Genomic DNA, 55,814 nt, shown 5'->3' on the forward strand with positions numbered 1-55,814 from the left:
GCGGGAGCTGCTCGTAGAGGCCTGAACCCCCCTGAACCTTTGAGCCGCCTCCTCAGAACGCCAGCTGTGCGATCTCCTCCGCCACCACCGCGCACGCGTCCGCCGCCGGATCGATGAGCGGGAAGTGGCCCACGTCCTGAAGGAGCGTGAGCCCCACCACCTCGCCCGCCTTCGCCGCCGCGTCCGCGTACGCCTCCGACACTTCCTGCGGTACGACGATGTCCTCACGCCCCTGGACGACGGTCGTGGCGATGCCCGTCGGGAGCAGGGCCGCGGGGTCGGCGTGCGGCAGCCTCTCCTCGAACTTGCCCTCACCTCCGAGGAATTGGAGGGCAGCGTCCGAGCAGACCCCCAGCTCCTGCGCGGCGCGGAAGTCGGCGATGGGCGCGAGGGCCACCACACCACGGAAGGGCGCGGGCCGGTCGATCCGCCACGGGGAACCCTCGGGCAGAACATGGCGGGAGGCGGCCCACAGGGCGAGGTGCCCGCCCGCGGAGTGGCCGGTGACGACGGTGCGGCGCGTGTCGGCCGTCGGAAGGTGCTCCCGTACGAGACCCGGCAGCGCGTCCAAAGCGGCGGCCACGTCGTCGAAGGTCTCCGGCCAGCGCCCCGCGACGGGGCCCTCCCCCTGGGCGGGGATCGAACTGCCCCTGCGGTACTCGACGTTGGCCACGGCGAAACCGCGCCGGGCCAGGAAGTCCGCGAAGGGCGTGAGGTGCAGGCGGTCGTACGGAGCCCGCCAGGCGCCGCCGTGCAGTACGACGACGAGCGGGGCCGGGTTCTCCGTGTCGGCCCTGGGTCGGTAGAAGTCCACTACCTGGTCGGGGTGGTCGCCGTACGCGGCGGTGGCGTCGGGCGCCACCGCGGGGTGCGAGAAGGCGGCTTCGGCCTCGGCGGCATCGCGGGCCACGGCGGCGTCGTCCGGCATGCGAGGGCCTCTCTGCGGGGTTGGGGCTGCTGCGGGCGGGGTGTTGTTCGATTGATCTTCCCCTACCCCGCCCGCAGCCTGAGCCTCAGCCCGCGGACTCGCCGAGCGTGCGCGCGAGCACCCCCGCGGCCCGCTCCACGTCAGCGAACCCGACGTACAGGGGAGTGAACCCGAAGCGCAGCACATCCGGCGCCCGGAAGTCGCCCACCACGCCCTGGTCGACCAGGCGCCGCATCACGTCGCCCGCGTCCTGACACCGGAGCGCGACCTGGCTGCCCCGCTCGGCGTGCGCCGCCGGGGTGAGCACCTCGACCCGTCCGGCAGGGACGTAAGCCCCCACGCACTCGACGAAGAAGTCGGTCAGGGCGAGCGACTTGGCCCGCACCGCCTCGATGGACACGCCGTCCCAGACGTCGAGCGCCGCGTCGAGCGCCAGCATCGACAGGATGTCGGGCGTACCGACCCGGCCCCGCACGGCGCCATCGGCCGCCTCGAACCGCGGCCGCATCCCGAAGGGCTCGGCGTGCGAGTTCCAGCCGGGCAGCGGGGAGTCGAAGCGGTCCTGGAGTTCCTCCCGTACGTAGATGTACGCGGGCGAACCCGGGCCCCCGTTCAGGTACTTGTAGGTGCAGCCGACCGCGAGGTCCACGCCGTGCGCGTCGAGCCCCACGGGCAGCGCGCCGGCGGTGTGGCACAGGTCCCACACCACGAGCGCGCCCGCGTCGTGCACGGCCGCCGTGAGGCCGGGCAGATCGTGCAGCCGGCCCGTGCGGTAGTCGGCGTGGTTGAGCAGGACCACGGCCGTGCGCGGGCCGATGACGTCGCGCACGTCGCCGGGTGCCACCGGAACGAGACGGCAGCCCGTCATCCGCGCCGCGGACTCGGCGATGTACCCGTCCGTGGGGAACGTCGTCGCGTCGACGACGATCTCGTCCCGCCCCGCGTCCGTGTCACGGGCGATGCGCACGGCGGCGACCAGCGCCTTGAAGACGTTCACGCTCGTCGAGTCGCCGACGACGATCCGGCCGGGGCCCGCGCCCACGAGCGGGGCTATGCGGTCGCCTATGCGCTCCGGGGCGGTCCACCAGCCGCTCTCGTCCCAGGAGCGGATGCGGAGTTGGCCCCACTGGCGGGAGATGACGTCGGCGATCTTCTCCTGGACGCCGACGGGCAGCGCGCCCAGCGAATTGCCGTCCAGGTAGACGGAGTCGTCCAGAACGAACTCGTCCCTCTTGCCCCGGAGTTGGTCTGCCGCGTCCAGCTTCGCCGCCTGCCCGGCCAGAGCACCCTCAGACATGGCTCCTCGCAGTCCACAGCTCGGGGAAGACATTCTTCGTCGCGCGCTTCTCCAGCCAGGCCACGCCCGCCGAACCGCCGGTGCCCGTCTTGGAGCCCATCGCGCGGCGCGTCGCCACCAGGTGGTCGTTGCGCCAGCGCCACACCAGTTCGGCGACGTCCGTCATCGTCTCGCCGAGGCGGGCCAGTTCATCGCTCTCGTCGCCGGAGTAGAGGTCGGTCCACACCTGCTCGACCTCGGGCGAGGGCTCGTACTTCTGCGTCAGGTCGCGCTGGAGCACGGCGGTCGGCACGGCGTGCCCGCGCCGGGCGAGCAGGGCGAGGACCTCGTCGTACAGGCTCGGCTCCTGGAGCGCCTTCTCCAGCTCCGCGTGGACACGCGGCGCGCCCCGGTGGGGCACCAGCATCGACGCGGACTTGTCGCCGAGCAGGAACTCCATGCGGCGGTACATCGCGGACTGGAATCCGGATCCCTCGCCGAGCGCCGAGCGGTAGGAGTTGAACTGCGCGGGGGTCAGCTGGGCCAGCGGGCGCCAGGAGGCGTTCAGCGCCTCCAGCTCGCGGAGGCTGCGCTTGAGCGCTGCCACGGCGGCGGGGACGTCGTCGCGGCGCAGGGCGTGCGACGCGGTCTCCCACTCGTGCACGATGACCGTGAACCACAGCTCCATCACCTGGGTGGTGACCAGGAAGACCATCTCGCCGGGGTCGTCCGAGCGCAGGTGCTGGAGGTGCGTGAGGACGTCCGCCTGGACGTAGTCCTCGTAAGGGGTGGTTCCTGCGAAGTCGAGGTTCGGGGTGTCCGCCTCTTGGGACATCGCGATCTCCTTGATACGTACTCCGGGTAGCGGTCCGCCCCTGCCGTTACCGACACGGGGGCCCCGGTCCCCACCGGCATCCTCCGCAACATCACGGAAAACGGCAAGACCTGCCTGGTCACAGCGGCGTCCAGGCAGGTCACGTACGTCTTCGGGTGCTAACCCAGGGTGTCGGCGGCCGTCTGGGAGGAGTCCCGCAGGAAGCCCGCGCAGCGCTCGTACTCCTCCTGCTCACCGATCGACTGGGCGGCGCGCGCGAGCCCGTGCAAGGCGCGCAGGAAGCCGCGGTTCGGCTCGTGCTCCCACGGCACCGGGCCGTGGCCCTTCCAGCCGCTGCGGCGCAGGGAGTCGAGGCCGCGGTGGTAGCCGGTACGGGCGTACGCGTACGACTCGACGACGCTGCCCCGCTCGAACGCCTCGTCGGCGAGCTGCGCCCAGGCGAGCGAGGAGGTGGGGTACTTCGCCGCGACGTCGGCGGGCGCGGCCCCGTTGGCGAGCAGCTCGCGCGGCTCCGGGTCGTCGGGCAGGTGGGTCGGGGGCGGTCCCCCGAGCAGATCCTTGTGAATGGCCATGGGTTCCAGTCTGCGCCATGGCGCCCCGCGCGAAGGGCCCGGTACCCCCTCCTGGGACGGGGTACCGGGCCCTTCGCGCGGAAAAGCGGTGCTTACTTCAGCTTCGTGCCCGTGGAGCGCAGGTTGCCGCACGCCTCGGTGACGCGCTTGGCCATGCCCGCCTCGGCGGACTTGCCCCAGGTGCGCGGGTCGTACAGCTTCTTCGAGCCGACCTCGCCGTCGACCTTCAGGACGCCGTCGTAGTTCTTGAACATGTGGTCCGCGACGGGACGCGTGAAGGCGTACTGCGTGTCCGTGTCGAGGTTCATCTTCACGACGCCGTTCTCCAGGGCGGTCGCGATCTCCTGCGCGGTGGAGCCGGAGCCGCCGTGGAAGACGAAGTCGAACGGCGACTGCTTGCCGTACTTGGCGCCGACGCCCTCCTGGAGGTCCTTGAGGAGCTCGGGGCGCAGGACGACGTTGCCCGGCTTGTAGACGCCGTGGACGTTGCCGAAGGACGCGGCCAGGAGGTAGCGGCCCTTCTCGCCCAGACCGAGGGCCTCGGCCGTACGCAGCGCGTCGTCGACGGTGGTGTACAGCTCGTCGTTGATCTCGTGCGTGACGCCGTCTTCCTCGCCACCCGTCGGGGTGATCTCGACCTCAAGGATGATCTTCGCGGCGGCGGCCTTGGCGAGCAGCTCCTCGCCGATGGCCAGGTTGTCGGCGAGGGTCTCGGCGGAGCCGTCCCACATGTGCGACTGGAAGAGCGGGTTAAGGCCGGCCTTGACGCGCTCGGCGGAGACGTCGAGCAGCGGGCGGACGTAGCCGTCCAGCTTGTCCTTGGGGCAGTGGTCCGTGTGCAGCGCGACCGTGATGTCGTACTTCGCGGCGACGATGTGCGCGAACTCGGCGAGGGCCACAGCGCCCGTCACCATGTCCTTGTTGTACTGGCCGCCCAGGAACTCCGCACCACCGGTGGAGATCTGGATGATGCCGTCGCTCTCGGCCTCCGCGAAGCCGCGCAGGGCCGCGTGCAGGGTCTGCGAGGAGGTCACGTTGATGGCCGGGTAGGCGAACTTGCCTGCCTTCGCCCGGTCGAGCATCTCGGCGTAGACCTCGGGAGTTGCGATGGGCATGTGTCCGCTCCTTGGGATGTGCGGGTATGTGCTTGGCCCTGACCTATGGGGGCGACGTCATCGTCGCCCCCATCTTTCCAGACTTGCCGGACCTCTCCGGCCGCAGCAGCCGGAGCGCTCCGGTCCGGGCTCCGGTCCGGGCTCTGGTCCGGCCTCTAGTCCAGGCCGAGGTCGTCCTTGGAGTACGCGAAGAGGTACGGCACCCCGGCGCCCTCGGTGATCTTCTCGCCCGCCCCGGTGGCACGGTCCACGATGGTCGCGACGCCGACGACCTCGGCGCCCGCCTCGCGCACGGCCTCGACGGCGGTGAGCGGGGAGCCGCCGGTGGTGGAGGTGTCCTCGACGACGAGAACGCGCCGCCCCTTGATGTCGGGCCCCTCCACCCGGCGCTGCATGCCGTGGGCCTTGGCGGCCTTGCGCACGACGAAGGCGTCGAGCCGCTTGCCCCGGGCCGCTGAGGCGTGCAGCATCGCGCCGGCGACGGGGTCGGCGCCCATCGTCAGGCCGCCCACGGCGTCGAAGTCCAGGTCGGCGGTGAGGTCCAGGAGGACCTGGCCGACCAGGGGGGCGGCCTCGCCGTCGAGGGTGATGCGGCGGAGGTCGATGTAGTAGTCGGCCTCCAGACCCGAGGAGAGGGTCACCTTGCCGTGCACCACGGCCTTGTCCTTGATCTGCTGCAGCAGCTCGGCACGTACGTCAGTCATGCGTGTCAGCTTAAAGCCGCCGCCAGGTCCAGGTCGTCGCGCTCTCCAGGGGGTCGATGGGGGTGACGAGGCGGGGCAGGGTGTTGAGCCCGTCCGGCGGGCCGGTCTGCGGCTCCACGCACACGGCGGCCTCCTGCTCGTCGTAGACGACGGCCCACTGCTCGCGGCTCTTCACCGTCAGCTCCAGCTGCCCGGGCCAGGTGAGCGTGACGTCCACGCCGTCGGGCATCCCGAAGCAGTCGTCCCAGGGGCCGGGGGTGGGGGCGACGCGCTTTCCCGTGGGGAGGTGGTCGTCGCCGCGCTCCTCCTGCCAGGCGGCGTCGAAGTCGATGCGTACGTCTTCTTGGCCGAGGTTCCGCTTGAACCAGGGGTGCCAGCCCGCCTGGGCCGGGAAGGAGTCGCCGTACGTCTCGATGCCGAGGGTGAGGGTGAGGGAGTCCTCGGTCAGGGCGACGATCTGGGTGACGCGGCCTTCGTAGGGCCAGGGGTCGGTGAGGTCGTACGTGAAGGCCGCCTCGCTCTTGCCCGTACGCGCGGTGCGCCAGGCGGCGTCGCGGGCGAAGCCGTGGATGGCGTGGGGCGGGGAGTTCAGCGGCATCTGGTGGACCGTGCCGCCGTTGCGGAACCTGCCCTCCCGGATGCGGCCGGCCCAGGGGGCCATGGGGAAGCAGCCGTAGCGCTCCCCCTGCCGCAGCAGTTCGACTCCGCCTACCCGAAGGCTCCCCAACCGGCAGCCGTTGCCCGCCTGCACAGTAACTTCCGCGTCGCCCGCGGTCAGTGTCACGTCATCGCTACTCACGGGGTCGACCCTACGGGCCCCAGGAAACTACCGCCGTCGCCGAAGCACCCGTCCCGCCACGATCGCCGAGGCGAGGACCACGGCAGCCGCGGGCGCGGCCCACCGCAGGGTGTCCCGCGTCGACATGGCCTCCGCCGCGGGCGACGGCGCGTACCGGCCCCGGGGCGGTGCGTGGTCGACCTCCTCCGCACTGCGGCCGATCATCGTGCGGCGCGCGTGCGCGGCCTCCGCGGGCACGACGACCTCGTCGACATCGTCGGCGTCGATCTCCACGGCTTCGTCACGGTCGACGTCGAAGGACGACGGCGGCACCTCGGTCTCGAAGACGGAGGACGGGTCATCGGGAGCGACGACGTCCTCGAGCTCGGGCGCCACGGGCTCGGGTTCCGGGGCCGACCCAGGATCCGCGTCAGGACCTGCCCCCGCGCCAAGGCCCTCCGCGAACCGGTCGAGCAGCCGGCACACCGCGCCTTCCACAGCCTGTGGAGAACTTTCGGAGATACGCCCCTCGCCCGCGCCGGTCCCGCTGAAGACGACCTGGGTCCCGCCCTCGCCGGGAACGAGCAGCACCGAGAGCGAGAACTTCACGGAGCCGCCGCCCCGCACCTCCACGCCCTCGCCCTCGATCGCGTACGTCCCGTCGCTGCGCGCGGCGACGCGCGCCGCGCCCCGGTACGTGATCGTGTGCCCCCCGGCCCGCACCTTGAGGCGGCCGGAGAGGGGCGCCGCGGACTCCTCAGCGTCGCGCTGAAGTCCGGGCACCGCCCCCGCGGTCCGCTCGGGGTCACTCAGCACCCGCTGCAGGCGGTCGGCGGGAACCGGAACGAACACCTCATGCTCCATGGCAGCCGAGCCTACCCACGAGGCCGACACCATGTACGACAGTTCGTCAGTTCGTGTACCGCGGGTGCACCAGCGTGGAGGGGGTCAGCCCCCGCATCCTCGTCCGTTCGGCCGATTCCACGCCCACCCGCGGCAGCGCCATGGTCCTGGGCGGCGCGAGGGCCGGACGGTCCCTGGCCGCGAGGACGAAGCCCCAGTCGCGCGGCGCCGACGTGCCGCCCGCCGTCCTCTCCGGCCCCGCCGCGAACCCCGAGAGCCTGCCGCCCATCCGATACGGCTCGGTCCGCAGACCCGCCGCCCGCAGCGTCGCCTCCACCGTCCAGAAGACGCGGGGCCTGGTGGCGACGGGTCCCGCGTGCACGACGAGGCGCCCGCCCGCGGCCAGGGCCCGGCGGGCCAGGCCGTAGAACTCCTGGGAGTAGAGCTTGGCGCTCGCGGTGATGCCGGGGTCGGGCAGATCGGAGATCACCACGTCATACGTACGGGGCGGCGAGCGCAGCCAGCGGAACACGTCGGCGTTCACCACCGCCACCCGGGGGTCGCGGAACACGTGCTCGTTCAGCTCGCTCAGCGCGGGGTCGCTGCGCGCGAGCTCCACGACCCCCCGGTCGAGTTCGACGACGTCCACCTGCCGCACCCCGTGGTGGCGCAGCACTTCCCGCGCCGCGAGGCCGTCACCGCCGCCGAGTACGAGGACGCGGGCGCGGCGGCCGTGCATCGCGGGGCCGACGAGCGCCCGGTGGTAGCGCTGCTCGTCGCGGCCGCTCACGCGCAGCCGTCCGTCGAGGTAGAGGTCGAGAGAATCGTGCCTGCCGCCGGTGAGCACCACTTCCTGGACGTCGGTCTGCAGGGCGACCCGGACGTCCTTGCCGTAGACCGCGCGCCGCGCCGCCGCCTCGAAGTCGCCGACGAGCACGGCCGCGGCGGCGAGCACGCCGAGGACGGTGACGTTCGCGACGAGCAGCGCCCAGCGGCCGCGCACGCTCAGGTCCCGCCGGAACAGGCCGAACACGAGCGCGCCGCCCGCGAACACGTTGACCGCGCCGGTGATCAGTGCCCCGGTCAGCTGGCCGAGCAGGGGGAGCAGGAGGAAGGGGAAGGCGAGGCCGCCCACCAGCGCGCCCACGTAGTCGGCGGCGAACAGGTCGGACACCGCGCCGCTGGCGTCCTGCCGCCTGATGCGCTGTATGAGCACCATCAGCAGCGGCACTTCGGCGCCGATGAGCAGGCCGATGGCGAGCGAGAAGGCGACCAGCAGATACCGGGATCCGCCCGCCCACACCTCGCCCCGGTCGCCGGTCCAGGCGAACGCCGCGTACAACGCCATCGCGCTCAGCCCGCCGACCAGCGCGAGCGCCGCCTCGACCAGACCGAACCCGACCGCCGCCCGGCACCGCAGCCGCTTGGCGAGCAGCGAGCCGATGCCCATGGCGAAGACCATCACCGAGAGGACCACCGACGCCTGGGTGACCGAGTCGCCGATCAAGTACGAGGCCAGGGCGACGAGTTCGAGTTCGTACACCAGTCCGCAGGCGGCGCAGATGAAGACGCCTGTGAGGACGAGTAGCCGCCCCGTCCGGGGCGTGACGGGTAAGTGCGCTGACGGCTCGATCACCTTGGGAACGCTACGTCACCGAACTCTCACATCTAGTCACCCACAAGGGTGTAACTGGATGCCAGAGGTGTATCTGGGGCGCGGCAAGGGGCACTTGGTGACGCGCCGTACAGACCTTGGCCGGACCGCATGGATCGCGCATGTCACAGCGCCGCCGGGGTCCGCACCCCCACCCGGGTGCGCGTGGCGACGAGTTGACCGTCCTGTGGGTAGGCGTGCCAGGTGCGCCACTGCACCGAGCCTTCGTGGCGCTGCGCGAGCATCGCCGTGAACGCGTGCGGGCTGCCGGGGAAGACCCCGGCCAGGCCGTGCGGGTGCTCGGCCACCAGAGCGAGCAGCTCCTGTGCGCGGCCCGCGAACTGGCCGCGCGAGAGCGTCTCGACACGCGCGGCGAATTCGTACTCCCAGTCGCCCAGGCGCTTGGAGACGCCGAGCGGCAGTGGCGTGCTGCTGCCGGGGATACAGGCGACGGTCTCGGAACAGGTGCCCTGATCCTCTTCGAGGAGCACCTGGTGCGACGCGCCGAGGAGTCTCAACTCCATTCTGGCGTCGGCCAGTTCGAGTTCGAGTGTGGCGAGCGCGGGCAACGGCTCGCGCCCCAGGGTCCAGGCAAGGTCCGCGGCGCACGTGTCGGTATAGACAGTCTTCAGGGTCGTGAGCATGGGTCGGCTCCGCTACACGCAATGGAGGTGGTGCCGGCACACCCGGTCGGACACCGGGAGGCCGGAATGCCGGCTCGTGCCCATACGGACGACCTCGTTGTCCAAGTCGTCCGTCTGAGGGCGGTGCTGACGGTTTAGAGGGAATCATGGACTGCTGCACTGACACAGCGTTTTTACCCAACTTCGGAGGGTTTCCATCCCCTCGGGGGCTGCACAGTTCAACTGTTCAATCCGTCAACGACAAAGTGCCCGCCAGGAGTTGCCTCCCACCGGGCACTTCAACAGATGGACGGACCAGCTGCCCCGTGTCAGCTGCCTCCGCCACCGCCACAACCGCCACCGCCGCCGCAGGAGGAGCTCCCGCCGCAGGACGATCCACCGCCGCAGGAGCTGCCGCCGTGGTGGCCGCCGCCGTGGTGACCGCCGCCGCTGTCGCCGCCGCCGGCCCACCAGCTGCCGCCGGACCCTGCCGCGCCTGCTGCCCCCGAGTGCGAATGCGACCGGCTGCCGCGTCCACGGCCACCTGCGGCGGCGAGTGCGACGACGACCACAACCACACCGACAAACACGAAGACCAGGATCATGATCCCCACGCCCTTTCTGTTCCCCCGAAGCAGGCCCCCCGTGGGTCCGCGTTCTCTCGTTGTTCTTGCGTGAAAGGGGGATGCCCCGCCCTGTCGTGGCCCAACACAGAGTTGAGGAAGTCCAGAGGTTCGGCGCAGGATGGCGGCCATGACCTCCACATCCGGGAGCGGACGCCCGCTGCTCAACCGCCGCCTCGCCGAGTTCGGCACGACGATCTTCGCCGAGATGTCAGCGCTCGCGCTGAAGACGGGCGCCATCAACCTCGGCCAGGGCTTCCCCGACACGGACGGTCCCGAGGAGATCCGTGAGGCGGCGGTGCGTGCCCTGCGCGACGGCCGCGGCAACCAGTACCCGCCGGGCCCCGGCATCCCCGAGCTCCGCACGGCCATCGCCGAGCACCAGCGGCGCCGGTACGGCCTCGCGTACGACCCCGACCGCGAGGTCCTGGTCACCGCGGGCGCCACGGAGGCGATCGCGGCGTCCCTGCTCGCCCTCGTGGAGCCCGGCGACGAGGTCATCGCCCTGGAGCCGTACTACGACTCGTACGCGGCGTCGATCGCGCTCGCGGGCGGCACACGGGTCCCCGTGACGCTGCGCCCCGACGCGGGCCGCTTCCGCCTGGACCTGGACGAACTGCGCGACGCCATCACGCCCCGCACCCGGCTGCTCCTCCTCAACACCCCGCACAACCCGACCGGCACGGTCCTCACCCGCGCGGAGCTCACCGAGATCGCGAAGCTCGCGGTCGAGCGCGACCTCCTCGTGGTCACGGACGAGGTCTACGAACACCTCGTCTTCGACGACGGCGACGGCACGGCGCACATCCCGCTCGCCTCCTTCCCCGGCATGCGTGAGCGCACGGTGACCATCGGCTCCGCGGGCAAGACGTACTCCTTCACCGGCTGGAAGGTCGGCTGGATCACCTCCACGCCGGAGCTGGTGACGGCGGTCCGCTCGGCCAAGCAGTTCCTCACCTACGTCGCCTCCGGCCCCTTCCAGTACGCGATCGCGGAGGCCCTCGCCCTGCCCGACTCGTACTTCACGTCCTTCCAGCAGGACATGCGGGCCAAGCGTGACCTCCTGAGCGAGGGCCTGACCGCGGCGGGCTTCGACGTCTACCGCCCGGCGGGCACGTACTTCGTCACCACCGACGTACGCCCCCTCGGCGAGGCCGACGGCTTCGCGTTCTGCCGGGCGCTGCCGGAGCGCGTCGGGGTGGTGGCCATCCCGAACGCGGTCTTCTACGACCACCGCGAGGCGGGCGCCCCGTTCGTGCGGTTCGCGTTCTGCAAGAAGGACGAGGTCCTGGCGGAGGCCGTCTCGCGGCTGAAGTCGCTGTGACGCGAAAGCCCGGCCGGGCTGCCCAGTGGTGGGCGCCCCGGCCGGGCTCTCGCTCGGACGTGGTCTAGGCCTCGTCGTCGCCAGGCTTCTCTTCGCCCTCGGTGGCGTCGACCTCGGCCTCGAGGCCGAGCTGCTCGACGAGCCAGCGGTCGAACTCGATCGCGGCCCGCACCCAGCTGACCGTCGACGACACGAAGTGCTCAAGGGCGACGCCCGTGCCGATCAGCATCTGCGCCTCGCCGATGAGGCGGACGGTGCCGTCGTCGTGCGTGTGCGTGTAGACCTTCGGCCACAGCGTGCGGCGGTTCCAGTCGTCGAGCGCCTCGAGGAGCTGGGGCTTCTCCTCGATGCCGTGCGCACGGTCGTAGAACGTCCGGACCGAGAAGACCTGCTGGTCGTCCTCGCCACGGAACATGAAGTACGTACGGAACTCCTCCCACGGCGCCGCGAGGTCTCCCTCTTCGTCGACGACGTGCTTGAGCTCCATCTGGTCCAGGAGCTGCTTGACCAGGTCCTGGTCGGGGACAACGGGGCCCGCCGGTCCATCGCCCTGCTGCGGTTCGGGCTGTCCCCCGAAATTCGGAATCGAGGACGGGTCGATGCTCACGTGCTTAGTCCCTTCGTACGGATTCCGCCATCCTCCCCCATGTCGGGCGGGGGCCCGCAACCCCCGCCCCCGATGTGACCGGGTTATGTCGTCCTGAAGTGCTTCACAGGGACTTTCCCGGTGTATTCACCGGTGTGCTTCCCGTCGCCGGGCCGACGATCAGACCGTCCCCGAAGACGTCCACGCGCACCGTGTCCCCGTCCTTGACCTCGCCCGAGAGGATCTCCTTCGCGAGCCGGTCGCCGATGGACGTCTGGATGAGACGCCGCAGCGGGCGCGCACCGTACGCGGGGTCGTTGCCCTCCTCCGCCAGCCACGCCAGCGCGTCCGGCGAGACGTCCAGCGTGAGCCGCCGCTCGGCGAGGCGCTTGGCGAGGCGGCCGATCTGCAGCTCGGCGATGTGCGCGAGCTCGTCCTTTTCGAGCGCCGAGAAGACGACGAGGTCGTCGAGGCGGTTCAGGAACTCCGGCTTGAAAGAGGCCCTCACCATGGTCAGGACCTGCTGCTTCTTCTCCTCGGCCGACGTCGCCGGCTCGACGAGGAACTGGCTGCCGAGGTTGGAGGTCAGCACCAGGATGGTGTTGCGGAAGTCCACCGTCCGCCCCTGCCCGTCGGTGAGCCGCCCGTCGTCGAGGACCTGGAGCAGTACGTCGAAGACCTCCGGGTGCGCCTTTTCGACCTCGTCGAGGAGTACGACGCTGTACGGGCGCCGCCGCACGGCCTCGGTGAGCTGGCCGCCCTCCTCATAGCCGACGTAGCCGGGAGGAGCGCCGACCAGCCTGGCCACGCTGTGCTTCTCGCCGTACTCGCTCATGTCGATGCGGACCATGGCGCGCTCGTCGTCGAAGAGGAAGTCGGCGAGGGCCTTCGCCAGCTCCGTCTTGCCGACGCCGGTCGGCCCGAGGAAGAGGAAGGATCCGGTGGGCCGGTCGGGGTCGGCGATCCCGGCGCGGGTGCGCCGCACGGCGTCCGACACCGCGCGCACGGCCTCGGTCTGGCCGATGAGCCGCTTGCCGAGCTCGTCCTCCATGCGCAGCAGCTTCTGCGTCTCGCCTTCGAGGAGCCGCCCAGCCGGAATACCCGTCCAGGCGCCGACCACGTCGGCGATGTCGTCGGGCCCGACCTCTTCCTTGACCATGGTGTCCTTGGAGACCTCTTCCTCTGCCTCGGACGCCACCTCCAGGTCGTGTTCGAGGGTGGGGATCTCGCCGTAGAGCAGCTTGCTCGCGGTGTCGAAGTCGCCGTCGCGCTGGGCGCGTTCGGCCTGCCCGCGCAGTTCGTCGAGCTTCTCCTTCAGCTCACCGACGCGGTTGAGGGACTGCTTCTCCTTCTCCCAGCGCGCGTTGAGCCCGCGCAGCTCCTCCTCCTTGTCGGCGAGGTCGCGCCGCAGCCTTTCGAGGCGCTCCTTGCTCGCGGGGTCGGTCTCCTTGCTGAGCGCGAGCTCCTCCATCTTCAGCCGGTCGACGGCGCGCTGGAGCTCGTCGATCTCAAGGGGAGAGGAGTCGATCTCCATCCGCAGCCGGGACGCGGCCTCGTCGACGAGGTCGATGGCCTTGTCGGGCAGGAAACGGGAAGTGATGTACCGGTCGGAGAGCGAGGCGGCGGCGACGAGCGCGCTGTCGGCGATCTGGACCTTGTGGTGGGCTTCGTACCGCCCCTTGAGACCGCGGAGGATGGCGATGGAGTCCTCGACGGAGGGCTCGGCGACCAGCACCTGCTGGAAGCGGCGCTCCAGGGCGGGATCCTTCTCGATCCGCTCGCGGTACTCGTCGAGGGTGGTGGCGCCGACCATCCGCAGCTCGCCGCGGGCGAGCATGGGCTTGAGCATGTTTCCGGCGTCCATGGCGGAGTCACCGCCCGCACCGGCCCCCACGACGGTGTGCAGCTCGTCGATGAAGGTGATGATCTGCCCGTCGCTCTCCTTGATCTCGGAGAGGACCGTCTTCAGGCGTTCCTCGAACTCACCGCGGTACTTCGCGCCCGCGACCATGGCGCCGAGGTCGAGCGAGACGAGCCGCTTGTTCTTCAGCGACTCGGGGACGTCGCCCTTCACGATGCGCTGCGCGAGCCCTTCGACGACGGCGGTCTTGCCGACGCCGGGCTCGCCGATGAGCACGGGGTTGTTCTTCGTACGCCGGGAAAGGACCTGCACCACGCGGCGGATCTCCTGATCACGCCCGATGACGGGGTCGAGCCGTCCTTCTCGTGCCGCGGCGGTGAAGTCGGTCCCGAACTTCTCCAGAGCCTTGTACTGACCTTCCGGGTCCGGTGTGGTCACCCGGCGTCCTCCCCTTGCCGTCTCGAACGCGTCGAGCAGCTTCTTGGCGGTGGCTCCGTGCCGGCTCAGGATCTCACCGGCGGCGCCGCCCTTGGCAGCTGTGCCGATCAGCAGATGCTCGGTCGAAAGATAATCATCGCCCAGCTCCTTCGCCCGCTGCGAGGCGTCGGCGATGACCGCGAGCAGCTCGCGGTTGGGCTGGGGCGGTGCGACGGTCGACCCGGTGACGCTGGGCAGTGCGGCGAGCGCGCGCTCGGCGTCGGCGCGGACTGCCACCTGGTCGGCGTCGACCGCGGCGAGCAGGTCGGTGATGTTCTCGTTGTCCTGCCCTTCCAGCAGGGCGAGCAGCAGATGCGAGGGGGTCAGATCGGCATGCCCGCCCTCCACGGCCCGATTGCTGGCCGCGTTGATGGCATCCCGGCTCCTGTTGGTCAGCTCGGCGTCCACGTGTGTCGTCTCCTCCTTGCGGTACGTACGGCGGCCTGGCGGCCTCACCTGGCCCATCTGACTTACCTAGCGTACATAAAGTTGAGTCTATTCCACTCAAGGGTCGCGTCGCGATGCCGTAGTCGAGGGGCCCGGCAGCAACCGGTTAGGTTCCCTCCATGGCCATCGACCCGCTCCACCCGACCCCCGCCTACCTCAGCTTCTGGCGCGAACGGCACCTGTGCACGCTGACGACCCCGCGCCCGGACGGCACCCCGCACGTGGTGCCGGTCGGCGTGACGTACGACCCTCAGGCGGGTGTCGCCCGCGTACTCGCGAACAAATCGAGCACGAAGGTCTCCCACATCCTCGCGGCGACGGGCGTGGACGGGCCAGGGGCGCGGGTGGCGGTCTGCCAGGTGGACGGGCGGCGCTGGGCGACGCTGGAGGGGCAGGCGTACGTGCGTACGGAGCCCGGGGAGATCGCGGAGGCGATGCGGCGCTACGAGGAGCGGTACGGGCGGGTGCCGAGGGAGAACCCGGACCGGGTGCTGATCGAGATCGAGCTGACGCGGGCCATGGGCAAGGCGTGACGTCCGTCCGGCTCGCGACCCCGGACACAGCACAGCGGCGCCACCGTGTTCAGGTCCACGGTGGCGCCGCTGCTGGGGGAAGCACCTACGCGATTTACAACGACGGGGGAATCGCGTCAGGCGCTGCGGGGGGTGGCTGTGATGGCTCTTGTAGTGCGTGAACTCTGCTGATCCTGCGGCTGGTGTTGGTGCTGCCGGTCCTGCTGACCCGGCTCACCGACCAGCTGGTGGTCACGCCGGTCGAGATTGACGAAGACCATCCCGTACCGAATGGCACACCGCACGGGCTGCGGGGCGCCGCGCGGCTTACGGAGGCACCGGTAGGCCCGGATCTCCTCCTCGTCGTCACGGGTGACGACGACTGGCTCACCGAGGAGAGTGACCATCAGGGAGTCGCCCGCGTGGGGTATCGCGGTGGCGAGATCGATGAAGTGCCAACCGGAGCGGTAGGCGGTGGCCATTTCTCGGCGGAAGGTGCGGTCGTCGGGGGGAGTGCTCATGCGACTACACCCGGCCTCCCGACAGTCCAGCCCGTATCCGTCGCCGGGGACGCCGTCACGCGGGTCCAGCCCGTATCCGTTATCGGGGCCGTTTCCACGCTCGTCCAGCCGGTGTCCGGTGGGGCCGCCTCTCGGGCAACCCCCGCTCCATGGCTCGAGCCACTCAGAACACCGAGGGCCAGGGCGGCAGAGAAGACAGTGGCAAGCACTGAGCCAAGCATTCTCACGCGCATAGTCGGCTTCGTCCTCACTTGATGGATTCCTCTCCCCCGGCCAACATGACGATGGCTCATTCAGGCATGTCAATGCCACAGGAGCGATGCATCATGTTCCTGCACGTTCAGGACCCTGGGGGGTGGAGATATGACCGCGATTTACGCAAAGCCGACACATCCCCATGCTGTCACTGAGCTGTGCGACGAAGGAGCACAGCTTTACGCCAGCGCGTTGCGTACCGGTCGCATCACCCGCGTCGAGGTCGAACCCGCCCCGTGTCTCGTGGAATTCGGTCTCCTCCACCCCGATCCCGACGACGCGAACTGGCTCCGCCCCGTTCCACCGTCCGTCGCGCTGGCACAACGGCTGCATCCGCTGGAACGAGAGATCCAAGATCGCAGACGGCTCGCCATCGAACTGACCGACTCCTTCGATCCATTCGTCGCCATCAGCACCCAGAGCGCTGCCAGCATCCACGCGATCACCGTGCTGGAGGGGTTCGAGCGGATCAATGCCGCACTGAACTCCGCCACCGCCGAGTGCAAGACCACGGTGCTCACGATCCAGCCCGGCGGCGGCCGCCCTGTGGACGCGCTGACCCAGGCCCTGGAGCGCGACAGGCCGCTCACGGACCGCGGAGTCAGCATCCGCACGCTGTACCAGCACACGGCCAGGCACAGCCAGGGAACGCTGGCCTACGTGGATCGCATATCCGGCGGCAAGGTCCAAGTGCGCACCCTCGAAGAGCTCATCGAGCGTTTGATCATTTTCGACGGGACCGTCGCCTTCATCCCGGCCAGTGACGACCGCCGGGTCGCTCTTGAGCTGCGTCATCCTGGACTGGTCGAGTACCTCAGCAAGGTCTTCGAGCAACTGTGGCAGCGCGCTGTCCCGCTGACGGAGGAAGTCCCCTACGACATCACTTCGGACGGCATAACCGGAGTCCAACGCACCATCGCCAAACTCCTCATCGAGGGCCACGTGGACGAGGCGATCGCCCGGCGCCTCGGCATGAACGTCCGCACCTGCCGCGCCCACATCGCCAAGATCGCTGCCGCCCTGGGCAGCGGCAGCCGTGCTCAACTCGGCTACCTGATCGCCCAGTCAGGAATCCTCGAGAAGGACCACTGAACCCGGGGAGGAGCGTTCCGACGTGACGACTGAGCCCCACACGCACGGGGTCGACGAACTGTGTGATGCGGGCTCGGCACTGTACGCCCGCGCGCTGGCCGAGGGCCGCATCCACAGCGAGAGCGTGATCGGAGTTCCTTGCCTGGCCGACTTCGGGCTGCTGCGTTCGGACGGCAACGACACACGGTGGCTCCTGCCCACGCCGCCTGCCGTCGCCCTTCCCCGGTTGCTGCGGATCATCGAGGAAGACATTGCGCACCAACGGCATCGCGAGACGAAACTGGCCGATCTTTTTGAGCCACTCATGACGCTCGGCACTCACAAAGCCTCCACAACAGACGCTCCGTCGGTCACACTTCTCCACGGCTTCGAGCGCATCAATTCAGCCATATCCGAAGCCATGGCCCGTGCTTCTCGCGAGTTGCTCACCGTCCAGCCCGGCGGCACCAGAGCTCCTGAAGTCCTGGCGGCGGCGCTCCCCCTTGAGCAGGCACTTCTCACGTGCGGTGGCCGCATGCGCACGCTCTACCAGCACACGACACGGCACGCGCTTCCGGTCCTCGCCCACTTCGAACAACTGGACGGCGACGTCGAGGTCCGCACCCTCGACGAAGTCACCGAACGGCTTGTCGTCATCGACCGGACCGTGGCCTACATCCCCGCGAACAAAGACCGCACGGCGGCCCTCGAAGTACGCCAACCCGCCCTGGTCGACTACCTCGCCACCGCCTTCGAACGCTTCTGGCGCTTGGCCACCCCCATGCATCCGCGGCCCGCTCCGGAGCCCTCCGGCCATGGCATCTCCACCCGGCAACGCGCGGTAGCCGGATTCCTGGTCGAAGGCCTCACCGACTCCGAGATCGCCGCACGCCTTGGCCTCAATGTCCGCACCGCCCGCGTCCACATCGCCAAACTGGCCGCCACCCTCGGCAGCAAGAGCCGGGCCCAGCTCGGGTACCTCATAGGCCGCTCAGGCATCCTCGACCAGCAGAAATGACGGACCTCTCGGCCGCTGTTCCCGCCCAGGACGCGATTGGCCCCGCATAGAATCGCGTCGCTTCAACCACTGGGGAGGGGGCCAGAGTGCACGTCGAGCACCCGCCGCACGGCGTCGAGCAGCTCTGCGCCGCAGGCTCAGCCCTCTACACCCGAGCCCTGCGCGAAGGTCACATCCCAGGTGAAGACGTCGCCCAGGCACCCTGCCTGCTCGACTTCGGCCTGCTCCACCCCGACGCGCACGACCTGCGCCGGCTGCGCCCCGCCGCACCCGCCACCGCTCTCCCCCGCCTGCTGCGCACCATCGAGGACCGCGTGACGGACCAGCGCCGCAACGAGGAAAGACTCATGGCGGCCTTCGAGCCGCTCATGGCGCTCGACGCGCGGCTCGCCTCCGCCGCCGACGACGACCCCGCGATCACCGTCCTCGACGGCCTCGAACGCATCAACTCCGCCATCGACCGGGCCATGACCGACGCCACGGAAGAGTTCCTCGCCGTACAACCCGGCGGCACCCGCCCCCCGGAGACCTTGGCCGACGCCCTCCCCCGCGATCAGGCACTGCTCTCCCGCGGCTGCCGGATGCGCACCCTCTACCAGCACACCACCCGCCACTCACTCCCCGTCCTCGCCTACTTCGAGCGGCTCGAAGGTGACGTGGAAGCACGCACCCTGGACGAGGTCACGGAGCGCCTCTTCGTCTTCGACCGGACCGTGGCCTTCATCCCGGCGAGCAAGGACCGCAGCCTCGCCCTGGAGCTGCGCCACCCCGCCGTGGTCGAGTACCTCGCCACCACCTTCGACCGCCTCTGGCGCCTCGCCACCCCCATGTGGCCCCAGGCCGCCCCGCAACCCCCCGCGAACGGCATCACCGCGCGCCAGCGAGCCATCGCCGCCCTCCTCACCGAGGGCCTTACGGACTCCGAGATCGCCGCCCGGCTCGGCATGAACGTCCGCACGGCCCGCGTCCACATCGCCAAACTCGCCGACACCCTCGGGAGCCACAGCCGAGCCCAACTCGGCTTCCTCATAGGCCAGTCGGGAGTTCTGGACCAACAGAGCTGACCGGCGCCTTTCCCAGCTCGAACCACACCCCCTTCGCGTACCGCCCCGCCCGCTCATCCGCCACACCCCACGCGTCGGCCATCTCCGCGACCAGGGCAAGACCCCGGCCCCAGCAGGCCGCCGCTCCGGCAGCCGGGTGTGCGACCACCGGCGGGTCCGGGCTCTCGTCGAAGACCGTCAGGCGCAGGCGCGCCGGGGTCAGCAGGATCCGCAGCATCGCCGCGCCCTTGGTGTGCAGGTGCACGTTCGTGACGAGTTCCGAGGTGCAGAGGGTCGCCGGCATCACCAGCGCGTCCCGGTCCAGGGTGCGGAGCACCGCCCGTACGAAGTCCCGGCAGACCTTCGGCGCGGTCGCGTCGCCGGGGGCGAAGAGGCTGTAGTCGTACGTGAGTTGAGCCGCGCGGTGCGGTGCGCGGGGCCCGTCCGGGCAGGCGGGGGCAGGGGGCATGGCGGTTCTCCCGTCGGGAGGTGAGTGAGGGTGCCCCACACCGGGCGATGGCGCTGCCCTTGAGCTCCTTGCGGGGCCTTCGGGTGCCTTTCGGCTTATGGGCAGGGGGAGTTGAGCAGCTCCGCTGGGTTACCGGAGCCACACTCACGGTAGGGACTCAGGGTGCAAATGCGCAACCAGATCCCCACTTTCGGTGGACCAACTCCTTGCAGCAGGGCAGACTTCGGGCAAGCCACCAAGGAGACGTCGTGGGACTGCGCACCGCCATCAGCGAACGCCAGCGGAGGCTCGGCCTCGAACTCAAACAGCTGCGCGAGCTAGCAGGATTGACCGCAGGGGAGGCGGCCGACCGCATCGGCATGAGCCGCGGGCAGCTGAGCCACATCGAGCTGGGCCGGACCTCGGTCCTCACCGATCGGCTGTTGGACCTGTGCCGTGCATATGGTTGCACCGACGAGCCCTACGTCGAGGCGTTGGTGTCCATGTCCGAGGCGACCGGAAAGGGATGGTGGAGCAGCCACAGGAAGAGCAGAGGTCCCGGGGCGCTCAATCTCGCCGAGCTGGAGGAGAGTGCCGTCACGCTCCGCACCCACCAGTCCCTCTTCATCCCCGGCCTCTTCCAGACCGCCGACTACGCCCGAGCCATCTTCAGCAGCCCCAAGCTGGGTGTCGACAACGTCGAGGACGCCCTGAGATTCCGCATGGAACGTCAGCACATTCTCACGTGCGCCAACCCGCCGTCCGTGCACGCGATCATCCACGAGGCCGCCCTGCACATGAGGTTCGGCAGCGCGCCCACCGTGCGTGAACAGCTGCTGCACCTCATCGAGGTGGGCCGGCTGCCGAACGTCACCATCCAGGTCTATCCGTTCAGCGCGCAGGCGTACGCGGGCCTCAGCGGGAACTTCGTCCACGCCGTCCCCAGCGTGGCGAGCCTGGGGACCGTCATCCTTGAGCAGCCCACGGGAGACCAGTACTTGACCGGCCGAGAGCAACTGTTGCAGTACGGCACGCTGTTCGAGCGCCTCGCCGAGAACGCCCTCGCCCCCATCGACGTACCGTCGGCCCCTGAAGCACACTCGGTGAAGGACTCTCTGGCCCTCGTCCAGCACCTGCTCTACACCCTCTAGGAGGCCCCAATGCCCCAGCTGAACTGGCAGAAGTCGTCATTCAGCGGCGGCCCGGAAGGGGACTGCCTCTACCTCGCCACCGCCCCCGACGGAACGATCCGCATACGCGAGAGCGACACCCCGGACGCCGTCCTCGCCACCGCCCCCGCCCGGCTGACGAGCCTTCTCCGTCACCTCAAGCACCAGCCCCCGCAGCGACCGCCACTCTGAGCCCCCGCACCCCATTACAAATCAACCCCCGGCGGCCCACCCCCGCAGCAATGCCTCCCGCTCAGCCGTCCTCGGCGTGCCGCCCTCGTGGCGGCGTCCCCACTCCGCCATCGCCGCCAGCGTGGTCCGCAGGGTCGCCTCGCCCTCCGTCAGGCGGGACAGGAGCGTCAGGGACAGGTCGTACTCCGGCCGGGAGTAGCCCGTCGCCGCCGCGGTGTATGCCGCGAGGTCCGTGTCCCCGGCCTCCGTCGAGAGGCGGAGCGTCATGGTCGGGGCCTCGTCGCCGCCGCCCAGGCCCACCGTCAGGGCCAGGTCCACCAGCGTGCCCACCTGGCGCTTGAGGGACTTCACCGGGGCGTCCTCCACCGTGAGGCCTCGGATGTCCTCCCACAGCCACAGGCCCGACTGTTTGTCCCCCAGGGCCGCCACCCCCTCCGGCGTCAGCCGCACCCCTGCCGCGAGGCCCGACGGCTTCGCGCCCACGTACACATCGCCCTCGGCGATCCAGAAAAGTCCCACCATGGCCATGGTGATCCCCCCGCTATCCCCCGGTAAAGAATGATCAGGTCGACCACCGAGACGTACGAAGGGGCCGGGAGGTTCCCCTCCCGGCCCCTTCGTCAACCAGCAACAGTAGCCAGTAGCTATTGCTCCGTCGTCCTCTTCGGACGCCACACCACCAGCGCGCTCGCCTGCTGCACATCCTGGTACGGGACCAGGTCACGGCGGTACGACGCGTGCACCGCCGCCTCGCGTTGCTGCATCGCTGTGGCCGCGCCCTCGACCGCCGATGCCAGTTCCGCCACGCGGGACTGCAGCGCCGCGACCTGGTTCTCCAGCTCGATGATGCGCTTGATGCCGGCGAGGTTGATGCCCTCCTCCTGCGACAACTGCTGGACGGTACGCAGCAGTTCGATGTCACGGGCGGAGTAGCGGCGGCCACGGCCCGCCGTGCGGTCCGGGGATACCAGGCCGAGGCGGTCGTACTGACGCAGGGTCTGCGGGTGGAGGCCCGACAGCTGGGCCGCCACCGAGATGACGTACACCGGCGTCTCGTCTGTCAGTTGGTACGCACGCCCAAAATTGGACTGTCGACGACGGCCGTCCATCTCAAGCTCCCTTCGCGGCCTGGAACAGTTCTGCCCGCGGATCGTCGTCCGCAGTCGCCTCGCGGTAGGACTCCAGGGCTTCCTTCGCCTGGTCGCTCAGCGATGTCGGGACCGATACCTCCACCGTCACCAGCAGATCGCCCCGCGAGCCGTCCTTGCGGACCGCTCCCTTGCCGCGCGCCCGCATCGTACGGCCGTTGGGCGTGCCCGGCGGGAGCTTCAGGGTGACCGGCGGGCCGCCAAGGGTGGGGACCTTCACCTCGCCGCCCAGTGCCGCCTCCGGATACGTCACCGGCACCGTCACCGTCAGGTTGTCGCCCTTGCGGCCGAAGACCGGGTGGGTGTCCACGTGCACGACCACGTACAAGTCGCCTGCGGGACCGCCCCGTTCACCGGGGCCGCCCTTGCCGCGCAGGCGGATGCGCTGGCTGTCGCTGACGCCCGCCGGAATGCGGACCTGCATCGTGCGCGACGACTTCGCCCGGCCCGAGCCCTTGCAGACCTCGCAGGGGTCCTGGGCGATGAGCCCACGGCCCTTGCAGTCCACGCAGGGGTCGGTGAGGGAGAAACCGCCGCCGCCGCCCCGCGTGACCTGGCCCGTGCCGACGCAGGTCGGGCACACGCGGGGTGTGCCGTTCTTGTCGCCGGTGCCGGAACAGGCCTTGCAGGGCGCCTGGGAGGACATGCGCAGCGGGACCGTGGCCCCGTCCACCGCCTCCGTGAAGCTCAGCGTGACCTCGGACTCGATGTCCTGGCCACGCCTCGGCTGCGTACGCGTGCCGGTGCCGCCCTGGCCCGCGCCGCCCCGGTTGAACAGGCCCCCGAAGACGTCACCCAGGCCGCCCCCGAAGCCGCCGGCGCCGCCCGCTCCACCGCCGCCCGGGGCGCCGCCTCCGAAGAGGTCGCCCAGGTCGAAGTTGAAGGAGCCTCCGGCACCGCCGCCTCCGGGTCCTGCCCTGAAGCCGCCGTTGCCGAAGAGAGCACGCGCTTCGTCGTACTCCTTGCGCTTCTTGGGGTCCCCGAGGATGTCGTTCGCCTCGGAGATCTCCTTGAAGCGCTCTTCCGCTTTCGCGTTGCCCTTGTTGGCGTCCGGGTGGTTCTCGCGGGCGAGTTTCCGGTACGCCTTCTTGATCTCGGCTTCGGTGGCGTCCTTGGGGACGCCGAGGACCTTGTAGTAGTCCTTCTCGATGAAGTCCTTGGTGCTCATCCCCGACGTCCCTCCTCTCGCTTCACAACAACTCCGTTACGTCAGCCCTACGTCAGCCCTCGTCCGGGCCGCCACCGGTCTCCTTGTCCTCCGCCGGCTCGGCGGAGTCCGTGGAAGCAGCGGCCTCGGAGTCCTTGACCGTCTGCGCGCCCGGCTGCGGCTCGGCCACGGCCACCCGCGCGGGGCGGATGGTGCGCTCGCCGATGCGATACCCAGGCTGCAGGATCGCGACGCACGTCGTCTCCGTGACGTCAGGCGCGTACGAGTGCATCAGGGCCTCGTGGATCGTCGGGTCGAAGGGCTCGCCCTCCTTGCCGAACTGCTGGAGGCCCATCTTGGCGACGACCGTCTCCAGTGCCTCCGCCACCGACTTGAAGCCGCCGACCAGCTCGCCGTGTTCACGGGCGCGGCCGACGTCGTCGAGGGTCGGGAGGAGCTCGGACAGGAGGTTCGCCGCGGCGATCTCCTTGACCGTGACCTTGTCCCGCTCCACACGGCGGCGGTAGTTCTGGTACTCCGCCTGCAGTCGCTGGAGGTCCGCCGTGCGCTCGCCGAGCGCCGTACGCACCTGGTCCAGCTGCGCCGTCAGGCCGACGTCCTGAGCGGACTGTGCGGACTGAGCAGCGGATTCCTTGCTTGCGTCCCCGGCCGGGGCCGCCGGGCCCTCCTCAGTGGAGGGCTCGGCGGCCTGCGGCGCCGCGTCATCAGGGGTGGCGCCGGAGGGGACGTCAGGCTGCTCGGTGTTGTCACCGAAGCCCGGAGTCTCCTCGGTCATGCGGCGCCGCCCTTCGTGTCACCGGGCTTCTCGTCGTCGACGATCTCGGCGTCGACCACGTCGTCTTCCTTGGACATGTTCGGGGCCTCGCCACCTTCGGCACCCGGGGCAGCGCCCTCGGCACCGGCGGCCTGAGCGTCCGCGTACATGGCCTGGCCCAGCTTCTGCGAGACGGCCGCGACCTTCTCGGTGGCCGTGCGGATCTCCGCCGTGTCCTCGCCCTTGAGCTTCTCCTTCAGCTCTTCGACGGCGGACTCGACCTCGGTCTTCACGTCACCGGGGACCTTGTCCGCGTTGTCGGTGAGGAACTTCTCCGTCTGGTAGACGAGCTGCTCGCCCTGGTTGCGGGACTCGGCGGCCTCGCGGCGCTTGTGGTCCTCGTCCGCGTACTGCTCGGCCTCCTGGCGCATGCGGTCGACCTCGTCCTTCGGCAGCGAGGAGCCGCCGGTGACGGTCATCTTCTGCTCCTTGCCGGTGCCGAGGTCCTTGGCCGTCACGTGCATGATGCCGTTGGCGTCGATGTCGAAGGCGACCTCGATCTGCGGGACACCACGCGGGGCCGGCGGCAGACCGGTCAGCTCGAACATCCCGAGCTTCTTGTTGTACGCCGCGATCTCGCGCTCGCCCTGGTAGACCTGGATCTGGACGGACGGCTGGTTGTCCTCGGCCGTCGTGAAGATCTCCGAGCGCTTGGTCGGGATCGTGGTGTTGCGCTCGATGAGCTTGGTCATGATCCCTCCCTTGGTCTCGATGCCGAGGGACAGCGGGGTGACGTCGAGGAGCAGGACGTCCTTGACCTCGCCCTTGAGGACACCGGCCTGAAGCGCGGCGCCGATGGCGACGACCTCGTCCGGGTTCACGCCCTTGTTGGCGTCCTGGCCGCCGGTCAGCTCCTTGACGAGCTCCGCGACGGCGGGCATACGGGTCGAGCCACCGACGAGAACGACGTGGTCGATCTCGGAGAGCTGGATGCCCGCGTCCTTGATGACGTTGTTGAACGGGTTCTTGCACCGCTCAAGGAGGTCGGACGTGAGCTGCTGGAACTGGGCGCGCGTGAGCTTCTCGTCCAGGTGCAGCGGGCCCTCGGCGGACGCCGTGATGTAGGGCAGGTTGATCGAGGTCTCCGTGGAGGAGGACAGCTCGATCTTGGCCTTCTCGGCCGCCTCGCGCAGGCGCTGGAGCGCCATCTTGTCCTTGGAGAGGTCCACGCCGTGGCCGTTGTTGAACTGCTTGACCAGGTAGTCGACGACGCGCTGGTCCCAGTCGTCACCACCGAGGTGGTTGTCGCCGTTCGTGGCCTTCACCTCGACGACGCCGTCGCCGATCTCCAGGAGGGACACGTCGAAGGTGCCGCCACCGAGGTCGAAGACGAGGATCGTCTGGTCGTCCTTGTCGAGGCCGTACGCGAGAGCGGCGGCCGTCGGCTCGTTGACGATGCGCAGGACGTTCAGGCCCGCGATCTCGCCGGCCTCCTTCGTCGCCTGGCGCTCCGAGTCGTTGAAGTACGCCGGGACGGTGATGACCGCGTCGGCCACCTTCTCGCCCAGGTACGCCTCGGCGTCGCGCTTCAGCTTCTGCAGGATGAACGCCGAGATCTGCTGGGGGTTGAACCCCTTCTCGTCGATGTCCACCTTCCAGTCAGTGCCCATGTGGCGCTTGACCGAGCGGATGGTCCTGTCGACGTTGGTGACCGCCTGGCGCTTCGCCACCTCGCCGACCAGCACCTCGCCGTTCTTCGCGAAGGCGACGACGGACGGCGTGGTCCTGGCGCCCTCGGCGTTGGTGATGACGGTGGGCTCGCCGCCTTCAAGAACGCTGACGACAGAGTTAGTCGTGCCCAGGTCGATGCCGACCGCACGTGCCATTTCGGTTCCTCCAGAGGTACTTCTTGAGTGGATCTGGCTCAAGGATGCATTAGCGCTTCGCTGGAGTCAACAGAGCTGAGCGTGGGGGGCTCAACTCTTATCCCGGTCTTACGCGCAACTAGGCTCCTCAGCTGGCACCACGGACCTCGCCTGCAGGTCGAACGTGGCTGGTCGCGCAGTTCCCCGCGCCCCTTACGGGGCACGGACACGGCAAGGGTTGCCTGAGCGACGCAGATCACCGCCTTGCTGGCTACAGTGCGGCGATGTAAGTGGGTAGTCTCAGACGGACTGCATAAGTTACCGCTTAGTAATCTCACCCTCGCAGGCCCGAGGAGCCCCCAAATGCAACTCGCCGCGATCATCGTGTCGCTGGTCTTGATGGCGGTCGGCGTCGCACTGTTCGCCCGAGCCATCCTGCAGATCATCAACTTCATGCGGATGGGGCAGAGCATCCCCGCCGGCACCCGAACCGACGAACCCGTGCAGCGCACGCTGACGGTGGCCAAGGAGTTCCTCGGCCACACCCGGATGAACCGGTGGGGCATCGTCGGTGTCGCGCACTGGTTCGTGGCGGTGGGCTTCTTCTCGCTGCTCCTGACCATCGTCAACGCCGTCGGCCAGCTCTTCAAGGCGGACTGGCTGCTGCCGATCGTCGGCGAGTGGGCCCCGTACAACATCTTCGTCGAGTTCCTCGGCACGATGACCGTGCTCGGCATCCTGACGCTGATCGTCATCCGGCAGCTCAACAGCCCCAACAAGGCGGGCCGCAAGTCCCGCTTCGCGGGCTCCAAGACGGGCCAGGCGTACTTCGTCGAGGCCGTCATCCTCATCGTCGGCATCTGCATCTTCACGCTGCACGCCCTGGAGGGCGCCCAGCACCACGTGGACGGCTACGAGGCCTCGTTCTTCGTCTCGTACCCGCTGGTGTCGGCGTTCGAGGGGATGGACATCGGGACGCTGCAGACCCTGACGTACCTCTTCGCGATGATCAAGATCGCGACGTCGTTCATCTGGATGATCACGGTCGCCCTGAAGACCGACATGGGTGTGGCCTGGCACCGCTTCCTCGCCTTCCCCAACATCTGGTTCAAGCGCGACGCGGACGGCTCGACGACCCTGGGCGAGCTCCAGCCCATGACGTCCGGCGGCAAGCCGATCGACTGGGAGGACCCGGGCGAGGACGACGTCTTCGGCGTCAGCCAGGTCGAGCAGTTCTCCTGGAAGGGCCTGCTCGACTTCAGTACGTGTACGGAGTGCGGCCGCTGCCAGTCGCAGTGCCCCGCCTGGAACACCGGCAAGCCCCTCTCCCCCAAGCTGCTCATCATGTCGCTGCGCGACCACGCGCACGCCAAGGCCCCCTACTTGCTCGCCGGTGGCGGCAAGGACATGGAGGGCAACGAGAAGGCGTCGGCCGAGCAGCTCAAGGACGTTCCCGCCGCGGCCATCGCGGAGGCCGAGCGCCCCCTCATCGGCACCGCCGAGGAGAACGGCGTCATCGACCCGGACGTCCTGTGGTCCTGCACCAGCTGCGGCGCCTGCGTCGAACAGTGCCCCGTCGACATCGAGCACATCGACCACATCGTCGACATGCGCCGCTACCAGGTGATGATCGAGTCCGCGTTCCCGTCCGAGGCGGGCACGATGCTCAAGAACCTGGAGAAGAAGGGCAACCCCTGGGGTCTCGCCAAGAAGCAGCGCCTTGAGTGGCTCAAGGAGCTCGACTTCGAGGTGCCGGTCGTCGGCAAGGACATCGAGGACCTCACCGAGGTCGAGTACCTCTACTGGGTCGGCTGCGCCGGCTCCCTCGAAGACCGGGCGAAGAAGACCACCAAGGCCTTCGCGGAGCTGCTCAACATGGCGGGCGTCAAGTTCGCGATCATGGGCGGCGACGAGAAGTGCACCGGTGACTCCGCACGGCGCCTGGGCAACGAGCCGCTCTTCCAGCAGCTCGGCCAGGAGAACGTCGCGATGCTGAACATGGCGTTCGGCGAAACTGAGTCTGATAGCGGCTCCGCCGCGGGCGAGGACGAGTCGACCAAGAAGCCGAAGACCGCGAAGAAGATCGTCGCGACCTGCCCGCACTGCCTCAACACCCTCGGCAACGAGTACCCCCAGCTCGGCGGTGACTACGAAGTCATCCACCACACGCAGCTGCTCCAGCACCTCATCGACGAGGGCAAGCTGATCCCGGTGACGCCCGTCGAGGGCCTCATCACCTACCACGACCCGTGCTACCTGGGCCGGCACAACAAGATCTACACGCCGCCGCGCGAGATCATGTCCGCCGTCCCCGGCCTGCGCCAGCAGGAGATGCACCGCCACAAGGAGCGCGGCTTCTGCTGCGGCGCCGGTGGTGCGCGGATGTGGATGGAGGAGCGGATCGGCAAGCGCATCAACACGGAGCGGGTCGACGAGGCGCTCAGCCTCAACCCCGACATCGTGTCGACCGCCTGCCCGTTCTGCCTGGTGATGCTCACCGACTCCGTCAACGGCAAGAAGAACGACGGCAAGGCCCAGGAGTCCCTCCAGGTCGTGGACGTCGCGCAGTTGCTGCTCGACTCCGTGAAGACCCCGGTGGACCCCGCCGGTGAGTCCGAGACCGCGGACGAGCCGGAGCCCGAGCCGGTCAAGTAGGCACGACATGACGTGAAAGGCCGGTTCCGCCCTGAGGGCGGGACCGGCCTTTCGTGTCGTGCGGAAGGGGGGCATCATGTGCTGGTTGTTGTCTGCTGGGGCGTTCGGGGTGGGGGATGGGCATGCGGAGTGCCGGTATACGTGGCATACGTGGCGTCAGACGCGGTGGTGTCGTGGGTACGGCCACCGCCGTCGGCTGCGCGCTGCTGCTCGCCGGTTGCGGCGGCGGTGGCGACGACGGCGCCGGTGGGACCGACGCACGGCACCGGCCCGTCAGCATGGCGGGCAAGGGCGCGGGCCAGCTGCCCGTACCGCGCGGCAAGGGCAGCAAGATCGACGACGACTTCAACGGTGACGGCGCCCCCGATCTCGTACTCGACGATCTCGTGCACAGCGGTCACGGCGATGACGCGGGCATCGGCGTCGTGTACGGCTCCACGAGCGGACTGCGGCCCGGGGCGCGGCAGTTGCTGAGCGCCCGGGCCAACGGTGCGCGCACCAAGGGTGAGCTGCCCGCCGCCTTCGAGTCCGAGGCCTCCTGCGACCTCGACAGGGACGGCTTCAGCGATCTGCTGGTCTCCACCGACCCGCCCTACAACGGCCAGGGCCAGCCGCCCGTGCCGCTGCAGATCCTCTTCGGCTCGCCGCAGGGGCTCAAGGGCAAGGCCGTGAAGGTGAAGGTGCCCGAGCGGTCCCGGTTCGGCAACGACTGGTCCGACCAGCCGGTGTGCGGTGACTTCGACGGGGACGGCGCCACCGACCTCGTGCTGCACGCGAGCGGCGCCCGGCTCACCTATCTGCGCGGCCCGTTCAAGCGGACAGGCGCCCCGCGCGCGGCGGGCAAGCCGCTGACCGCGCCGGGCAACGACCTCGTCACCGGCAGGGCGACGGACGTCGACCGCGACGGTTACGACGACGTCCTCGTCCGCAAGGCCGCGAACGCGTCGGGCGCGGCCACCAGCGCCCTCGTCCTGGGCGGCCCGAAGGGCCCCGCCGAGACCGGGGTGCTCTTCCCGGCCGGTACGGACATCGCGTTCGGCCGCTTCGGCAAGGGCAAGGCGACGGACGCGGCCATCGCGGGCCCCACGGGCGTCGCCCTGCGCTATGACGTGCCCGGTACCGTGCGCGCCTCCATGGAGTCCAAGAACGTCGCCGTGGACACGGGGGACCTCGACGGCGACGGCGTGAGCGAGCTCGTCCTGAGCGGCGGGAGCAGCGGGGACGGCGGCGGCACCGGTGAGGTGCGGGTCTTCCGGGGACGTACGGGGAAGCTCGACAGCAACGCCTCCTCCCTCGTGGTCCCTTCGGCCAAGGGCACCACGCAGGTCCTCGCCATCACCGACTTCGACGGGGACAAGCGGGCCGATCTGGTCCTTCGTACGTATCGGGGGGAGGGCAAGGACACGGTGGGGGTGTATCCGGGGGTGAAGACCGACCTGGTCGCGCACAAGCCTCAACTGACGTTCTCCACAAGGGAGTTCCTGGCGCTGGGGGACGGCGCCTGACGGCCTGCCCCGACGCTCCGGGTGTTCACCCGCAGGACACCCTCCCTCTCCCGTCGCACAACCATTCGTACGCCCCGCCAGTCACACCCCCGGAAGCCTTTCCCCACTACCGGGAGCCCCACGTGCGTGTACGAAACCTGGCCATCGCCGCGAGTGTCGCCGCCCTCGCCGGCGCGGGCCTGACGCTGCCCCTCGCGGGCACGGCGAGCGCCGCGTCGACGCTCAAGGACGACTACAACGGCGACGGCTACCGTGACCTCGCGATCGGCACGCCCGGCTCCAACTCCGTGACCGTGACGTTCGGTTCGGCCTCCGGGGTCTCCGCCAGCCGCTCCGTCACCGTCACGCAGAACACGGCCGGGGTGCCCGGAGTCACCGAGGCCGAGGACGAGTTCGGCGAGAACGTCACCAGCGGCGACACGGACGGGGACGGCTACGCCGACCTGATCGTCGGAGCCCCCGGCGAGAAGGTCGAGGGCAAGCCCACCGGCTCCGTCACCGTCATCAAGGGCGGCAAGAACGCCTTCACCACCGGCGGCCACGTCCTGAACGCCCCGGCGGACACCGCGGGCCGCTTCGGCGAGGCCACCGCCTGGACCGACCTCGACTACGACGGCTCGCCGCAGCTGGCCGTGATCAGCGGAGACAACTGGTGGTTCTACTCCGGGGCGGAGGGCCGAGCGTACGGCCTTGAGGTCGACTTCATCCCCGAGGGCGCCCACCTGGACGGCATGGTCGCGGGCAACTTCAAGTACAAGGACGGCGTCGGCTTCGTCCTGTACGGCGAGCGCGCGGACGGCGGCGCCTACACCGCGCACATGAACGGCGGCGTCGGCGACTACGGCTACGAGTCCGAGCTCATCGCCGAGGGCGGCGACCCGACGGCGACGCGCGACGCGGCCACCGCAGGTGATGTCAACGGCGACGGCTACGACGACCTCGTCACCGGTAACTCCCGCGACGGACAGGGCGGTTCGGTCACCGTACGGTTCGGCGGCGACGACAAGTTCGGCGCCCCGGTGACGTACGACCAGGCCAGTACGGGCGTCCCCGGCGCCGACGAGGCGGACGACGGCTTCGGCGCGTCCGTAGCCGTGGGCGACGTCACGGGCGACGGCCTCCCGGACCTCGCGGTGGGCGCCCCCGGCGAGGAGGTCGGCACGGTGGGGGGCACCGGCAGCGTGACCCTCCTGAAGTCCACCGCGGGCACGTTCACCTCCGGCAAGGCCTGGCACCAGGAGACCGCGGGCGTGCCCGGCGTCGCAGAGGCGGGCGACAGCTTCGGCGCGTCCGTCCGCCTCAAGGACATCAACAAGAACGGCAAGGCCGACCTGGCCACCGGCGCGACCGGCGAGGACATCGGCACGACGGTGGACGCCGGCGCCGTGTGGGTCCTGCGCGGCACATCGACGGGGCTGACGTCGTCGTACGCGGCGTCCTTCAACGGCACCGACTTCGGGCTCGGCGGCGCGAGCTTCGGCACGACGCTGCGCTGACCGACGTGAGAGCCGTAACCCCGCCGTAACCCCTATCACCAGTTACTACTTGGAGACACCTAAGTGCCCTCGATGCCTCAGCACGTGCGGAAGCCCGCACGGAACAAGCTCCTCACGACGGGCGCGCTCTGCGCGGCGACCGTGCTCGGCCTCGCGGCCCTGACCGCGGGCGGCGCCTCGGCAGCCGAGCCCGCCAACCCGACGGCCGACTACAACAACGACGGTTTCGCGGACCTCGCGGTCGGCGTGCCCGGCGCGACGGTCGACGGCAAGACCAAGGCCGGTTACGTGAATGTGGTGTGGGGCGGCAAGTCCGGCCTGGGCAAGCACGGCTCGACCACCGTCAGCCAGTCCACGGCGGGCGTGCCCGGCACCGCCGAGGCGGGCGACGGCTTCGGCCACACCGTGACCTCCGACGACATGAACGGCGACGGCTTCAGCGACCTGGTCGTCGGCACGCCCGACGAGGACAACGACGCGGGCCTGTCCGCGGGCACCGTCACGGTCGTCTGGGGCTCGGCGGCGGGCTTCAAGGGCGGCTTCACCGCGGCCAACGGAGCGGTCAGCGACGGTGGTTACGGCGCGCTGCTCGCCACCGGCGACTTCGACAAGGACGGCGACCAGGACATCGCCCTCAACTCCCACTTCGACGAGACCAGCTCGGTCGTGGTGCGGTCGGGACCGTTCACCGCGGGCTCGTCCGCGAAGCTCTCCCGGGTCGAGGGCTGGCACTTCGCGGGGCCTCGCGCGCTGGTCGCCGGTGACTTCGACGGGGACGGCGGGGACGACCTCGCGTTCTCGTACGACGGCATGGAGGTCAGCGGTACGACGGTGAAGAGCCGTGACGCCGCTACCGGCGAGTGGAAGACGACGTGGGACACGGGCGACAGCACCGACACCGCGCTCGCCACCGGTGACTTCGACGGGGACGACACCACGGATCTGGCGATCGGCGACGTCCAGCCGAACCCGGAGTCGGAGTCCACGGCCTGCGAGGACCGGCTCGGCGGGGCGATCCTCACCGTCTACGGCAAGAAGGGCACCACGCTGGGCGGCCCGTCCTCCTGCACGACGCAGGGCAGTACCGGAGTCGGCGGCAGCGCGGAGTCCGGGGACAACTTCGGGGCGCGGCTCGCGTCCACCGACACCGACCAGGACGGCCGCGACGAGCTGATCGGCGGCGCCGACGCGGAGGCGGTGGGCACCGCGGCGAACGCGGGCACGTACTGGTTCCTCACCTCGACCGGCGCGGGCACGCCTCTCGCGGGCCCCGCCTTCAGCCAGAACTCCGCGGGAGTCGCGGGCACGGCGGAGGCGGGCGACCGGCTCGGTGCGGCGGTCACCGCGGGCGACTACAACGGCGACGGCCTCCCGGACGTCGCCGTGGGCGCTCCCGGCGAGGACGCGAAGTCGGGCGGCGTCTGGTACGCGGCGACCCCCACGGACGGGCCGAGGCCTGCGGTGACTTCGGTGACGCCGGGCAAGCTGGGCCTCGCCGGGGCGAGCGGGTATGGAGCGGTGCTGGGCCGCTGACGGTCACTGTCACCGGCTCCGCGGTGTGGGGCTCCGCCCCAGGACCCCATTCCTCAAGCGCCGGAGGGGCTGATTTCTCGGTCCCTCCGGCGTTCCCATACAACCCTTGCGCCCCACCAACGGTCTCCTCCTAGCCAACGGGGCCCCTACATCGCCCCAACGCCAGGCGAACAGCCACCGCAGCCGCAGGAGACCACGGTCATGCCGAAGCACAAGCGCACCGCCCCCCGCACCCCCTCCAGACGCGGCCGCCTCGCGGCGGCGACGGCCACCGCCGCCGCGCTCACAGGCGGACTCCTCACCCTGACGGCCACCGCGGCGACCGCCGCCCCCGCCGCGGCCACCCAGCCGGACGACGCCGACTTCAACGGCGACGGCGCGGCCGACCTCGCCACCAGCGCCCCGCACGCCAACGTCGGCGGCAAGGACAAGGCGGGCCAGGTGGTCGTCACGTACGGCGGTGCCGAGCAGCGCCACGTCACATACAGCCAGAACAGCGCGGGCGTGCCCGGCAGCGCGGAGACGCGCGACGCCTTCGGCGGCGACACCGCGTACGGAGACTTCGACGGCGACGGCTACGACGACCTCGCCGTCGCCGCGATCGGCGAGGACGTCGGCGACGACGTCGACGGCGGCACGGTCCAGGTCCTGTGGGGCTCCCCCGGCGGTCTCTCCGGCGGCGCCACGATCAAGGACCCGCGCCCCACCAAACACGACTTCTTCGGCGGCCCCCTCCAGGCGGGTGACTTCGACGGCGACGGCAAGGACGACCTCGCCGTCGGCTCATCGTCGGGCGCCGCCACCCTCGACATCTTCGACGGCGGCATCTCCCGCTCCGGGGCCACCGGCGACCACTACACGGTCCTGCCGCCCATCCACAGCGGTGAGGACGCGGGCCCCTTCAACCTGCACTCCGGGGACGTCAACGGCGACGGCAAGGACGACCTGATCGTCAACGGCTTCTCCACCGCGGACGACTACAACGCCAACCTGTGGCTGCCGGGCAGCGCGAACGGCGTCACCACGAGCGGCGTACAGCGGCTGCCCGCGGGCCACATCACGGACGTGGGCGACACGGACGGCGACGGCTACGGCGACGTCATCATCGGCCTGACCTGGGACGAGGGCATCGACGGCGCCCACAAGGGCGGCACCGTGTACGTGGTGAAGGGCAACGCGAACGGCCCGTACGGCGACAGCCAGGCCATCACCCAGGACACGGCGGGCATCCCCGGCGGCAGCGAGACGGGCGACGCGTTCGGCTCGGAGCTCGACCTCGGCGACATCAACGGCGACGGCCACCTCGACCTGGTCGCGAGCTCCTCCGGCGAGGACCTGAACGGCATCGCCGACGCGGGCTCGGTCACCGTCATCTACGGCGCGGCGGACGGCTCCGGTCTCTCCACGGAGGGTGCGGTGCTGTACAGCCAGGACTCGCCCGGCGTCCCCAACTCCAATGAGAAGAACGACTACTTCGGCTCGGACGTCCACGTCGACGACCTGAACGGCGACGGCCGGGGCGATGTCTCCGTCGGCGCGCTGGGGGAGAACGGCGACAACGGCGCCTTCTACGTCCTTGACGCCCTGCCCGACGGCACCCTCGCGGGCACCTCCGGCGTCTACACGTCCACGGTGGGCATCGCGGCCTCGGGCACGCCGCGCCTCGGCTCGAACTTCGCGGACTAGCTCCGCGGTTCCCTCTGCTCAGCCCTCTCTCAACTCCCGGGCCCGCACGCTCCCACCGCTGCGGGCCCGGCTCTGCCTCTCGGAGCTCCTGTGCGCATACGCACCTTCGTCCTGACCGCGGCCCTGACGACAACCGGCCTGGTCACTCTCCCCGCCGAAGCAGCTTTGGCCGCCCCCTCCGGCCTCTCGGGCGACTTCAACGGCGACGGCTATCGGGACCTCGTGGTCGCCGCTCCCGACGCCACTGTCTCCGGCAAGGATTCCGCGGGCACAGTCGTCGTCTTCTACGGTTCGGCGAACGGCGTGAGCGCCACCCGCCGCCAGACCGTCTCGCAGTCGAGCGCCGGGATACCGGGCGCGGCCGAGAACAGCGACAGGTTCGGCGAGACGCTCGCGACCGGTGACCTCGACCTCGACGGCTACGCGGATCTGCTCATCGGCGCACCGCGCGAGGACGTCGACGGCGATCGCGACGCGGGCAGCCTCACCATCGTCTGGGGCGGTGCGTCCGGACTCGGTGCCGGAGCCACGGTCGAGCCGTCCTCCGTACCGGACACCGAGTGCGCATTCGCCGAATCCCTGACCGTCGGGGACACCGATGCCAATGGCGCGGCGGACATCGCTGTGGGTTCCCGCTGCAGCGTCCAGTACTTCCAGGGGCCGTTCACCCACCAGGGTGCTCCCCTCACGCAGGGGAGAGACCATCAGCTCGGCAACGCACGCGACGCGGTCACGGGCAACGTCGACAGTGACAAGACCGCGGAGCGCGTCATGCTGCCCGGGCTGTCCGGCGACGACGCCGGCGGCCGCGTCTACGTCGACGACTGGGCCCAGGGGCAGTACAGGCGAACCGAGTTGACGGATGCGGACGGCACGACCGGCGCGATCGGTGACGTCAACGGCGACGGCTACGGCGACCTGATTCTCGGCGACGACATGGACCCGGAGACGGACCGGCCCGACGCCCATCTCGGTGGAGAGATCTCCGTCTGGTACGGCGGGCCCACGGGCATCGATCCCGGCCAGACTCCGACCCGGATCAACCAGGACACCGCGGGCGTCCCCGGCACGGGCGAGGGCAGTGACCGGTTCGGTTTCTCGGTGAGCAGCGGGGACACCAACAGCGATGGGTTCAGCGACGTCGTCGTGGGAGCCCCGGGCGAGGACGTCGACGGCAAGGACTCCGCGGGTTCCGTGACGGTCCTGCTCGGTTCCGCACGAGGGCTGACCGGCTCGGGAGCACGGGCGATCCACGAGAACACCGAGGGTGTGGCGGGGGCCGTGGAGGCCTCGGACACCTTCGGCGCTGTGGTCGATCTCGCGGACCGGAACAGGGACGGCAAGGCGGACCTCAGTGTCGGCGTTCCCGGCGAGAACGGCAGCGGCTGCACCTGGAACACCCATGGCACCTCCGTCACCGGCTCCCTCTACCTCTGCGCCGACAAGCTGGGCGTGACCGGCGACTACGCCGCATTCGGATCTGTCATCTCCCGCTGAACCACCCGGGGCCCTCTCAACGCTTCGCTTCCATAACCCATTTGGAGACCCTCCTCGTGCACACCCGTCTTGCCACAGCGGCGCTCACGCTCCTAGCGGTGGGACTCGCCCCGCTGACTCTGCCCACCGCGGCGTCCGCCGCCCCCGCGCGGCACACCGACGACTTCAACGGCGACGGCTACGCGGACCTCGCCGTCGGTGTGCCCAGTGCCACCGTCGGCGGGAAGGCCAAGGCCGGGTACGTGAGCGTCGTCTTCGGCGGTGAGTACGGGCCCGGGCCGCACAGCGTGCGGGTCATCACTCAGGCCACCGTCGAGGTGCCCGGCACCCCGGAGGCCGGTGACCGCTTCGGTGGGGCCGTCACCACCGCGCACGTGGACGACGACCAGTACGCAGACCTCGTCATCGGCGCCCCCGGCGAGGACATCGACGCCAAGACCGACGCAGGCTCAGTCACCGTCCTCTACGGCACCGGCGACGGCTTCGCCCTGGCCAACACCGCGGCCCGCGGCGCGCAGTCCGGCGACGCGTACGGGAACGCCCTGGCCGCCGCCGACTTCACCGGTGACACGGACGTCGACCTGGCCATCGGCGGCAAGGACAAGGTCGTCGCCAACCTCAACCCGTACGCCGCCGACACCACGCCCCTCATGGCCGACCGCATGGGCGGTCGCGCGCCCGTCATGACGACCGGCGACTTCGACTCCGACGGCCGCCCGGATCTGGCCGTCGCCTTCTACACGCAGAACCAGCCCTACACGCAGTCCCACGTCCAGGTCCGCAGCTACCTCAAGGACGAGGGCTACTTCGGCTTGGCCTTCAGCAGCGACAACAGCGCCGCGGGCGCCCTCGCCGCCGGTGACTTCAACGGCGACGGCCACGACGACCTCGCGCTCGGCAACTGCCGCGAGATCGCCGACGAGAACATCGACGACCCGTGCGGCCCCGAGGAACTCGCCAAGGGCGGCGGCATCCACATCCACTACGGGGACGGCAGCGGCCTCGTATGGCAGGGGCAGACCCTCAACCAGGACACCGCGGGCGTCCCCGGAGTCGCCGAGACGGGTGACGACTTCGGCAACGCCCTTGCCGCCGCGGACATCGACGGCGACGGCAAGGACGACCTGATCGCGGGCGCCCCCGGCGAGGCCATCGGCAGCGCCGCGCGTGCGGGCAGTGTCACCGTCCTCAAGGGCGGTACGAAGGGCATCCTGGACGACCGGGGCGCGGCGAGCGCGGTCGCCTACCAGCAGAACTCGCCCGGCATCCTGGGCGCCGCGGAGGCCGGCGACACCTTCGGCGCGGCCCTCGCCTTCGGTGATCACAACGGTGACGGCGTACCGGACCTGTCCGTCGCCGCGCCCGGCGAGAACTCCTCCGCGGGCGGCGTCTGGGATCTGCCCGGCGCCAAGGCGGGCGGCTCGGTCGTCACGCCGAACTCCCTCGGCCTGCCCGCCTCTTCCAACCCGTACGCCTATGGAGCTGTGATCGGCCGCTAGCCGCGACCAACGGCTCGACCCTGGGGTAAACCCCTCAGGGTCCCCCTAGGGGTTGTCACAGGTCGGCGGCAAAGCCGCTCTCCTCCCGGGGAGGGACGACCCGGACCCTTCAGACCAGGTACGTTCGATTCGTGGCTGGATTCAGGATCGGACGCGGCCGGGACAACCGCACCCCGCAAGCGCGACCCCAACAACGACCGCGGCAGGAGCCGTACGGGCAGCAGGCCCCCCAGGGCCAGCAGCCCCCGTACGGCTACCCCCAGCCGTCCTCCCCGCAGTACGGCGGTCAGCCGCCGTACGGCCAGGGCCAGGGCGGCGGACGGGGCGGCCAGGGCGGATACGGCGGGCAGCAATGGCCGCAGGCGGGCGGCAACCAGGGCAGCCCCGGCTACCACGGGGAGCCGGAGTACTTCGGCGGACCGGGTGACCCCGGTCACGGGGGCCGGGGCGGCGGGCAGGGCGGCGCTCCGGGCGGCTTCGACCCGTACGCCGCCAACAACCCCGGTCACACCCAGGCCTTCTCCGTAGGTGAGGACCCCTACAACCGGGGCGACACCTACCGCGCGGGCCAGGCCCCCGCGCCGATGGGCCCGCGCCTGCGCTGGAAGGACCTCCTGCGCGGCATCGTGCTGCGCCCCGGGCCGACCTTCCTCCAGATGCGGGACTACGCGATGTGGGCCCCGGCCCTCATCGTCACGTTCCTCTACGGCCTGCTCGCCATCTTCGGCTTCGACGGCGCCCGCGAGGACGCCATCAGCGCCACCCTCTCGACGGCCGTCCCGTACGTCCTGACCACGGCCGTCGCGATCACGATCAGCGCCTTCATCCTCGGCGTGGTCACGCACACGCTGGCCCGTCAGCTCGGCGGCGACGGCGCCTGGCAGCCGACGGTCGGCCTCTCCATGCTGATCATGTCGATCACGGACGCGCCCCGCGTGGTCGTGGCGATGTTCCTCGGCGGCGGCCAGCCCTTCGTCCAGCTGCTCGGCTGGGTGACCTGGGTCGCGGCGGGCGCGCTGCTCACGGCGATGGTGAGCAAGTCCCACGACCTGCCGTGGCCGAAGGCGCTCGGCGCGGCGGCGATCCAGCTGCTCGCGCTGCTGGCGATCATCAAGCTGGGCACGTTCTAGACGTACGTAGAAGGGAAGGGCCCCGGCGGATCGATCAATCCGCCGGGGCCCTTCGTCTTCTTCGTACGTATGGCTCGGCTCAGGCGTCGAGAACCTGACCCGCGCGCCGCACCACGGGAGCCTCGACGCTCCAGGGGAAATTGATCCACTCGTCGGTGCGCTTCCAGACGTACTCGCACTTCACGAGCGACTGCGACTTCTCGTAGACGACGGCGGACCGCACCTCGGCCACGTGATCGAGGCAGAAGTCGTGCACCAGCTTCAGCGTCTTCCCGGTGTCGGCGACGTCATCGGCGATGAGCACCTTCTTGTCGGTGAAGTCGATGACGTTGGGCACGGGCGCGAGCATGACGGGCATTTCCAGGGTCGTCCCGACGCCGGTGTAGAACTCCACGTTCACGAGGTGGATGTTCTTGCAGTCGAGCGCGTACGCGAGCCCGCCCGCGACGAAGACGCCACCGCGGGCGATGGAGAGGATGACGTCCGGCTGGTAGCCGTCGTCGGCGATGGTCTGCGCGAGCTCGCGCACAGCGCCGCCGAACTTCTCGTACGTAAGGTTCTCGCGCACGTCACTCATGCTGGATGTCACACCTGTGTCCGATGGAAATTGAGGAAGGAACGGGAGGCGGTGGGCCCCCGCTGGCCCTGGTAACGCGACCCGTACCGCTCCGACCCGTAGGGCTCCTCGGCGGGCGAGGTAAGCCGGAACAGACACAGCTGCCCGATCTTCATGCCCGGCCAGAGCTTGATCGGCAGCGTCGCGAGGTTGGAGAGCTCCAGGGTCACGTGCCCGGAGAAGCCGGGGTCGATGAACCCGGCGGTGGAGTGCGTCACGAGCCCGAGGCGGCCCAGGCTGGACTTGCCCTCAAGCCTGCTCGCGAGGTCGTCGGGGAGGCTGATGACCTCGTACGTCGAGGCGAGCACGAACTCACCGGGGTGCAGGATGAACGGCTCGTCGCCCTCGGGCTCGACGAGCCGTGTGAGGTCGGCCTGCTCGACGGAGGGGTCGATGTGGGGGTAGCGGTGGTTCTCGAACACCCGGAAGTAGCGGTCGAGCCGCACGTCGATGCTTGAGGGCTGCACCATGGATTCGTCGTACGGATCGATCCGTACTCGTCCGGTGTCGATCTCGGCCCGGATGTCCTTGTCTGAGAGAAGCACGCACCGAGGATACGCAGAGCGCGCGGGCCCGCCCCAATCGGACGGACCCGCGCGCGTTATCGCTGCTGCCGCGGCTGCTCGCGGCTACCGCTCCTCGGGCGCCCCGACCGGCACGGCATGCCGCAGTCGGGCACATCGTGGGCACCGGATGAGACGGCCGGGTCCGAGCCGGTCGGCCTTCTGCATCGGGAACGAAGCGGTGCTGAATACGTGCCCTTCGGCACAGCGGACGACGGTGCGCTCCATCAAGTCCTCGAGTCCCTTCCCCAAAGCCGTAGTTGAGCTCGTGGCGCCCCCTGCTCGCCCTACACACGAGCGGACGCCGAAACCCCACATTACGGGACTAATGGGGCGCCCCTCCAGGCGGCACTCCGGTCCCTCACGGTACGCCCCAACTCCCGCACCCCGCAGCGGCATCCACGCCCCGGACACCCCCCACCAAAGCCCCCGCACAGCGCGCAGGCCCCGCGGCAAAAGCGCCTGGGGCCTGGGATGGGGTAGAGTGTGCGACGTTACGACACCGCCACAGACGGTGTCTTTCGCGGGTGTAGTTTAGTGGTAGAACATCAGCTTCCCAAGCTGAGAGTGCGAGTTCGATTCTCGTCACCCGCTCCATGACAAAGGCCCAGGTCATCGACCCGGGCCTTTTTGCTGGCCGCTGTGATCACTCGCCGCGTGCCAGATTCGTGCCAGAACGCTGATCGTCTGGCTCACCGGGGTCTTCCTCTGGCACGGCCGCAGCTTCCTGGCGTGCCTTGCGGACCGTGGCGTCCAGTCCGGCAGCAACTTCCTGCTGTCGCTCGTCGTCGGAGTGCTGATAGATCAGCGCAGCCTTCTCTGAGGACTGTCCCGCACGGACCATGGTGTCTTTGAGCGTGGCACCGGAGCGCGTGGACAGTGTGTGCCCCGTGTGCCGGAGATCGTAGAAGCGGAAGCCCTCGGGCATGCCCACGACCTCACGCGCCTTCCTCCACTTCCGCCCGAAGGTGCTGCGCCGAAAGGGAGCGCCCTTCTCGCCGACGAAGAGCAGCCCATCGGGGCCCGACTCGGCGAACGACTCCAGGTGCCACCGGAGCTCCCGGCGGAGGAACGCGGGAAGGATCACAGTCCGGGTGCCCGCCTCGGATTTTGTGTCTCCCTGGACGCGCCGCCCGTTCATCCGCTCCGGCTCGGCGAGGCGAACGCGAATCCGCAGGGGGTCGAGGTCGACGTCTCGTCGACGGAGGCCCGCCAGCTCTTCCGGCCGCATCGGGCCATACGCGCCGAGGTAGACCATGAGCCGCCACCGCATGCCGACGGCTTCGGCGAGCGCGTCGACTTGGGCGACGGTAGCGATGCGCCGCTCAGCAGCCTTCTCCTTACCGGCACCCTTGATCCGGCACGGGTTGCGCTGGATCAGTTCGTCATCAACAGCGGTTTCCATGATCGCCTTGAGTAGCCGGTACGCCTTGGCAGTCATCGTCTTGGCACCGTTGGCCCGGAGCTGCCCTGTCCGCCACTCACGGACATGTGGCGCCGTGATCTCGTCCAAGTCGGACTCGGCGAAGCTGCCCGACAGGTACTTGTCGAGGAGATACCGGTAGAGGTCCTGGGTGAGTGGCGCGAGTTCCCGCTCCTCGACCCACTTCTCTGCGTAGACGCGGAAGCACACCGCCCCTGCCTCAGGGTCCCGCCATTCACCACGCCGGATCTCCGTCTGCTTTTCAGCAAGCCAGTCGTCAGCGTCCGCCGTCGTTTCGAAGGTGAACGGGGCCGGTCGCATCACGCCGTCAGGACCCGGGTAGCGCGCCTGGTAACGGCCGGAAGGAAGCTTCCTGATGGCCCCGAACCGCCGTCGTCGGCCCCTGCTGTTGGCCACTACGCCGCCCTCCTGTACCGGGGCCGGGGCCGCCTCAGCGGCTGCACCATGCGGGACGCGATGAACTCCTCAACGGCGCTCTCCGGGATGCGGACGTGCCGGCCGACCTTCACGTAGCGGATGCGGCGTTCCTCGATCAGCCGCCGGGGGAAACGGGCGGTCGTGCCGAGCAACTCGGCAACCTGGTCCACCGACAGGCAGCGCTCAGGCATGCGTGGGTTCTCCTTCCGTTCCGGGGGCGGGTTCGAGGGATGCGGCGAGCCAGGCCTCACCGGCGCTGAGGCCGGTTCCGGCGAAGACCCAGTGCGCGAGGACGAGCGTGGTTTCCTCGGTGTTCTGCGACACAGGGTTCGCTTGCTCTCGACGCCAGTCGGCGCGGGCGGTGCGGAGTGCGCCGAGGGTGGTGGAGTAGCGGCGGGACTTGGTGGAGAAGTGGCCGCGGAAGCCGAGCATGTGAGCCCAGGCCCGGAGGCGAAGGTCTGCCAGCTCGGGGCGTGCGCCGAGAGTCCAGGCAGTGCGGATCATGCGTCGGGCGTGGTTGGTGAGCTCGGCTTGTGCCAGCTCGGCGAGGAATTTGATCGGCCGGTCAAGGGTGCCGGTAGCGCACCATCCGAACCGCCGACTTCGACGGCGGCCAGGAGCTGACCGAACGGGCCGTAGCCGCGTACATCGCCAAGTACGCCACCAAGGGCGCCGAGACAGCGGCGCACGCGGCACAGCGGGTCGCGCGGCGGTTGTTGCAGCGGACGAGAAGGTGACCGGCGGGGAGGGCCGCGGAATCCAGGTGGTGCAGAGCGCGGCCGATCTCGCCGGTTGACTTGTTGAGCTCGTACTCGGTGCGGTGGCCGTCGAGGCGTACGGGGCGGATGCAGCCGCCCAGGCCGGAGAGTTGCCGGGCCAGCTCGGGCATGGTGCCGAGGGAGGCCAGCATGGAGAGTTCCGCCAGCGGGGGCGGAGTCTGCCGGGTGATGATGGGAGTTCCTTTCGGCTGTTCGCGGTTGGAGGGACGGCCCCGGGGCGGCGGGATGCTTGGCGGCGTTTGTGCCGCCCCGGCGGCCGGTCAGCGCTTGTTGGCGCCGTTGACGAGCGAGCGCAGGACCACGGCGGCAATGGCGACCGAGATGGCCGTGATGGCGACGGCCGCCAGGAGCGCGGTGAGGACGACGCCGACGACGACCACGGCGGCGACCGCGCCGACTCCCACGTACGGGGCGACCGGGCGGCCGGCGGATGGAATGGCCGGAGCCTGAACGTGTTGCTGAGTGGTGACGGTTGTCGGCAGGGGTGGGGCGTCGGGCAGCTCGGGGCGGAACATGGCGGGACTCCTCTCAGTCGTGGGTGCCGTTGACGACGTCGACCCGGAACGGGTGCCGGACTCGATGGCGGGGGCGAGGATCGTGTGGGAGAGCCAGAAGCCGAACAGCGCGATCACGGCGGCGACCCAGAGGCGGACACCGAGGAACTTGATCGCGGCCCAGGCGATGACACCCAGGACGAAGACAAGCGGCAGTGAGACGGTCACGGGAGCTCCTCAGCGGTCAGGCAGAACAGCGGTGGGTGCGAGCGGCCAGCTCAGCGGCGGGGCGGCTGTCGTAGTCCGTGGAGAAGCCGCAGCGCGGAGCCGTACAGGCGGCGGTGTGCTTCTCGTGGCCCCGGCCGTCGTAGTACGTGGCGACCTGGACCGGGCCGATGCGGACGACGTTGCGGAAACGGCGGTTGGCGGTCATCAGTGGGGCTCCTTCGGGTGGTCGTGGCCGTTGCGGTCGTCCTGGCTGTCGTGGGTCTCGCCGGTGAAGTCGGTGACGTGGTCGGCCAGCCAGCGCAAGATCTCGTCGCCCTCGTAGCTGTCGGCGGCGAGGATCACGGGCTCGGCGATGAGCACGGCTTCGGTGAGGCGGTTCTGTCGGGTCAGCTCGGCAGCGCGCTTGAGCGCGCGGAGCGTGGTCGGGCGCAAGGTGGAAAGTCCTCCGGGATCAGGTGAGTTGAGCGGCGATGGCTTCGGCGAGCGGTGCGGGTACACCGAGGCGGGCGCGAAGCGTCGGGGTGTCGATGGCGGTTCCGGTCCGGGCGCGGTGTTCGTCGGCGACCTTGTGCGCCAGGGCGACGAGCGCAGGCGGGACAGGAGGTGTGGAGGGTCGGGCGGTTTCCGGGGTCGCAGCGGGGAGTTCGGGCGCCGTGGCGGTCGGGGCGGACTCTGGTTCCGCCGCCGGAACCTCTGTCGGCGTCGGGGCGCCATGGGCAAGCAGGGTTCCGCCGAGGAAGGCGACGGCGGGCCATCCGGCGACGAGGATGCGGAGCCACGCCGGTACGTCGTCCAGGTCGAGCAGCCCAGCGGTAGCGACGTTGGCGCCCAGCGACGCGGTGAGCGCGACCAGGAACCAGCACCACCCGGCCGCTTTCGCCTCGCCGGAGCGCAGTCGATGCCAGGCCGCCACCATCAGCAGGTCGACGGAGATGGGATAGGCCCACGCCTTCCACCCGTCTTGTCCGGCGGCCGAGGCCAGGTCGTGCAGGTGGGCGAAGGACAGCGCCGCGGCGATGACGGCTTGGATCAGTACGGGATCAGCCCGGAGACGACCGATGCGCATCGCTCACCGCTCCTGAGCCTTGTCAGCAGCCGCGCGAGCCGCACGGGCGACTTCCGCCGCCTCCTGGTCACCGGGCATGGCGTCGGCGATGCCTTCCAACAGATCCGCCTTACGAGCGGCCAGCTCGACCGGAGCACCGCCGATGGTGCAGACGGCTTTGAGGTCCGCGAGGAAGGCGGCGATCTGGTCGACTGTGGGGCGGTGGGACATGGAGACTCCCGTTCTTCGGTCGGTTTCGGGCATGGCGGGGGTAGGGACTTGGCGCGGGACGGCCGCGCCGGCGGTTGGGGCGGGTGCGCTTACTCGGTGACCGGCAGCGGGGCAGCCACCGGTTCGGATGCCTTCACGGGCACCGGCGGGACGTACGGCCGGAAGGGCGTGAGCGCTGGTACGTCGGGGGCGAGATGCGCCGTCTCACGGCAGGTGGCCGCAGCGTCGGCGAGGGTCATGTACGGAGTGCGGATGCGAGACCAGCCGCCCGAGGTGTCGCCGACGACGGCCAGACCAGGCAGCTCGGCAGCGATGGCGCAGGCAGCGCCCACAGCTTCCGGGGCGATGTCGCCGAGCGCCATCTTGGCGGAGGCTTCGTCGTTCACGCGGTGGCAGACACGGCCGCTGAGCTGAGCGCGGAGCATGGTCGCGCCCTTGCCCAGCTCAGCGCCGAACCGCTGCCCGCAGACCTCCAGGTAGATTCCGGCGGCCCGGCCGAGCTGAGCGAGCCGGATCAGCTGCGTGACCATCTCATCGCGCCTTTCCTCCTCCTTTCGCGTGGCGATGAGGAAGAGTTCGGCCACCTCGTCGATGAACAACACGATGGGAGCAGGGCGTTCGCCCTCGGGCAGGCCCCAGATGTCCGAGGTGATCGACTCGTCCGGGGTGCCGGGGGGGGATGCCCTGTCGGGCTTTGATCAGGTCGTATCGGTCCTCCATTTCCTTCACGAGCACGGGAAGCAGCTCGGCCGCTTGCGCGGGGTCGGTCGCCAGCGCGGAGAGCCGGGCGGCGAATGGCGCCAGCTCGACCCCGCGCTTGCAGTCGATGCCGACCAGGACCACCGGCTGAGCCGTCAGCCCAGTCAGCAGGTTGCGCAGGTACATGGACTTGCCCGACAGCGTGGCTCCGAGGACCAGTTCATGAGGTACGGCCCGGTAGTCCCGTACGAACGCGGTCGCGTCCTGCCGCAGCGCCACCGGCACCCGCATCAGTCCGCTATCGATCCGGCGGGGCATGCGCACCTTGCGCAGTACGTCGAAGCCGACGAGTCGCAGTTCCACGACTCCGGGCTTCACGTCCCGCACGTACACGGCATGAACGCCCCAGGCATGCCGCAGCCGTTCAGCCGAGGCAGCCACGTCCGCCGGTTCCTGCCCCGGAGCCAGCCGCAACCGAAGCCGCAGGCCGGTCGTGGTGGGCCGGATCATGCCCCGCCGCGGGGGCACGGGCCGGACCTCACGGCGAGTGGTCGCCTTGACGGCCAGTACCCGCAGCCGGGACGGCGCGACCGTGAGGCCGCACGCGTCCATGGTCGAGGAGTACGAGGCCATCAGCCGGACCACCGAGACAGGCAGTCCGACCGTGGACCAGTACGCCGCCGGGTGGGCGTGCCGGGCGTAAGCCGCGCCGCCAATCGCGGCGAGCGGCCCGCTCAGCTCAGCCAACGTCACCAGGTCGGTCACGTCGATCAGCCCGCCTGGGCGACTGGGAAGGCGCCCGACGTGATGGCCGTGGCCCGGTAGGCGATGCCGTGCCGCTGCTGGCCGTTGAACACGCTCTCCCAGGGCCGGGCGATCAGGCCGGGAAGGGAGACCGGAGCACCGACCGACAGCCCGTCCGTCACACCGCTTTCGGGGATGGTGACCTGGATCAGCGACGAGTCCCCCTCGTCGATGAAGACGACGCCGACCGTCATCAGTGCCTCGCCGCTCACCGCGTCCTTGGCGATCTCACCGGTCTGCCGGTCGCGCACCTTCGGCGACGGCGCTTCGGTAAGCAGGATCGTGGCGGACGAGGCGTCAATACGGATCACACGCACAGAGATTTCTCCTTCTGAGTTGATCAACTCGCCACATGACAAGTTGACTTAGCAAGTTCGAAGTTAAGGATGCCAGGTTGACTTGTCAAGTGGCTACCGAGTGGAACTCGCCCCGATCGAGGCTCAGTTCAGCCGGTAGGTGTCTTCCAGTTCTTGCCGGTCGGAAGGCAGCAGCACGTCTACGACCTGCAAGGCCTGCCCGGAGGTGTCGCAGGCGATGACCAGCACGCTGAGGACGGGAACACCCTCAGGGAGCTCCAGAAGTTCCGCTTCCCCGCTGTCGGGCAGTCTCGCCGAGACCCGTTCCGTCACGTGGTCGAAGCGCACTTTCTTCCGCGCTTCAAGATGCTCACGGACGCTGCCTCTCAGCGCTTCGGACGTCTCCAGCTCGGTCCCCTCGACCAGGCCGGCAGGGAAGTACGACGAGACCAACTCGACCGCTTCGCCATCCTCCTCGACCAGGAACCGGCGCACGAGAACCTTCGCCCGCTTGGGCAGTCCGAGCGCCGAGGCGATCCGCGCCGGAACGGGCACGTGGCTGACCTCAATCAGTCGGCCCGGCGCGTGTGACTCGTCGCGCTCCAGGGCTTCACGACCGCGGCGGTCTCTCTGCTCCACGACCTCGGGGCGACCCCGGACGATCGTGCCGTATCCCTGCCGGGACTCAAGCCAGCCGTCACGCTTCAGCAGCTCCAGCGCCCGCACGACGGTAGGGCGGGACATCGCGAAGGCCTGCACCAACTGGTTCTCACTGGGAACTCGCGTGCCGGGCGGGTACGTGCCGTCCTCGATGCGCCCTTGGAGGGTCTGCGCGAGGCGCACGTACTTCGGTGGCTCCACTTCATACGCCATGAACGCCGCCCGTCGGAATTGGCCCAGTCAACTGGTCAACCAGACTAGCGACACTTGCACGCTCACAGTCGAAGGGGGCCGAATCCTTCGTTCGACGGCCAGGCGCCGGCCACCACGGCAGAGACCACGGTCCCGCCGAATCGGCTCGGTCCGGAGTGCCACGAGTCGGCGATGGAGTCGACCAGGAACAGCCCGCGCCCGTGCGCATCATTCGCCTCCGGGCGCCGCATCCGCACGTTCGCCGGGAACCCCGGATTGTACGATCCGAAGCGAGGTCTCCACGCGGTACCACTCAACACGCACCAACCAGGGTTCATCCGCCCGCCCATAGAGAATGGCGTTGGTGACCAGCTCCGAGACCATCAGCGTGCAGTCGTCGATCGAGCAGGCCGGGTTGTACGCGGGCGATGAACTTCCGGAACCAGCTCCGGGCCCGGGGTACGGACTCCGGCGCCGGGTGCAGGATCATCGCCCCGAGTCGTGCGGTACCGAAACCGTCGCGGCCATCGGTGGTGTCATCCATCCGCGCTCACTCCTTGCCGCTGCCATCGCAGTCGAGGCAGCGCCGTTTCGATGTGGCACGAACGCGGTCGTTGGCCGTGGAGAGCGCCAGAGCCGTACGGGAGCCGACGCGTTTCCAACCGCGCCCACGGCATCCCCGGCAAACTAACCGCGCGCCCTTGTCCGGCCGCTGACTCGTCACGCCGTGCCCCCTTCCAGTCCAAGTGGCCTTAGCCACTTTGTGGATAGAGGCATTAGCCACTTGGAGTGTGCAAGTGGTTCGGCGCAACTGCCGGGCACTCAGGTGAGGGGGTAGCCCTGTTCGAAGGCCCAGCGATGCGGGGGATAGGTGGCTTCGGCGAACTCCAACGGCCGGTCCTGAAGGTCGACGACGACGTGGTGAACGATCAGAACGGCTGAACCGGCCTCCAGTTGAAGGTCTGATGCCTCCTCTTCGGTGGCGCTCCGAGCGCACATACGGTCCTCGGCATAGCTGCCCTGGCGGCCCGTCATGTTCTCGACGTACATGAGGGTCCCCTCCTGGATCCGCTCGGGCTCCAGGAGCTTGGGCGCACGCTGGCCGACGTCAGGAGCGAACCACGAGGTAGACAGGGTGATCGGCCCGTCATGGTTGTTGGTCACCCGTCGCCGGTGCACGGCCCGACGATCCTTGACCAGCCCCAAGGCTTCGGCAACGTGATCCGGCGCATCCAGCCAACCGGCCGACGTGATCACCGCGTACTCGCCGGGCGTGTAGATCTTCCCGGTCTGCCGGGCCCGGCCGTACAGCTCACGCGCCCGCCGGTTGACCTCCAGGCTGCGCACGTACGTGCCCGATCCCTGGCGCTTCTCGACGAGCCCCTGATGGCTCAGCCCTTCCAACGACCGTGCAGCCGTGGGCCGGGACACCTTCCAGTCCGCCGCCAACTGCCGCTCCGAGGGCACCTCGTCCCCCGGCCGCAGGTCTCCCCGAAGGATCTGATCGCGGATGAAGTGCGCGATCTGGAGATACTTCGGCTGAGCCTCCTCGATCTGAGGCATTCACCCTCCTCGTCCAAGTGGCTATGGCCTCTAGCCACTATAGAGTGAGTGGTCAACCCTCGACCCCGTACGCTGGCCGCATGAAGCGGTTGATCGTCGCAGCAGGAGGAGGGGGCGACGCAGTCGCCGCCGCCATGCTCCACACCGCCCTCTACGGCGACGAGGACCAGGCGGTGATCCTCACGTACGCGTGGGACCGCCTCCTCATCGACCCGGTACCGGGACCGCGGGGGCCGGACAACTTCACCGGGCTTGAGCAGCTCACCCCAGCCGTCTGGGAAGTGCCGGCGGACGCCCGCCCGATCGCTCCAGCAGGCTCCACCCTCCCCCGGCTCGCGGCAGAGCTCCCACACACCTTCGCGCTGATCGACCCTCACCACGGCGCCGAGGGCATCACACGCCAACTCGAAGAGCTGATCAACCACTTGTCGCCGGGGTCGATCGATCTGCTCGACGTCGGGGGCGACATCTTGGCCCGCGGCGATGAGCCAACCCTGAAAAGCCCGCTCGCCGACGCCCTCACGCTCGCAGCGTGCTGCCAGGTGAACGCGCCCGTCCGACTGCTGGTCGCAGGCCCCGCCCTGGACGGCGAACTCCTACTCGAAGACCTGCGCGGCCTGCTCGGCCCTCTCGTCCACACCTTCACATCGAAGGACGTCGAGCCAGTCAGCTCGGTCCTGGAGTGGCACCCGTCCGAGGCCACCGGCATGCTCGCAGCCACTGCCCGAGGCGTACGCGGCACCTGCGAAGTCCGGGACGCCGGCCTACCCGTCGCGCTCACGGGTGAAGGCCCGACCGTCCACGAGGTCGACATGGACGACGCCGTCACCCGCAACCAACTGGCCCGCGCCATCATGGCGACCGAGACCCTGGACGAAGCCGAGGCCCACAGCCGCGAAATCTGCGGCTACTCGGAAATCGACTACCAACGCAACAAGGCCGCATGGCTCAACGACCAGCCACCCGCAGACCTGGTCTCACAGACAGTCTTGGCCCAACTCGACCAGTTCGAGGGCGAGGCCCGCAGCCGCGGAGTCACCCACACGACGTTCCGAAGGATCACCGAGGCCCTTGGCCTAAGCGGCAAACAGCGCCAGGAACTGAGAAGCCTGCTGATCAAGCACCGTCCAGACGCCTACGAAGCTCCGCTTTGGAAGGTGAGCCAACCTCAGAGCTAGCCATCAACCACCGCTATCTAGAGCCGTTTGGTGGCGATACGAGCCACTGTTTCGTCTGCGACCGAGTGAGCGACGGCGGGTATCGCTTGACCAGGTGATACAGGTTCTCGAAGTGCCCTTGCCACGAACCACTGTCTACTCGTCCACGTGCGGCACGCTTCGCTCTATGCGCTCTGATCAGGGGTTCGAGAGCCTCCCAACTTGAGGTCACCGAGTCGCCTAGATAGGCCGACACTGGCCGCACATCGACGATGCCATGCGTTACGAGAGCTCCGAGATTGTCGTAGTACCAAGCCAGATCACGGACTAGCTTCCGCTGCTCCGGTGGCAGACCGTCCAAGCCTTCAGATATGTCGCAATCACCAAGTTCTTGATGCACGAACCACCGCGCAGCGGCAAGGTGATCACTCCGATGCTCTCGAAAGAGATCAATCAGGACGGGCAAAGTGTTAGCGTGCCGGGCCAGACTAATCTGTCGATATGAAGTGAAACCCGACACCAGTAGAGCTGTGAGAGATACCGCTATGGCAGCAACTTCCATGGTCCCCCCAGGCTTTGCACCTTTCGCGGAACATGCCCAAGTCATCTGACCTGCACACAGCCAGAGATGGCCTGACTAGGTTCAGCTCCGAGTTACAACTTTCTCTACTGGTTCAAGGCCCGCGCACGGCGCGGGCGCGCGCCGCCTCTGCGGCGCGGCCTGCCTCCTGTCTGCGCCCCGGCTGGCCGCGCCCGGCGGCGCGCTAGCGAGCTGCGGGCAAGAGTGGGGAGACACCCTCTGTGGCTGGGGCGGTCGGCTCCACGGCTTTAGGCAGCCACTTTGGGGCGAGCCTCTAAGATCATGGCCCCAACGTCGTGCTTTAACGGGCAGGTCCACAGACTGCCCGACTCGCCGGAAGCTTACGGGGCCATGATCATTCGCCCCAAAGCAGCTCCAGCCCAAAGCCGCTCCACCGACCTACTCTGGTTCCCTTCCCTCCACGGCTTCAGCCGCAGCGAAACGATGGCTCAGCGCTCGCCAGCGCTCTAGGCTGAGGGCTCATCAGGTCATGGGGAGGTCAGCGTGAAGGATCTGCAAGTCAGGCAGCTGGAGAAGGCGCTGGTCGAACAGTTTGACGGACTAATCGACATGACTGATTTGGAGGGGCGGGACGAAAATTCCGTACGGACTGCGTTCCTGAGCCGCGCGCTAGCCGCACTGGCCGTGCTCGAAGTAGCTGGTCTTGACCGCAAACAGGCCGCGGCCTGCATCATTGATGGCTTCGACGACCAGGGAATTGATGCTGTAGCAGTCGACACCGATGCGCCACACATTTGGATCGTCCAGGCCAAATGGAGCAAGGAAGGCAACGCAACGTTCGACCAAAAAGCCCTTTTCGCCGCCAAGGAAGGACTCAAGAAGCTAGTCAATAGCCAGTATGATCGATTTAACAAAAAGCTCCAACCCATGGTGCAACATCTAAACTCGGCACTGAGTAACCCTCGCGTTCAAATCACGATTGTGCCTGCGCTAGCCGGAGATCGGCAACTGTCCGCAGGAATTCAACGCGACTTCGAGGATCTGCTCCGTGAATACAATGACCCGCAGGAGATCCTTCGAGTCGAGCCAATTTTGCTGCCAAATTTTATCAGCGCCCTCAGATCGGGACTCGATGACCCGAAGGTCGACCTCATTGCCAGAATGCCAGACTTTCGATACCACGATGAGCCATACCTGGCATACTATGGCACTTTGACAGCCGATCAAGTTGCCCGCTGGTACAGCGAACACCGCCATCGACTTTTTCAGCGGAATATTCGCTTCCCTCTAGGCCTAACCAAGATCAATGCAGGATTGATGGAAACCGTACTACGCGAACCAGAGCATTTCTGGTATTTCCATAATGGAATTACCGTGTTGTGCGACCAGCTGAACGTAAGTCCGCGCGGCGATCTGGAGCTCTCAGGCGCCAGCGTAGTGAATGGTGCACAGACAGTTGCGTCCTTGCATGAGGCTGCCGAACGCTCCGCAGAATCTGTAGCGCGCGCACGCCTCAATGTGCGAATTATCCCACTTAAGGGCACTCCCGCCAACTTCGACCGCCGCGTCACTATCGCAACCAACACTCAGAACGGCGTAGCTGAACAGGACTTCAGGGCACTCGATCAAATTCAAACACGACTTCGATACGACTTCGACGTCACGCTGAATAAGAAGTATGTAATTAAGCGCGGCGAAGCTCCTCCGGCACCCTCCGAAGGCTGCGACATGGTAGAGGCAGCGATCGCTCTCGCGTGCGCACACCAGGAATCAAAGTTCTCCTTCCAGGCTAAATCTGAGACGGCTCTTCTTTGGAAGGACGATACCTATCCCAAAATCTTCCGCAGTAGAGACGCACGCCAGGCCTGGCGTGCCGTTCAACTACTTAGGGAGGTGAAGCAGGAAATGGATCGCCGACAACAAGGACTGGAAGGGCGTGCTGGCATTTTTGCCGAGCAGGGTCCGCACTTGATCGCACATCTAGTATTCCAAGGCGATCGGAAGTGGTCCTCTTGCTCGGACAGCGAATGGGAAAAGCTTGCGAAACAAATTCCTAACTCTGTGGATTCCGCTCTGCGATGGGCCATGCACGCCTTGGACGAGTCTGGAACCCAGATCGGCGCAGTATTCCGTACGGCTCAACGTTACGGGCTGGTCGTAGAAAGTGCCACTTCCGGCATCCTTTCAGGACAGCCAATTCCCGATCTCTCTTCGGAATACGAAGTGATGGAACGGGAAAAGCGAGCACGCCAAGCGAACGCCGTCACCGTAATCGTGGATGCGGGCGCCATTGATGAGGGCACCCGACTTGAGTTCCGGCCGATCGTGGAACCGGAACGACGTGCTTTGACTGAGTGGCTTTCGGAAGATCAACGCCGCGGGTCAGCAACCTGGGTAGTAAGCCGCAGCAGGAGTAAAGTACTCCTCTGGGAATGGGATGGGGAGCGCTACTCCCCAAGCGCGTTGGTTATGGAAATGTTCAAACAAGCCAATAAATCGGGTCCAAAAGCCGTACAGGGAACGCGCCGTTGGTTTGTCCCCGGGAAAGGTTCGCTAGTCGATATCGCCAACGGGATTCGCGACGAGTCGACAGAGTAGCGATCACCGGTGCACCTTCTGAGCGCGCGTCGTGTCCCAGCTGAGTGTCTAACTGCGTGACAACGCTGGCGCACAGCGGTGGACGAGGGCGGACGCCTACGAACCATCAATGCAGCTGAATGGCACACCGGCCCAAGGCAGCGCCCCCGCCCAAGTTGCTTCGGGACGAAGAGGTCATCATCCAAGGCCTCACCACCACGCTTCCGCCGGCGCAGCTTGCTCTAACGGACGTTGCCGGGCAGCGTGGCTGAGGCCCGGTGGTGGTTGCTCTGGCACACGCGCGCCTGATCGTCCGACGCCCCCACCGCCGTAGTCGACGTTCGTCGGCTGAGGCTCAGACGTCCAATGCCCCGCCGTGCCATTCGCGTGCCAGATCCTGCGGGTACTCACGGGGAACAGCGGGGAGTTGACCACGGTTCATCACGGCTGGAGTACAGTCCCGCCGCAGCTCAGTGCGGAATTCGCCGCCAAGAGACCCGAGCTTCCCAAGCTGAGAGTGCGAGTTCGATTCTCGTCACCCGCTCTTCTTCGAACCTCCGGGCCATGGGCCCGGAGGTTTTTTTGCGCACCGGGGTCGTCTCACAAGCGCACAATGGGAACAGGACCTCCCGGAAGGAACGGGGCCATGAGCAAGATCCGCCATGCTCGGCACCCACAAGCGCCCGCGCCGCCGCAGCACGCCCTCTCCCGGAACAATCCGCACTACGGGGAGCCACCTCCCCCGGCGAAGGGCCGTCGCGCGTTCTTCTGGGCCTTTCTGGCGGTCCAGCTCGTGTTTCTCATCTGGGTCGTCGCAGGCATCGCCAGCGGCAGCGGCATGTCCGACGCCGACGCCCTCGGGACCACGACCGAGGTCGGGCTCATCGTCGGGATCTGGCTGGCCACGGACTTCATCCTGGGGGCGATGTACACGGTCTACCGGATCGCCGGGCGCCGGCCCCGCGGCTAGGCCGGGCGGCCTGGCGGAGACCTGGTGCCGGGACGTGTTGAGGGTGCCGCTCCGGGGAGGTGCCGCGAGCCACTAAATCGCTTGCCGCCTGGCGTGGCAGGCGGTCGGGTTGCGTCTCATGAGCAGTGGACAGATGCATCACGGACAGCACCCCGTCACCGAAGCCCTCGTCGCCCAGTTGGTCGCCGGGCAGTTTCCCCGGTGGGGCGGCCTCGGTGTCTCCCGGCTTCCGTCCGGGGGCACCGTCAACGCCATGTACCGGCTCGGCGACGACATGGTCGTACGGCTTCCTCTCGTCGAGGGAGGCGCCGGTGATGTGGCGATGGAGCAGGAGTGGCTGCCCCGGCTCGGCGCCCGACTCCCCGTCCCCGTCCCCGAAGTGCTGGGAGCCGGAGCGCCCGGCCACGGGTATCCGTTCCCTTGGTCCGTCTACCGGTGGATGCCGGGGCAGGTCGCCGAGGCCGGGGCGTTGAGTGAGCCTTCCCTGCTGGCCGAGGACCTGGCTGCGTTCGTCGTCGCCATGCGCGGTGTCGCACTGCCGGGGGCGCCCGCCGCCCATCGCGGCGGGCCCCTCTCCTCGCTCGATGCCGAGACCCGCGCCGCCATCGACGCCCTGCGTGAGGGGCACTTCGAAGAGGGCTTCGACTATGACGTTGTCGCCTCGGTGTGGGAGCGCGCCCTGCGCGAGCAGCCCGACGCCGGCGCCGCCCCCGTCTGGCTGCACGCCGACCTCATGCCCGGCAATCTCCTCCTGGACGGCGACGGCAGGCTCGCCTCGGTCATCGACTTCGGGTGCGCGGGAGTAGGCGACCCCGCCTGCGATCTCTTCCCCGCCTGGAATCTCCTGCCCGCCGACGCCCGGCAGGTCTTCCGTGACGCCCTCGACGTCGATGACGCCACGTGGCGGAGCGGGCGGGCCCGGACGCTCTCCCAGGCCGTGATCGCGCTCCCCTACTACCGGGAGACCAACCCCGCGATGGCCCGCAACGCCCGGCATGTCATCCGGGCCGTCCTCGATGAGCTCTGATCGGCCTCGATCCTTCCTCTCAGGCCGAGTTACAGTCTGAAGTCCGAGAGTCCGAAGATCTGAAGTCACACCAATGGGGGGCCAGTCATGGCACTGTTCGGAAACGCTCACACGATCGACCCGATGACCGCGCAGCAGGACTACGCGCGACTGCTCGGCAACGGTGAGCAGGTGCAGGCCGCGTACCTGCTGATCCGCGACACCATGCTCTTCACCGACCGCCGCCTCGTCCTCGTAGACAAGCAGGGGATAACCGGCAAGAAGGTCGAGTACCACTCGGTCCCGTACCGCAGCATCACGCACTTCTCGGTGGAGACCGCCGGGCACTTCGACCTCGATGCCGAGCTGAAGATCTGGATCTCCGGGACTCACGAGCCGATCCAGAAGACCTTCACCAAGGGCGTCGACATCTACGAGGTTCAGGCGATCCTCACGCAGTACGTCGCGCGCTGAGTCCTTCGCCTTCGCCCATTCGCCTTCGCCCATTTGTTAGTTCGTGGTGCGAATCTGCCCCTGCGAATACCCGGTGAATACCGGCCCGCCCCCGCTGCCGTATTCTGAACCCATGGCACATTCCGAGGGTGAGCACATGGGGATCGCCGCCGCTCTGGTGCGTTCCTCATTCCTGGTGAACGCCGTGTACGCGGACTCCGCGAAGGACTATGGACTGACCGCCCAGCAGGGGCAGTTGCTGTGCGTG

At 68.9% G+C, this 55,814-nt stretch carries 53 protein-coding genes, 1 tRNA gene and 4 pseudogenes (2 of these 58 only partly in view); 23 read left to right on the forward strand and 35 right to left on the reverse strand.

Features of this window, described 5'->3' with window-relative positions:
• Positions 1-25, forward strand: partial view of a cytochrome P450 gene (locus ACGFX9_RS28690; RefSeq protein ID WP_393478322.1) — the final stretch only. The gene continues 1,193 nt to the left of window position 1, outside the view; the window shows 25 of its 1,218 coding nt (coding positions 1,194-1,218); its start codon lies beyond the left edge, outside the window; it ends in the stop codon at positions 23-25.
• A 27-nt stretch (positions 26-52) separates the two neighbouring features.
• On the opposite strand, the gene ACGFX9_RS28695 is transcribed toward ACGFX9_RS28690, so the two are convergent.
• The 10 genes from ACGFX9_RS28695 to ACGFX9_RS28740 all read right to left on the reverse strand — a co-directional run bounded on the left by ACGFX9_RS28695 (position 53) and on the right by ACGFX9_RS28740 (position 9,349).
• Positions 53-928, reverse strand: coding sequence for an alpha/beta hydrolase family protein (locus tag ACGFX9_RS28695; RefSeq protein ID WP_393478325.1), 876 nt, complete (start codon positions 926-928; stop codon positions 53-55).
• A gap of 85 nt (positions 929-1,013) precedes the next feature.
• Positions 1,014-2,225 (reverse strand): kynureninase, encoded by a 1,212-nt coding sequence (gene kynU / locus ACGFX9_RS28700; protein WP_393478328.1) that lies wholly within the window; start codon positions 2,223-2,225, stop codon positions 1,014-1,016.
• Positions 2,218-3,039, reverse strand: a complete 822-nt coding sequence (locus tag ACGFX9_RS28705; protein ID WP_393478331.1) for a tryptophan 2,3-dioxygenase family protein — start codon at positions 3,037-3,039, stop codon at positions 2,218-2,220. The genes kynU and ACGFX9_RS28705 overlap by 8 nt, the downstream gene beginning before the upstream one ends.
• A 158-nt stretch (positions 3,040-3,197) precedes the next feature.
• Complete coding sequence (locus ACGFX9_RS28710; RefSeq protein WP_361829148.1) at positions 3,198-3,611, reverse strand: DUF3151 domain-containing protein; 414 nt, start codon at positions 3,609-3,611, stop codon at positions 3,198-3,200.
• A gap of 92 nt (positions 3,612-3,703) precedes the next feature.
• The gene (gene fbaA, locus ACGFX9_RS28715; RefSeq protein WP_393478335.1) at positions 3,704-4,726 is read right to left on the reverse strand and encodes a class II fructose-bisphosphate aldolase; all 1,023 of its coding nucleotides are present in this window, start codon (positions 4,724-4,726) and stop codon (positions 3,704-3,706) included.
• A gap of 155 nt (positions 4,727-4,881) precedes the next feature.
• Positions 4,882-5,430 carry an orotate phosphoribosyltransferase gene (pyrE, locus tag ACGFX9_RS28720; protein WP_393478338.1) on the reverse strand — a complete coding sequence of 183 codons (549 nt, stop codon included), beginning with the start codon at positions 5,428-5,430 and terminating at the stop codon, positions 4,882-4,884.
• 10 nt (positions 5,431-5,440) lie between these two features.
• Positions 5,441-6,229 (reverse strand): aldose 1-epimerase, encoded by a 789-nt coding sequence (locus ACGFX9_RS28725; protein ID WP_393478341.1) that lies wholly within the window; start codon positions 6,227-6,229, stop codon positions 5,441-5,443.
• A gap of 27 nt (positions 6,230-6,256) precedes the next feature.
• Positions 6,257-7,072: an SRPBCC family protein gene (locus ACGFX9_RS28730; protein ID WP_393478343.1), complete on the reverse strand. Its 816-nt coding sequence runs from the start codon at positions 7,070-7,072 to the stop codon at positions 6,257-6,259.
• A gap of 46 nt (positions 7,073-7,118) precedes the next feature.
• Entirely contained in the window at positions 7,119-8,687 is a 1,569-nt protein-coding gene (locus ACGFX9_RS28735; RefSeq protein WP_393478348.1) for a polyamine aminopropyltransferase, read from the reverse strand.
• Positions 8,688-8,830: 143 nt separating this feature from the next.
• Entirely contained in the window at positions 8,831-9,349 is a 519-nt protein-coding gene (locus ACGFX9_RS28740) for a DUF2617 family protein (RefSeq protein WP_393478352.1), read from the reverse strand.
• Positions 9,350-10,072: 723 nt separating this feature from the next.
• Between ACGFX9_RS28740 and ACGFX9_RS28745 the strand changes: the two genes are divergently transcribed.
• The gene (locus tag ACGFX9_RS28745) at positions 10,073-11,275 is read left to right on the forward strand and encodes a pyridoxal phosphate-dependent aminotransferase (protein ID WP_393478355.1); all 1,203 of its coding nucleotides are present in this window, start codon (positions 10,073-10,075) and stop codon (positions 11,273-11,275) included.
• A 64-nt stretch (positions 11,276-11,339) separates the two neighbouring features.
• Here the strand turns inward: ACGFX9_RS28745 and ACGFX9_RS28750 are convergent, their stop codons facing one another.
• Complete coding sequence (locus ACGFX9_RS28750) at positions 11,340-11,882, reverse strand: YbjN domain-containing protein (protein ID WP_393478358.1); 543 nt, start codon at positions 11,880-11,882, stop codon at positions 11,340-11,342.
• 103 nt (positions 11,883-11,985) lie between these two features.
• A complete protein-coding gene (gene clpB / locus ACGFX9_RS28755; protein WP_393478627.1) occupies positions 11,986-14,607 on the reverse strand; it encodes an ATP-dependent chaperone ClpB in 2,622 nt (873 codons plus the stop codon).
• Positions 14,608-14,765: 158 nt separating this feature from the next.
• Between clpB and ACGFX9_RS28760 the strand changes: the two genes are divergently transcribed.
• Positions 14,766-15,179: a pyridoxamine 5'-phosphate oxidase family protein gene (locus ACGFX9_RS28760; RefSeq protein WP_393478361.1), complete on the forward strand. Its 414-nt coding sequence runs from the start codon at positions 14,766-14,768 to the stop codon at positions 15,177-15,179.
• A gap of 116 nt (positions 15,180-15,295) precedes the next feature.
• Here the strand turns inward: ACGFX9_RS28760 and ACGFX9_RS28765 are convergent, their stop codons facing one another.
• Entirely contained in the window at positions 15,296-15,679 is a 384-nt protein-coding gene (locus tag ACGFX9_RS28765) for a hypothetical protein (protein WP_393478364.1), read from the reverse strand.
• 363 nt (positions 15,680-16,042) lie between these two features.
• Between ACGFX9_RS28765 and ACGFX9_RS28770 the strand changes: the two genes are divergently transcribed.
• The 3 genes from ACGFX9_RS28770 to ACGFX9_RS28780 all read left to right on the forward strand — a co-directional run bounded on the left by ACGFX9_RS28770 (position 16,043) and on the right by ACGFX9_RS28780 (position 19,087).
• Positions 16,043-17,026 carry a helix-turn-helix transcriptional regulator gene (locus tag ACGFX9_RS28770; protein WP_393478366.1) on the forward strand — a complete coding sequence of 328 codons (984 nt, stop codon included), beginning with the start codon at positions 16,043-16,045 and terminating at the stop codon, positions 17,024-17,026.
• 22 nt (positions 17,027-17,048) lie between these two features.
• Positions 17,049-18,023, forward strand: a complete 975-nt coding sequence (locus ACGFX9_RS28775; protein ID WP_393478369.1) for a LuxR C-terminal-related transcriptional regulator — start codon at positions 17,049-17,051, stop codon at positions 18,021-18,023.
• Between the two features lie 86 nt (positions 18,024-18,109).
• Entirely contained in the window at positions 18,110-19,087 is a 978-nt protein-coding gene (locus ACGFX9_RS28780; protein WP_393478372.1) for a LuxR C-terminal-related transcriptional regulator, read from the forward strand.
• Here the strand turns inward: ACGFX9_RS28780 and ACGFX9_RS28785 are convergent.
• Positions 19,050-19,535 carry an ATP-binding protein gene (locus ACGFX9_RS28785; RefSeq protein ID WP_393478375.1) on the reverse strand — a complete coding sequence of 162 codons (486 nt, stop codon included), beginning with the start codon at positions 19,533-19,535 and terminating at the stop codon, positions 19,050-19,052. The genes ACGFX9_RS28780 and ACGFX9_RS28785 overlap by 38 nt on opposite strands.
• Positions 19,536-19,783: 248 nt before the next feature.
• On the opposite strand from ACGFX9_RS28785, the gene ACGFX9_RS28790 reads away from it, so the two are divergent.
• Positions 19,784-20,665, forward strand: a complete 882-nt coding sequence (locus ACGFX9_RS28790; RefSeq protein WP_393478378.1) for a helix-turn-helix domain-containing protein — start codon at positions 19,784-19,786, stop codon at positions 20,663-20,665.
• Between the two features lie 9 nt (positions 20,666-20,674).
• On the forward strand, positions 20,675-20,875 hold the full coding sequence (locus ACGFX9_RS28795) for a DUF397 domain-containing protein (protein ID WP_393478381.1): 201 nt from the start codon (positions 20,675-20,677) through the stop codon (positions 20,873-20,875).
• Between the two features lie 21 nt (positions 20,876-20,896).
• On the opposite strand, the gene ACGFX9_RS28800 is transcribed toward ACGFX9_RS28795, so the two are convergent.
• The 5 genes from ACGFX9_RS28800 to dnaK all read right to left on the reverse strand — a co-directional run bounded on the left by ACGFX9_RS28800 (position 20,897) and on the right by dnaK (position 25,831).
• Positions 20,897-21,397 carry a hypothetical protein gene (locus tag ACGFX9_RS28800; protein ID WP_393478384.1) on the reverse strand — a complete coding sequence of 167 codons (501 nt, stop codon included), beginning with the start codon at positions 21,395-21,397 and terminating at the stop codon, positions 20,897-20,899.
• Positions 21,398-21,519: 122 nt separating this feature from the next.
• On the reverse strand, positions 21,520-21,984 hold the full coding sequence (locus ACGFX9_RS28805) for a heat shock protein transcriptional repressor HspR (protein WP_393478387.1): 465 nt from the start codon (positions 21,982-21,984) through the stop codon (positions 21,520-21,522).
• A gap of 1 nt (position 21,985) precedes the next feature.
• Positions 21,986-23,191: a molecular chaperone DnaJ gene (gene dnaJ, locus ACGFX9_RS28810; RefSeq protein WP_393478392.1), complete on the reverse strand. Its 1,206-nt coding sequence runs from the start codon at positions 23,189-23,191 to the stop codon at positions 21,986-21,988.
• Between the two features lie 52 nt (positions 23,192-23,243).
• Complete coding sequence (gene grpE / locus ACGFX9_RS28815; RefSeq protein ID WP_393478397.1) at positions 23,244-23,966, reverse strand: nucleotide exchange factor GrpE; 723 nt, start codon at positions 23,964-23,966, stop codon at positions 23,244-23,246.
• Positions 23,963-25,831, reverse strand: a complete 1,869-nt coding sequence (gene dnaK / locus ACGFX9_RS28820; RefSeq protein WP_393478400.1) for a molecular chaperone DnaK — start codon at positions 25,829-25,831, stop codon at positions 23,963-23,965. The genes grpE and dnaK overlap by 4 nt, the downstream gene beginning before the upstream one ends.
• Positions 25,832-26,173: 342 nt before the next feature.
• On the opposite strand from dnaK, the gene ACGFX9_RS28825 reads away from it, so the two are divergent.
• The 8 genes from ACGFX9_RS28825 to ACGFX9_RS28860 all read left to right on the forward strand — a co-directional run bounded on the left by ACGFX9_RS28825 (position 26,174) and on the right by ACGFX9_RS28860 (position 38,811).
• Positions 26,174-28,465, forward strand: a complete 2,292-nt coding sequence (locus tag ACGFX9_RS28825; RefSeq protein WP_393478404.1) for a (Fe-S)-binding protein — start codon at positions 26,174-26,176, stop codon at positions 28,463-28,465.
• A 122-nt stretch (positions 28,466-28,587) separates the two neighbouring features.
• Positions 28,588-29,970 (forward strand): FG-GAP repeat domain-containing protein, encoded by a 1,383-nt coding sequence (locus ACGFX9_RS28830; protein WP_393478408.1) that lies wholly within the window; start codon positions 28,588-28,590, stop codon positions 29,968-29,970.
• A 122-nt stretch (positions 29,971-30,092) separates the two neighbouring features.
• A complete protein-coding gene (locus ACGFX9_RS28835; RefSeq protein WP_393478412.1) occupies positions 30,093-31,466 on the forward strand; it encodes an FG-GAP repeat protein in 1,374 nt (457 codons plus the stop codon).
• A gap of 72 nt (positions 31,467-31,538) precedes the next feature.
• Positions 31,539-32,999 carry an FG-GAP and VCBS repeat-containing protein gene (locus ACGFX9_RS28840; protein WP_393478416.1) on the forward strand — a complete coding sequence of 487 codons (1,461 nt, stop codon included), beginning with the start codon at positions 31,539-31,541 and terminating at the stop codon, positions 32,997-32,999.
• Positions 33,000-33,200: 201 nt separating this feature from the next.
• Entirely contained in the window at positions 33,201-34,685 is a 1,485-nt protein-coding gene (locus ACGFX9_RS28845; RefSeq protein ID WP_393478418.1) for an FG-GAP-like repeat-containing protein, read from the forward strand.
• A gap of 90 nt (positions 34,686-34,775) precedes the next feature.
• On the forward strand, positions 34,776-36,182 hold the full coding sequence (locus tag ACGFX9_RS28850; protein ID WP_393478423.1) for an FG-GAP-like repeat-containing protein: 1,407 nt from the start codon (positions 34,776-34,778) through the stop codon (positions 36,180-36,182).
• A gap of 41 nt (positions 36,183-36,223) precedes the next feature.
• Positions 36,224-37,681 carry an FG-GAP-like repeat-containing protein gene (locus ACGFX9_RS28855; RefSeq protein WP_393478427.1) on the forward strand — a complete coding sequence of 486 codons (1,458 nt, stop codon included), beginning with the start codon at positions 36,224-36,226 and terminating at the stop codon, positions 37,679-37,681.
• Positions 37,682-37,812: 131 nt separating this feature from the next.
• Positions 37,813-38,811, forward strand: coding sequence for a Yip1 family protein (locus ACGFX9_RS28860; protein ID WP_393478431.1), 999 nt, complete (start codon positions 37,813-37,815; stop codon positions 38,809-38,811).
• A 79-nt stretch (positions 38,812-38,890) separates the two neighbouring features.
• Here ACGFX9_RS28860 and ACGFX9_RS28865 read toward each other — a convergent pair whose 3' ends face one another.
• Together ACGFX9_RS28865 and dcd are read right to left on the reverse strand one after the other, a co-directional pair.
• Positions 38,891-39,388, reverse strand: a complete 498-nt coding sequence (locus ACGFX9_RS28865) for a phosphoribosyltransferase (protein ID WP_393478436.1) — start codon at positions 39,386-39,388, stop codon at positions 38,891-38,893.
• Positions 39,389-39,396: 8 nt separating this feature from the next.
• The gene (gene dcd, locus ACGFX9_RS28870; protein ID WP_361829103.1) at positions 39,397-39,972 is read right to left on the reverse strand and encodes a dCTP deaminase; all 576 of its coding nucleotides are present in this window, start codon (positions 39,970-39,972) and stop codon (positions 39,397-39,399) included.
• A 541-nt stretch (positions 39,973-40,513) separates the two neighbouring features.
• Between dcd and ACGFX9_RS28875 the strand changes: the two genes are divergently transcribed.
• A tRNA-Gly gene (locus tag ACGFX9_RS28875) sits at positions 40,514-40,587 on the forward strand.
• Between the two features lie 49 nt (positions 40,588-40,636).
• On the opposite strand, the gene ACGFX9_RS28880 is transcribed toward ACGFX9_RS28875, so the two are convergent.
• The 14 genes and pseudogenes from ACGFX9_RS28880 to ACGFX9_RS28945 all read right to left on the reverse strand — a co-directional run bounded on the left by ACGFX9_RS28880 (position 40,637) and on the right by ACGFX9_RS28945 (position 48,842).
• A complete protein-coding gene (locus tag ACGFX9_RS28880) occupies positions 40,637-41,830 on the reverse strand; it encodes a tyrosine-type recombinase/integrase (RefSeq protein WP_393478440.1) in 1,194 nt (397 codons plus the stop codon).
• A complete protein-coding gene (locus ACGFX9_RS28885; RefSeq protein WP_393478444.1) occupies positions 41,830-42,042 on the reverse strand; it encodes an excisionase family DNA-binding protein in 213 nt (70 codons plus the stop codon). Before ACGFX9_RS28885 ends, ACGFX9_RS28880 begins: the two co-directional genes overlap by 1 nt.
• Positions 42,035-42,761, reverse strand: a pseudogene (locus ACGFX9_RS28890) (replication initiator). The gene ACGFX9_RS28885 and the pseudogene ACGFX9_RS28890 overlap by 8 nt, the downstream one beginning before the upstream one ends.
• 129 nt (positions 42,762-42,890) lie before the next feature.
• Complete coding sequence (locus ACGFX9_RS28895) at positions 42,891-43,145, reverse strand: SpdD protein (RefSeq protein ID WP_393478450.1); 255 nt, start codon at positions 43,143-43,145, stop codon at positions 42,891-42,893.
• 13 nt (positions 43,146-43,158) lie between these two features.
• Positions 43,159-43,352: pseudogene (locus ACGFX9_RS28900) on the reverse strand (hypothetical protein).
• 16 nt (positions 43,353-43,368) lie between these two features.
• Positions 43,369-43,557, reverse strand: a complete 189-nt coding sequence (locus ACGFX9_RS28905; RefSeq protein ID WP_393478455.1) for a mobile element transfer protein — start codon at positions 43,555-43,557, stop codon at positions 43,369-43,371.
• A complete protein-coding gene (locus ACGFX9_RS28910; RefSeq protein ID WP_393478460.1) occupies positions 43,557-43,784 on the reverse strand; it encodes a hypothetical protein in 228 nt (75 codons plus the stop codon). The genes ACGFX9_RS28905 and ACGFX9_RS28910 overlap by 1 nt, the downstream gene beginning before the upstream one ends.
• Before the next feature lie 19 nt (positions 43,785-43,803).
• Complete coding sequence (locus ACGFX9_RS28915; RefSeq protein ID WP_393478463.1) at positions 43,804-44,418, reverse strand: DUF2637 domain-containing protein; 615 nt, start codon at positions 44,416-44,418, stop codon at positions 43,804-43,806.
• A gap of 3 nt (positions 44,419-44,421) precedes the next feature.
• On the reverse strand, positions 44,422-44,628 hold the full coding sequence (locus ACGFX9_RS28920; protein WP_393478468.1) for a hypothetical protein: 207 nt from the start codon (positions 44,626-44,628) through the stop codon (positions 44,422-44,424).
• Positions 44,629-44,717: 89 nt separating this feature from the next.
• A pseudogene (locus ACGFX9_RS28925) lies at positions 44,718-46,092 on the reverse strand (FtsK/SpoIIIE domain-containing protein).
• 5 nt (positions 46,093-46,097) lie between these two features.
• Positions 46,098-46,448 (reverse strand): hypothetical protein, encoded by a 351-nt coding sequence (locus tag ACGFX9_RS28930; RefSeq protein ID WP_393478473.1) that lies wholly within the window; start codon positions 46,446-46,448, stop codon positions 46,098-46,100.
• 123 nt (positions 46,449-46,571) lie between these two features.
• Complete coding sequence (locus ACGFX9_RS28935) at positions 46,572-47,300, reverse strand: GntR family transcriptional regulator (RefSeq protein ID WP_393478477.1); 729 nt, start codon at positions 47,298-47,300, stop codon at positions 46,572-46,574.
• Between the two features lie 62 nt (positions 47,301-47,362).
• Positions 47,363-47,823, reverse strand: a pseudogene (locus ACGFX9_RS28940) (ATP-binding protein).
• 278 nt (positions 47,824-48,101) lie between these two features.
• Complete coding sequence (locus ACGFX9_RS28945) at positions 48,102-48,842, reverse strand: GntR family transcriptional regulator (RefSeq protein WP_393478482.1); 741 nt, start codon at positions 48,840-48,842, stop codon at positions 48,102-48,104.
• Between the two features lie 80 nt (positions 48,843-48,922).
• On the opposite strand from ACGFX9_RS28945, the gene ACGFX9_RS28950 reads away from it, so the two are divergent.
• The 6 genes from ACGFX9_RS28950 to ACGFX9_RS28975 all read left to right on the forward strand — a co-directional run.
• The gene (locus ACGFX9_RS28950) at positions 48,923-50,020 is read left to right on the forward strand and encodes a DUF1152 domain-containing protein (protein ID WP_393478487.1); all 1,098 of its coding nucleotides are present in this window, start codon (positions 48,923-48,925) and stop codon (positions 50,018-50,020) included.
• A gap of 1,063 nt (positions 50,021-51,083) precedes the next feature.
• Entirely contained in the window at positions 51,084-53,138 is a 2,055-nt protein-coding gene (locus tag ACGFX9_RS28955; protein ID WP_393478492.1) for an AIPR family protein, read from the forward strand.
• Between the two features lie 625 nt (positions 53,139-53,763).
• A complete protein-coding gene (locus ACGFX9_RS28960) occupies positions 53,764-54,087 on the forward strand; it encodes a hypothetical protein (RefSeq protein ID WP_393478497.1) in 324 nt (107 codons plus the stop codon).
• 118 nt (positions 54,088-54,205) lie between these two features.
• Entirely contained in the window at positions 54,206-55,114 is a 909-nt protein-coding gene (locus tag ACGFX9_RS28965; RefSeq protein WP_393478502.1) for an aminoglycoside phosphotransferase family protein, read from the forward strand.
• Positions 55,115-55,201: 87 nt separating this feature from the next.
• Positions 55,202-55,567 (forward strand): PH domain-containing protein, encoded by a 366-nt coding sequence (locus tag ACGFX9_RS28970; protein ID WP_393478507.1) that lies wholly within the window; start codon positions 55,202-55,204, stop codon positions 55,565-55,567.
• A 136-nt stretch (positions 55,568-55,703) separates the two neighbouring features.
• On the forward strand, positions 55,704-55,814 hold the 5' portion of the coding sequence (locus ACGFX9_RS28975; protein ID WP_393478632.1) for a MarR family winged helix-turn-helix transcriptional regulator. The gene runs 315 nt beyond the window's last position; 111 of the gene's 426 nt are visible here — the first part of the coding sequence; its start codon is at positions 55,704-55,706; the stop codon falls past the right edge of the window.

This window comes from Streptomyces sp. NPDC048436, from assembly GCF_043200355.1.
Lineage (GTDB): Bacteria > Actinomycetota > Actinomycetes > Streptomycetales > Streptomycetaceae > Streptomyces.

Excerpts from the sequence above, each read along its gene's own strand:
- ACGFX9_RS28695 (WP_393478325.1), bottom strand. The coding sequence starts at position 928 with ATGCCGGACGACGCCGCCGTGGCCCGCGATGCCGCCGAGGCCGAAGCC.
- kynU (WP_393478328.1), bottom strand. The coding sequence starts at position 2,225 with ATGTCTGAGGGTGCTCTGGCCGGGCAGGCGGCGAAGCTGGACGCGGCA.
- ACGFX9_RS28705 (WP_393478331.1), bottom strand. The coding sequence starts at position 3,039 with ATGTCCCAAGAGGCGGACACCCCGAACCTCGACTTCGCAGGAACCACC.
- ACGFX9_RS28710 (WP_361829148.1), bottom strand. The coding sequence starts at position 3,611 with ATGGCCATTCACAAGGATCTGCTCGGGGGACCGCCCCCGACCCACCTG.
- fbaA (WP_393478335.1), bottom strand. The coding sequence starts at position 4,726 with ATGCCCATCGCAACTCCCGAGGTCTACGCCGAGATGCTCGACCGGGCG.
- pyrE (WP_393478338.1), bottom strand. The coding sequence starts at position 5,430 with ATGACTGACGTACGTGCCGAGCTGCTGCAGCAGATCAAGGACAAGGCC.
- ACGFX9_RS28730 (WP_393478343.1), bottom strand. The coding sequence starts at position 7,072 with ATGGAGCATGAGGTGTTCGTTCCGGTTCCCGCCGACCGCCTGCAGCGG.
- ACGFX9_RS28740 (WP_393478352.1), bottom strand. The coding sequence starts at position 9,349 with ATGCTCACGACCCTGAAGACTGTCTATACCGACACGTGCGCCGCGGAC.
- ACGFX9_RS28745 (WP_393478355.1), top strand. The coding sequence starts at position 10,073 with ATGGCGGCCATGACCTCCACATCCGGGAGCGGACGCCCGCTGCTCAAC.
- ACGFX9_RS28760 (WP_393478361.1), top strand. The coding sequence starts at position 14,766 with ATGGCCATCGACCCGCTCCACCCGACCCCCGCCTACCTCAGCTTCTGG.
- ACGFX9_RS28765 (WP_393478364.1), bottom strand. The coding sequence starts at position 15,679 with ATGAGCACTCCCCCCGACGACCGCACCTTCCGCCGAGAAATGGCCACC.
- ACGFX9_RS28770 (WP_393478366.1), top strand. The coding sequence starts at position 16,043 with ATGACCGCGATTTACGCAAAGCCGACACATCCCCATGCTGTCACTGAG.
- ACGFX9_RS28785 (WP_393478375.1), bottom strand. The coding sequence starts at position 19,535 with ATGCCCCCTGCCCCCGCCTGCCCGGACGGGCCCCGCGCACCGCACCGC.
- ACGFX9_RS28795 (WP_393478381.1), top strand. The coding sequence starts at position 20,675 with ATGCCCCAGCTGAACTGGCAGAAGTCGTCATTCAGCGGCGGCCCGGAA.
- ACGFX9_RS28800 (WP_393478384.1), bottom strand. The coding sequence starts at position 21,397 with ATGGTGGGACTTTTCTGGATCGCCGAGGGCGATGTGTACGTGGGCGCG.
- ACGFX9_RS28805 (WP_393478387.1), bottom strand. The coding sequence starts at position 21,984 with ATGGACGGCCGTCGTCGACAGTCCAATTTTGGGCGTGCGTACCAACTG.
- dnaJ (WP_393478392.1), bottom strand. The coding sequence starts at position 23,191 with ATGAGCACCAAGGACTTCATCGAGAAGGACTACTACAAGGTCCTCGGC.
- grpE (WP_393478397.1), bottom strand. The coding sequence starts at position 23,966 with ATGACCGAGGAGACTCCGGGCTTCGGTGACAACACCGAGCAGCCTGAC.
- dnaK (WP_393478400.1), bottom strand. The coding sequence starts at position 25,831 with ATGGCACGTGCGGTCGGCATCGACCTGGGCACGACTAACTCTGTCGTC.
- ACGFX9_RS28825 (WP_393478404.1), top strand. The coding sequence starts at position 26,174 with ATGCAACTCGCCGCGATCATCGTGTCGCTGGTCTTGATGGCGGTCGGC.
- ACGFX9_RS28830 (WP_393478408.1), top strand. The coding sequence starts at position 28,588 with ATGCGGAGTGCCGGTATACGTGGCATACGTGGCGTCAGACGCGGTGGT.
- ACGFX9_RS28840 (WP_393478416.1), top strand. The coding sequence starts at position 31,539 with ATGCCTCAGCACGTGCGGAAGCCCGCACGGAACAAGCTCCTCACGACG.
- ACGFX9_RS28845 (WP_393478418.1), top strand. The coding sequence starts at position 33,201 with ATGCCGAAGCACAAGCGCACCGCCCCCCGCACCCCCTCCAGACGCGGC.
- ACGFX9_RS28865 (WP_393478436.1), bottom strand. The coding sequence starts at position 39,388 with ATGAGTGACGTGCGCGAGAACCTTACGTACGAGAAGTTCGGCGGCGCT.
- ACGFX9_RS28885 (WP_393478444.1), bottom strand. The coding sequence starts at position 42,042 with ATGCCTGAGCGCTGCCTGTCGGTGGACCAGGTTGCCGAGTTGCTCGGC.
- ACGFX9_RS28895 (WP_393478450.1), bottom strand. The coding sequence starts at position 43,145 with ATGTTCCGCCCCGAGCTGCCCGACGCCCCACCCCTGCCGACAACCGTC.
- ACGFX9_RS28905 (WP_393478455.1), bottom strand. The coding sequence starts at position 43,557 with ATGACCGCCAACCGCCGTTTCCGCAACGTCGTCCGCATCGGCCCGGTC.
- ACGFX9_RS28915 (WP_393478463.1), bottom strand. The coding sequence starts at position 44,418 with ATGCGCATCGGTCGTCTCCGGGCTGATCCCGTACTGATCCAAGCCGTC.
- ACGFX9_RS28920 (WP_393478468.1), bottom strand. The coding sequence starts at position 44,628 with ATGTCCCACCGCCCCACAGTCGACCAGATCGCCGCCTTCCTCGCGGAC.
- ACGFX9_RS28935 (WP_393478477.1), bottom strand. The coding sequence starts at position 47,300 with ATGGCGTATGAAGTGGAGCCACCGAAGTACGTGCGCCTCGCGCAGACC.
- ACGFX9_RS28945 (WP_393478482.1), bottom strand. The coding sequence starts at position 48,842 with ATGCCTCAGATCGAGGAGGCTCAGCCGAAGTATCTCCAGATCGCGCAC.
- ACGFX9_RS28950 (WP_393478487.1), top strand. The coding sequence starts at position 48,923 with ATGAAGCGGTTGATCGTCGCAGCAGGAGGAGGGGGCGACGCAGTCGCC.
- ACGFX9_RS28960 (WP_393478497.1), top strand. The coding sequence starts at position 53,764 with ATGAGCAAGATCCGCCATGCTCGGCACCCACAAGCGCCCGCGCCGCCG.
- ACGFX9_RS28965 (WP_393478502.1), top strand. The coding sequence starts at position 54,206 with ATGAGCAGTGGACAGATGCATCACGGACAGCACCCCGTCACCGAAGCC.
- ACGFX9_RS28970 (WP_393478507.1), top strand. The coding sequence starts at position 55,202 with ATGGCACTGTTCGGAAACGCTCACACGATCGACCCGATGACCGCGCAG.